General features: G+C 69.2%; 43 protein-coding genes (2 of these 43 cut by a window edge). 15 read left to right on the top strand and 28 right to left on the bottom strand.

Annotation, left to right across the window (positions count from 1 at the left end; genetic code table 11):
* Positions 1 to 189: the 5' portion of a zinc-binding alcohol dehydrogenase family protein gene (locus KZC52_RS10350; protein WP_247623967.1), read on the bottom strand. It extends 855 nt beyond the left edge of the window; 189 of the gene's 1,044 nt are visible here — the first part of the coding sequence; its start codon is at positions 187 to 189; its stop codon lies beyond the left edge, outside the window.
* A gap of 70 nt (positions 190 to 259) precedes the next feature.
* Between KZC52_RS10350 and KZC52_RS10355 the strand changes: the two genes are divergently transcribed.
* Positions 260 to 622 (top strand): winged helix-turn-helix transcriptional regulator, encoded by a 363-nt coding sequence (locus KZC52_RS10355; RefSeq protein ID WP_247623968.1) that lies wholly within the window; start codon positions 260 to 262, stop codon positions 620 to 622.
* A 222-nt stretch (positions 623 to 844) separates the two neighbouring features.
* On the top strand, positions 845 to 5,530 hold the full coding sequence (locus KZC52_RS10360) for an ElyC/SanA/YdcF family protein (RefSeq protein WP_247623969.1): 4,686 nt from the start codon (positions 845 to 847) through the stop codon (positions 5,528 to 5,530).
* Positions 5,531 to 5,636: 106 nt separating this feature from the next.
* On the opposite strand, the gene KZC52_RS10365 is transcribed toward KZC52_RS10360, so the two are convergent.
* Positions 5,637 to 6,524 (bottom strand): dihydrodipicolinate synthase family protein, encoded by an 888-nt coding sequence (locus KZC52_RS10365; protein WP_247623970.1) that lies wholly within the window; start codon positions 6,522 to 6,524, stop codon positions 5,637 to 5,639.
* Positions 6,525 to 6,640: 116 nt separating this feature from the next.
* Between KZC52_RS10365 and KZC52_RS10370 the strand changes: the two genes are divergently transcribed.
* A complete protein-coding gene (locus KZC52_RS10370) occupies positions 6,641 to 7,825 on the top strand; it encodes a zinc-dependent alcohol dehydrogenase (RefSeq protein WP_247623971.1) in 1,185 nt (394 codons plus the stop codon).
* 36 nt (positions 7,826 to 7,861) lie between these two features.
* Here the strand turns inward: KZC52_RS10370 and KZC52_RS10375 are convergent, their stop codons facing one another.
* The 7 genes from KZC52_RS10375 to KZC52_RS10405 form a co-directional block, all read right to left on the bottom strand.
* On the bottom strand, positions 7,862 to 8,116 hold the full coding sequence (locus tag KZC52_RS10375; protein WP_247623972.1) for a hypothetical protein: 255 nt from the start codon (positions 8,114 to 8,116) through the stop codon (positions 7,862 to 7,864).
* On the bottom strand, positions 8,113 to 8,349 hold the full coding sequence (locus KZC52_RS10380) for a hypothetical protein (RefSeq protein WP_247623973.1): 237 nt from the start codon (positions 8,347 to 8,349) through the stop codon (positions 8,113 to 8,115). Before KZC52_RS10380 ends, KZC52_RS10375 begins: the two co-directional genes overlap by 4 nt.
* Before the next feature lie 104 nt (positions 8,350 to 8,453).
* Positions 8,454 to 9,845 carry a sigma-70 family RNA polymerase sigma factor gene (locus KZC52_RS10385; protein WP_247623974.1) on the bottom strand — a complete coding sequence of 464 codons (1,392 nt, stop codon included), beginning with the start codon at positions 9,843 to 9,845 and terminating at the stop codon, positions 8,454 to 8,456.
* Between the two features lie 106 nt (positions 9,846 to 9,951).
* Entirely contained in the window at positions 9,952 to 11,964 is a 2,013-nt protein-coding gene (locus KZC52_RS10390) for an RCC1 domain-containing protein (protein WP_247623975.1), read from the bottom strand.
* A gap of 294 nt (positions 11,965 to 12,258) precedes the next feature.
* Positions 12,259 to 16,113, bottom strand: coding sequence for a CLIPPER-2 domain-containing protein (locus KZC52_RS10395; RefSeq protein WP_247623976.1), 3,855 nt, complete (start codon positions 16,111 to 16,113; stop codon positions 12,259 to 12,261).
* Positions 16,114 to 16,220: 107 nt separating this feature from the next.
* Positions 16,221 to 17,762: a helix-turn-helix transcriptional regulator gene (locus KZC52_RS10400; RefSeq protein WP_247623977.1), complete on the bottom strand. Its 1,542-nt coding sequence runs from the start codon at positions 17,760 to 17,762 to the stop codon at positions 16,221 to 16,223.
* A 32-nt stretch (positions 17,763 to 17,794) separates the two neighbouring features.
* Complete coding sequence (locus tag KZC52_RS10405) at positions 17,795 to 18,568, bottom strand: RNA polymerase sigma factor (protein WP_247623978.1); 774 nt, start codon at positions 18,566 to 18,568, stop codon at positions 17,795 to 17,797.
* A 369-nt stretch (positions 18,569 to 18,937) separates the two neighbouring features.
* Here KZC52_RS10405 and KZC52_RS10410 point away from each other — a divergent pair, with 369 nt between their 5' ends.
* The gene (locus KZC52_RS10410) at positions 18,938 to 19,519 is read left to right on the top strand and encodes a hypothetical protein (RefSeq protein WP_247623979.1); all 582 of its coding nucleotides are present in this window, start codon (positions 18,938 to 18,940) and stop codon (positions 19,517 to 19,519) included.
* Here the strand turns inward: KZC52_RS10410 and KZC52_RS10415 are convergent.
* The 9 genes from KZC52_RS10415 to KZC52_RS10455 all read right to left on the bottom strand — a co-directional run bounded on the left by KZC52_RS10415 (position 19,498) and on the right by KZC52_RS10455 (position 39,835).
* Positions 19,498 to 21,075 (bottom strand): LuxR family transcriptional regulator, encoded by a 1,578-nt coding sequence (locus KZC52_RS10415; protein ID WP_247623980.1) that lies wholly within the window; start codon positions 21,073 to 21,075, stop codon positions 19,498 to 19,500. The two genes, KZC52_RS10410 and KZC52_RS10415, sit on opposite strands and share 22 nt — an antisense overlap.
* 95 nt (positions 21,076 to 21,170) lie before the next feature.
* Positions 21,171 to 26,732, bottom strand: coding sequence for a CLIPPER-2 domain-containing protein (locus tag KZC52_RS10420; RefSeq protein WP_247623981.1), 5,562 nt, complete (start codon positions 26,730 to 26,732; stop codon positions 21,171 to 21,173).
* 185 nt (positions 26,733 to 26,917) lie between these two features.
* Positions 26,918 to 30,406 (bottom strand): SdrD B-like domain-containing protein, encoded by a 3,489-nt coding sequence (locus KZC52_RS10425; protein ID WP_247623982.1) that lies wholly within the window; start codon positions 30,404 to 30,406, stop codon positions 26,918 to 26,920.
* Positions 30,407 to 30,682: 276 nt separating this feature from the next.
* Positions 30,683 to 32,104 (bottom strand): aldehyde dehydrogenase family protein, encoded by a 1,422-nt coding sequence (locus tag KZC52_RS10430; protein WP_247623983.1) that lies wholly within the window; start codon positions 32,102 to 32,104, stop codon positions 30,683 to 30,685.
* Between the two features lie 69 nt (positions 32,105 to 32,173).
* Positions 32,174 to 34,558, bottom strand: coding sequence for a penicillin acylase family protein (locus tag KZC52_RS10435; protein ID WP_247623984.1), 2,385 nt, complete (start codon positions 34,556 to 34,558; stop codon positions 32,174 to 32,176).
* On the bottom strand, positions 34,555 to 35,589 hold the full coding sequence (locus tag KZC52_RS10440; protein WP_247623985.1) for an ABC transporter permease: 1,035 nt from the start codon (positions 35,587 to 35,589) through the stop codon (positions 34,555 to 34,557). The genes KZC52_RS10435 and KZC52_RS10440 overlap by 4 nt, the downstream gene beginning before the upstream one ends.
* Complete coding sequence (locus KZC52_RS10445) at positions 35,586 to 37,121, bottom strand: sugar ABC transporter ATP-binding protein (protein ID WP_247623986.1); 1,536 nt, start codon at positions 37,119 to 37,121, stop codon at positions 35,586 to 35,588. Before KZC52_RS10445 ends, KZC52_RS10440 begins: the two co-directional genes overlap by 4 nt.
* Positions 37,122 to 37,123: 2 nt before the next feature.
* Entirely contained in the window at positions 37,124 to 38,116 is a 993-nt protein-coding gene (locus KZC52_RS10450) for a sugar ABC transporter substrate-binding protein (RefSeq protein WP_247623987.1), read from the bottom strand.
* Between the two features lie 24 nt (positions 38,117 to 38,140).
* Positions 38,141 to 39,835 (bottom strand): amidohydrolase, encoded by a 1,695-nt coding sequence (locus KZC52_RS10455; RefSeq protein WP_247623988.1) that lies wholly within the window; start codon positions 39,833 to 39,835, stop codon positions 38,141 to 38,143.
* Positions 39,836 to 39,994: 159 nt separating this feature from the next.
* On the opposite strand from KZC52_RS10455, the gene KZC52_RS10460 reads away from it, so the two are divergent.
* The 4 genes from KZC52_RS10460 to solA all read left to right on the top strand — a co-directional run bounded on the left by KZC52_RS10460 (position 39,995) and on the right by solA (position 43,775).
* Positions 39,995 to 40,621 carry a TetR/AcrR family transcriptional regulator gene (locus tag KZC52_RS10460; RefSeq protein WP_247623989.1) on the top strand — a complete coding sequence of 209 codons (627 nt, stop codon included), beginning with the start codon at positions 39,995 to 39,997 and terminating at the stop codon, positions 40,619 to 40,621.
* A gap of 9 nt (positions 40,622 to 40,630) precedes the next feature.
* On the top strand, positions 40,631 to 41,221 hold the full coding sequence (locus KZC52_RS17575) for a TetR/AcrR family transcriptional regulator (RefSeq protein WP_247623990.1): 591 nt from the start codon (positions 40,631 to 40,633) through the stop codon (positions 41,219 to 41,221).
* A 121-nt stretch (positions 41,222 to 41,342) separates the two neighbouring features.
* Positions 41,343 to 42,527 carry an ornithine cyclodeaminase family protein gene (locus KZC52_RS10470; RefSeq protein WP_247623991.1) on the top strand — a complete coding sequence of 395 codons (1,185 nt, stop codon included), beginning with the start codon at positions 41,343 to 41,345 and terminating at the stop codon, positions 42,525 to 42,527.
* A gap of 33 nt (positions 42,528 to 42,560) precedes the next feature.
* A complete protein-coding gene (gene solA / locus KZC52_RS10475) occupies positions 42,561 to 43,775 on the top strand; it encodes an N-methyl-L-tryptophan oxidase (protein ID WP_247623992.1) in 1,215 nt (404 codons plus the stop codon).
* Here the strand turns inward: solA and KZC52_RS10480 are convergent.
* Both KZC52_RS10480 and KZC52_RS10485 read right to left on the bottom strand, forming a co-directional pair.
* The gene (locus tag KZC52_RS10480; protein ID WP_247623993.1) at positions 43,713 to 45,104 is read right to left on the bottom strand and encodes a CLIPPER-2 domain-containing protein; all 1,392 of its coding nucleotides are present in this window, start codon (positions 45,102 to 45,104) and stop codon (positions 43,713 to 43,715) included. The two genes, solA and KZC52_RS10480, sit on opposite strands and share 63 nt — an antisense overlap.
* 57 nt (positions 45,105 to 45,161) lie before the next feature.
* Entirely contained in the window at positions 45,162 to 45,488 is a 327-nt protein-coding gene (locus KZC52_RS10485; protein ID WP_247623994.1) for a hypothetical protein, read from the bottom strand.
* Between the two features lie 174 nt (positions 45,489 to 45,662).
* On the opposite strand from KZC52_RS10485, the gene KZC52_RS10490 reads away from it, so the two are divergent.
* Positions 45,663 to 46,013 (top strand): nuclear transport factor 2 family protein, encoded by a 351-nt coding sequence (locus KZC52_RS10490; RefSeq protein WP_247623995.1) that lies wholly within the window; start codon positions 45,663 to 45,665, stop codon positions 46,011 to 46,013.
* Between the two features lie 53 nt (positions 46,014 to 46,066).
* Here the strand turns inward: KZC52_RS10490 and KZC52_RS10495 are convergent, their stop codons facing one another.
* Positions 46,067 to 46,627: a TetR/AcrR family transcriptional regulator gene (locus tag KZC52_RS10495; RefSeq protein ID WP_247623996.1), complete on the bottom strand. Its 561-nt coding sequence runs from the start codon at positions 46,625 to 46,627 to the stop codon at positions 46,067 to 46,069.
* A gap of 51 nt (positions 46,628 to 46,678) precedes the next feature.
* Here KZC52_RS10495 and KZC52_RS10500 point away from each other — a divergent pair, with 51 nt between their 5' ends.
* Complete coding sequence (locus KZC52_RS10500) at positions 46,679 to 46,999, top strand: DUF952 domain-containing protein (RefSeq protein WP_247623997.1); 321 nt, start codon at positions 46,679 to 46,681, stop codon at positions 46,997 to 46,999.
* A gap of 20 nt (positions 47,000 to 47,019) precedes the next feature.
* Here the strand turns inward: KZC52_RS10500 and trxA are convergent, their stop codons facing one another.
* The 3 genes from trxA to KZC52_RS10515 form a co-directional block, all read right to left on the bottom strand.
* Positions 47,020 to 47,391, bottom strand: a complete 372-nt coding sequence (trxA, locus tag KZC52_RS10505) for a thioredoxin (RefSeq protein WP_247623998.1) — start codon at positions 47,389 to 47,391, stop codon at positions 47,020 to 47,022.
* A 35-nt stretch (positions 47,392 to 47,426) separates the two neighbouring features.
* Positions 47,427 to 48,734, bottom strand: coding sequence for a Na+/H+ antiporter NhaA (gene nhaA, locus KZC52_RS10510; protein ID WP_247623999.1), 1,308 nt, complete (start codon positions 48,732 to 48,734; stop codon positions 47,427 to 47,429).
* 62 nt (positions 48,735 to 48,796) lie between these two features.
* A complete protein-coding gene (locus KZC52_RS10515; RefSeq protein ID WP_247624000.1) occupies positions 48,797 to 48,973 on the bottom strand; it encodes a hypothetical protein in 177 nt (58 codons plus the stop codon).
* Between the two features lie 89 nt (positions 48,974 to 49,062).
* Between KZC52_RS10515 and KZC52_RS10520 the strand changes: the two genes are divergently transcribed.
* Positions 49,063 to 50,481 carry an HNH endonuclease signature motif containing protein gene (locus tag KZC52_RS10520; protein WP_247624001.1) on the top strand — a complete coding sequence of 473 codons (1,419 nt, stop codon included), beginning with the start codon at positions 49,063 to 49,065 and terminating at the stop codon, positions 50,479 to 50,481.
* Positions 50,482 to 50,653: 172 nt separating this feature from the next.
* Here the strand turns inward: KZC52_RS10520 and KZC52_RS10525 are convergent, their stop codons facing one another.
* The 4 genes from KZC52_RS10525 to KZC52_RS10540 are packed head-to-tail and all read right to left on the bottom strand — an operon-like array spanning position 50,654 to position 54,405.
* On the bottom strand, positions 50,654 to 51,394 hold the full coding sequence (locus KZC52_RS10525) for a response regulator transcription factor (protein ID WP_247624002.1): 741 nt from the start codon (positions 51,392 to 51,394) through the stop codon (positions 50,654 to 50,656).
* Positions 51,391 to 52,668, bottom strand: a complete 1,278-nt coding sequence (locus KZC52_RS10530) for a sensor histidine kinase (RefSeq protein WP_247624003.1) — start codon at positions 52,666 to 52,668, stop codon at positions 51,391 to 51,393. The genes KZC52_RS10525 and KZC52_RS10530 overlap by 4 nt, the downstream gene beginning before the upstream one ends.
* A 10-nt stretch (positions 52,669 to 52,678) precedes the next feature.
* Positions 52,679 to 53,497: an ABC transporter permease gene (locus tag KZC52_RS10535; RefSeq protein WP_247624004.1), complete on the bottom strand. Its 819-nt coding sequence runs from the start codon at positions 53,495 to 53,497 to the stop codon at positions 52,679 to 52,681.
* A complete protein-coding gene (locus KZC52_RS10540) occupies positions 53,494 to 54,405 on the bottom strand; it encodes an ABC transporter ATP-binding protein (RefSeq protein WP_247624005.1) in 912 nt (303 codons plus the stop codon). Before KZC52_RS10540 ends, KZC52_RS10535 begins: the two co-directional genes overlap by 4 nt.
* Before the next feature lie 196 nt (positions 54,406 to 54,601).
* Between KZC52_RS10540 and KZC52_RS10545 the strand changes: the two genes are divergently transcribed.
* From KZC52_RS10545 to KZC52_RS10560, 4 genes are all read left to right on the top strand, one after another.
* Positions 54,602 to 54,814, top strand: a complete 213-nt coding sequence (locus KZC52_RS10545) for a hypothetical protein (protein ID WP_247624006.1) — start codon at positions 54,602 to 54,604, stop codon at positions 54,812 to 54,814.
* 188 nt (positions 54,815 to 55,002) lie between these two features.
* Complete coding sequence (locus KZC52_RS10550; RefSeq protein WP_247624007.1) at positions 55,003 to 55,641, top strand: RNA polymerase sigma factor; 639 nt, start codon at positions 55,003 to 55,005, stop codon at positions 55,639 to 55,641.
* Entirely contained in the window at positions 55,638 to 56,624 is a 987-nt protein-coding gene (locus tag KZC52_RS10555; protein ID WP_247624008.1) for a hypothetical protein, read from the top strand. The genes KZC52_RS10550 and KZC52_RS10555 overlap by 4 nt, the downstream gene beginning before the upstream one ends.
* A gap of 37 nt (positions 56,625 to 56,661) precedes the next feature.
* A protein-coding gene (locus KZC52_RS10560; protein ID WP_247624009.1) for a hypothetical protein crosses the window boundary here: on the top strand, positions 56,662 to 57,671 show its 5' portion. It continues 193 nt past the right edge of the window; only the first 1,010 of its 1,203 coding nucleotides appear in the window; the start codon lies at positions 56,662 to 56,664; the stop codon falls past the right edge of the window.

The following is a 57,671-nucleotide window of genomic DNA, read 5'->3' on the forward strand; positions in this document are numbered from 1 at the left end:
CTTGACGTCGACCGGATTGACCGAGACGGCGTCGACCGCGACGAGCAGGTCGTGTCCGTGGGGAACGGGAGTGGGGATCTCCACGTCGACCATCGAACCCGGATCGGATGCCGCACCGCCGGGCGCGTCGATCGCGAGCATGGTCGCGGGGAGTTCTGCGGGTGTCGTGGGGGACGTCTGTTCTGCCATGGCTCGACCATATCCAGTCCACCCCAGTTACCCGCAAGGGTCTCTAGTATCTTTCGGTTACCATTGCGGGATGACCACGCTCGACACCTGCGCGCTCGGCACCCCGCATGACGTCTACGACGCCCAGTGCCCGTGCCGCGGCGTTCTGGACCTGCTCGCCGACAAGTGGAGCGCGCTCGCGATCGGAGCCCTCGAAGACGGCGCACTGCGGTTCGGCGAACTCAAGAAGCGGCTCATGGGCATCAGCCCGAAGGTCCTCACCGCCACGCTCCGCCGCCTCGAGGACCGAGGCCTGCTCACGCGCGAGGTCTTCGCCGAGGTGCCGGTGCGGGTCGAGTACTCACTGACCGAGCTCGGCATCGATGCCGCTCGCCCTCTGCGCGGACTCCGCGACTGGGTCGAGTTGAACATCGAACGCTTTCCCGCGGTCTGAGGCCGCGCACACCGCGCCCGCAATCCGAACTCTCGGTGAATTGTGCAACGCCTTCGGGATTCCCGCACGACCAGGGTGATTTCGAAGATCCTATAGGTGACCGTTCACCCGGCGGGCCCCGAAACCAGCACCCGTTCACCCGAACGATTACCCCGCCACCGCTAGTGTCCCCAGGTCGCGCGTGCCCCGACGCGCATCCCTCACCCTGGAGACGCATCCCTCATGAAGCAACCGATACGGTCGCGCTCGGCGAAGGTTCTCACCGCCGCGTTGGCCGCCACCCTCGTCGCCCTGGCGACCCCGTTGTCGGCGACCGCCGCGACCTACCCGAGCGATGGCACACGCCCCGACTCCCTCGACATCCTCGGCGGCTACGACGCCATCTGGCACTCCGACGGCCGAGGCACGATGGACGGCGAGGTGGCGAACGCCGCGGCAGCCGCCCACAATGACGAACTCACGGTGTGGATCAACAACCACGCCACCGAAGCGCAGCAGCTGAAGGCCCTGCAGGACGCGAACTACGACGCCGCGCTGCTCGTGGGCACCGGTCTCGGCTCGACCCTGCAGCCGATCTACATCAACGGCCTGCGCGGCGGACAGTTGCCCAAGACCCGCGAGCTCATGAACAGCATGGCCGGGTACGCCGACACCGACGCCGCGAAGGTCGCGTTCAACTACCCGCGTCCGTTCCTCGCGACCGACCCGGCGACCACCGGCGTGGCCTGCGACGCGAACACCTACAACGCGTCGTCGCTCGCCGGCATCCGCACCGGCACCGCCTACACCGAGGCGAATGGAAGCTTGAGCATCGAGCAGGTTCCCGAGATGACCGACTCCTCGGGCGTCTTCACCGACCCGCGCACCGTCGGTGTCGGCTACGGCGGCTACTGCGCCAGCGCCTCGTTCCCCTCGGGCCACACCACCAACTCCTACCTCGCGGGACTCACCCTCGCGACCCTCGTGCCCGAGCTCGCCCCCGGCATCCTCTCGCGCGTCAGCGAGATGGGCACCAACCGCATCGTGCTGGGAATGCACTACCCCCTGGACGTGATGGGCGGCCGCATCGCCGGTCAGGCGCTCGTCGCCGAGCGATGGACGGATGCCGCCTACCGCCGCGACGTCATCGACCCCGCCCGCGACGAACTCGTCGCGTACCTCGAGGCGAACTGCGGCGACGACCTCGCCGCCTGCGCCGCCACCGGCACGCCGTTCCAGAACGATCCGTTCGCCGGCGCCGCGGTTCCCGGCGGCACGGCGCAGGTCGTGACCGATCGCGCCTCGGCGATCACAGCATTCCAGGAGCGCCTCACCTACGGCTTCGCGCAGACCGGCCCGACCGATCTCGCTCCCTCCGTTCCGGCGACGGCATCCGCTCTGCTGCGCAGCACCTACCCGACGCTGACCGACGCGCAGCGCACCGAGGTGCTCGCCCAGACGCAGATCGAATCGGGCTACCCGCTCGACCGCACCGGCACTCCGACCGGCTCGTGGCAGCGCATCGATCTGGCCGCGGCGATGACCGCGACCGTCGAGGTCGATGACGCGGGCGACGTCGAGGTCATCGCGACCGGCACCGCCCCGACCGTGATCGGCGCCGACGGCGCCGCCGTGCTCGTGCTGCCCGACGGCGACACGGTCGAGGTCTCGACGACGCTCGCGTTCGCGGCGTCCGGGCTCGACGCCGGTGCCGACTACCGTGTCGTGTTCGACGACGGCCGCGCGACCGTGCTCGGCTCCTTCCGCGCCACGACCGGCGGCTCGGTCTCGGGCAAGGTCGTCATCCCGGCGGATGCCCGCACCGGCACCCGCACGATCGCTCTGCTGCGCGCCGATGACACCGTCGCCGCGACGGCCGACATCACCGTGCTCGCCGAGCAGGTCTACACGATCTCATCGGAGGCCGACCTCGACCTGCTGCGCCAGCACCCGGACGGCACGTTCGAACTCACCGCCGACATCACGATGACCGCGCGCTGGACGCCAGTCCCCGTGTTCACCGGCGAACTGCGCGGCAACGGCCACGTCATCACCGGCCTCGAGATCGTCACCGCCAACAACCAGGGCTTCGTCGCGCAGAACAACGGCACGATCCGCGGACTCGGTTTCGTGAACCCTGTCTCGCGTCTCACCGTCGACGCCAGTGCGGCGGTCGTCGCCGCGAACAACTACGGCACCATCGACCAGGTGTTCGTGCGGGGCGGCGTCGTCACCGGCGGGCACCGCAGCGGCGTCATCGTGTCGAACAACTGGGGCACCGTCACGAACACCTACAGCACCGGCCGCGCGTCGGGACAGTGGGAGACCGGCGGCATCACCGCGTGGAACGACAGCTCGGCGATCGTGCGCGACAACTACACGACCGTCACCGTCACCGCGGCCTACGCGAACGTCGGATCCATCGCGGGTGTCGGCAACGGCGGCGCGCAGATCACCGGCAACGTCGCGCTCGCGGGCGCCGTGCAGGGTACGAGCGGCAACGCCGGGCGCCTGGTCGGCGTCGGCAACCCGACGCTGCGCGACAACCTCGCCCTGAACACGATCACCGTCAACGGCTGGGCCGTGAACGGCGGGTCGGCCGACAACCTGCAGGGCGCACCGAAGTCCGCCCGCGAGCTGCAGGATGCCGCGACCTTCACCGCCCTCGGCTGGGACTTCGACACCGTCTGGCAGTGGAGCGACGAGGCCAAGCGCCCCGTGCTCCGTGCCGTCGCCGAGCCCGTCGATGTCGTGACCGCACCGGATGCCGCCGTGGCCGACGCCTTCGTGCCGCGCGCGATCAGCCAGATGCGCAACAACCTCACCGCCGATGCCGCCCTGTCGGCCGCGCGCATGGGCGACACCTCGCCCGCGCTCTCGGCCGCGTGGTCGCAGCTCATCGAGACGTGGGATGCCGCGAACACGGCGTTCCGCATCAACGAGACGGTGCCCGCGGGACTCCCGCAGCAGGGCCACGTCTTCATCATCCTCGGCTACGCGCTGAACAACGACGGCACGGCTCAGCCCGAGCTCATCCGTCGTCTCGAGCAGGCGAAAGCCGGTCTCGACGCCTACCCGAACTCCCGCATCGTCGTCACCGGCGGCGTCGTGCGCAACGGCCAGACAGAGGCCGGCGTCATGCGCGCCTGGCTGCTCGGCCAGGGGATCTCCGAAGACCGCATCATCTTCGAGAATGCGGCGACCGACACCCCGACCAACGGCATCAACACCATGGAGATGCTCGTGGCCGACCCGTCGATCACCAGCTACACGCTGGTGTCGAGCGCCTCGCACCTGCGTCGCGCGACGGTCGTGTTCGAGGCGGCGGCGCTGTCGGCGCAGCTGCGTCATGGCACGGCATCCACTCCCGTCTCGGTCGCGAACCTCGCGTACATGGACAACCGCACGTCCGAGAACCCGCCCTCGATCTCGGAGCGCGACTCGATCACGCAGAACGTCGCGAAGGTGTGGGGCGTGAACGTGGAGACCGACGCCTACAACGGCGTGCAGCGCCAGCTCGTCGGCCGCTTCGTCAACGCGCAGCGCCTCGGCGACGCGGTCGACGCCCTGCGCGTCGTCTCGCAGATCCGCGCGTTCTCGCCCGAGTACGCCGACCGTCTCGCCGACCTGGCCGAGCGGTGGAACGGTGCGCTGACGATGACCGAGTTCGCGGATGCCGTGGCCGAGGTCCCGGCGAAGGGTCACACCTTCATCGTGCCCGGCTCGCAGCTGAACGACGACGGTTCGCTCACCGAGACGTCGCTCGCGCGTCTGCGCATCGCGGTCGAGGCGCTCACCGCGAACCCCGGATCGACGGTCACCGTGGTCGGCGGAGCCGCGCGCAACGGCATCACCGAGGCCGGTGCGCAGCGCACCTGGTTGCTCGCCAACGGCGTCGCGGCCGACCGCATCGTCGTCGTCGACACCTCGTCGAGCCTGGTGCAGGGAGCGCAGCACGCCATGCTCGCACTCAGCGCGCGCGGCGACTCGTCGTACACGGTGATCACGAGCGCGTCGGTCATGCGCCGCACGCTCGCGGTCTACAGCTCGGGAGCGACCTACGCCGCCTCGCACAACGCCGACGGACGCGTCATCGCCGAGTCGGGCCACATCGCGATCAACGACGTGTTCCAGCTGTTCTCGTTCGGAGCCCCGGCGGCCGACGACGGCACGAAGCGCACGATCGCCGAGAACATCGCCGATGTGCTGGGGGTGCGCGGCGAGTACAACACCTTCGCCGCGAACGCTCCGGCGGTGGCGGCGCTCGATGCGATCGCCCTCACGGCCCCGGCCAAGAGCGCGTACCTGGTGGGCGACGCGTTCGACGACGACGGCCTGGCGGTCATCGCCTCGTACGCCGACGGATCGACGCTCCACGTGACCCCGCTCGTGACGGTCACGGGCTTCGACGCCTCGTCGGCCGGTGTCCGCACCGTCACGGTGACGTTCACGGATCGTGGCGAGACCCGCAGCGAGACGTTCGACATCACGGTGCGCCTCGCCGATGCGACCGCTCTCGAGCAGACGATCGCCGAGGCGGCTGCCATCACGGCGGACGGGTGGACGACGGCGAGCTTCGCGGCTCTGCAGTCGGCTCTCGTCGAGGCGCGGGCCGTGGCCGGTGACCTCGGTACGGATGCCGCGACCATCGCGCGTGCAACGGAGACACTGCGCGCGGCGATCGACGGACTCGTCGAGAGCGGGAGCCCGGGGACGGATCCGGGTACCGACCCCGGGACGGGTGAGGGTACCGACCCCGGCGCGGGGGAGGGCACGACCCCGGGCACCGGTGGCGGTGCCGCCGATCCCGACGGACTCGCCACGACCGGCGGACAGCTCGCGCTCGGCGCTCTGGCCCTCGGCATCCTGCTCGCCGCCGGAGGAACGACGCTCGTCGTCGCCCGCCGCCGCCGAGCCGCGGCCGAGTAACGCGAATCGAGGGGCGGCCCTTCGTCTCGCTGTCCTCGCTCAGGAACCCGGTTCCTGAGCGAGGAGCGCAGCGACGAGACGAAGGGCCGTCTCGCACTCACCCGCCTCAGTCGCGCAGCCCCAGCTCCTCCACCACGGCGACCACTCGCGCGCGATCCACGCCGTCGAGTCCGCGCAGGGGCCGGGGCAGCGAGGGGGCGGCGACCAGGCCGAGATGCTCGGCGATCGTCGCGGTGACACGCGCGCTTCCGTGCACGGCGAAGAGGTCCCAGAGCGGTTGCAGGCGGGCGGATGCCGTCAGCGCCACCTCTTCTCCGGCGAGCGCGGGGCGCGCGATCGCGAGCATCGACTGTGGCAGCGTGCCCCCGACCGCGGTGAACCACGTGTCGCACCCGCCGAGCAGGCCGGCCGCCGCGACCCCGTCGCCCGAGATGCCGATGCGCACGTGCTCCGGCACGACTGCGCGGATCTCCGCGACACGGGCCCGAGACGCGTCGACCCCTCCGACCGGTGGGATCTTGATCGCCGCGACCTGCGGGAGCTCCGCGATCCGCGCGTACAGGTCGAGCGAGAACGTGAACCGGGTCGTGCCGGGGTTGTCGTAGACGACGAGCGGCACCGAGAGGCCCGCGGTCACGTCGGCGTACAGCCCGAAGACGTCATCGTCGGTGAGGGGCTGATAGCTCACCGGGGCGAGGAGCACGGCGGACGCCCCGGCATCCTGCGCGTCATCAGCGAGCGCCTGCACGTGCGAGGTGCGCGTCGCGCCCACTCCGACCACCACCGGGATCCCCCGGGAGTGTTCGACGCTGGCGACGGCCACGGCCCGACGCTCCTGCCGGTCGAGATAGGCGTACGAACCGGTCGAGCCGAGCGCGCCGATCGAATCGACCCCCGCCGCGGCGAGACGGTCGATCAGTCCGGCGTAGGCGGCGAGATCGACCCGGTCGTCGCGGATCGGGGTGAGCGGAAAAGCGCTGAGACCGGTGAGCACCCGACCAGCGTATTGCGCGTACCGCCGAAGCACCCTCACCGGGGCCTGTCAACCGGGTATGCCGGCGTCGCCGACCGCGACGACGGTGGGACGACACCCACGGATCGGAGCACACGATGAAGGCACTCACCTGGCAGGGCACCCGCAACGTGACGGTCGAGGAGGTGCCCGACCCCGTCATCCAGGAACCGACGGATGCCGTCATCCGCATCACGTCCTCGGCGATCTGCGGGTCCGACCTCCACCTGTACGAGCTGCTCGGACCGTTCATCGACCGCGGCGACGTGCTCGGCCACGAGCCGATGGGGATCGTCGTCGAGGTCGGCGCGGGCGTGACGAAGCTCAAGGTCGGCGACCGGGTGGTCATCCCGTTCAACATCTCCTGCGGCGAGTGCTTCATGTGCACGCACGGGTTCCAGTCGCAGTGCGAGACCACGCAGGTGCGCGAGTACGGCAGCGGGGCGGCACTCTTCGGCTACACCAAGCTCTACGGCCAGGTTCCGGGCGGACAGGCGGAGTACCTGCGGGTGCCCCTGGCCGATTACAACCACATCCCGATCGGCGCCGACCTCCCCGACGAGCGATACCTCTTCCTCAGCGACATACTCCCCACCGCATGGCAGGGCGTGGAGTACGCCGAGGTGCCCGAGGGCGGCACGCTCGCGGTGATGGGGCTCGGCCCCGTCGGTCAGTTCGTCGCTCGCATCGGTCGGCACCGCGGCTACCGGGTGCTCGCCGTCGATCCCGTTCCGGAACGCCGCGCGATGGCCGAGCGTCACGGCATCGACACCTTCGATCTCACCGACACGATCGTCGAAGAGCTGCGCGACCTCACCGAGGGCCGCGGCGCGGACGGAGTGGTGGATGCCGTCGGTCTCGAGGCGCACGGCAACGCCGGAGTGGAGTTCGTGCAGAAGGCGGTGGGGCTGCTCCCCGACGCCGCCGCGCGCCAGTTGCTCGACAAGGCAGGCATCGATCGCCTCGCCGCCGTGTACGCATCGATCGACGCGGTGCGTCGCGGGGGAACGGTCTCGCTCAGCGGTGTCTACGCGGGAGACGCCGACATCATGCCCATGAAGACGCTGTTCGACAAGCAGATCAGCCTGCGTATGGGGCAGTGCAACGTCAAGCGCTGGATCGACGACATCATGCCGCTGGTGGAGGACGCCGCCGATCCGCTCGGGGTGATGGACCTGACGACCCATCACGCTCCGCTCGAGGATGCGCCCGAGCTGTACAGCATGTTCCAGAAGAAGGAGGACGGCTGCATCAAGGTCGTACTGCACCCGTCAGCGGCCTGAGGCCGTGCCCGCCCACCCGCGAGGTCACGGGCGGCGTCACGGGCGGCGGTTGCCGACCCCCGGCTCGTCGTTATGCGCGGAGTCGTAAGAATCGGCGTCGGCGGATGCCGCGGCATCCGTGTCGTCGTCGACCCCCACTGCGCCGGCCGCGCCGGAGTCGGCACCGCCGCCACCCGCGGGTACGTCGTCCACCCCGACTCCGTCGCTTTGTCTTTGCTCCAGCAGCTCCGCGATGCGCTCCTCGGCCTCGGCTCCGGTCGGCATGTCTGCGCTCGAGTCCGACCCGCTCATGAGTTGCCGTCGGAAAGGTCGGCGGCCGAGATGTCCGACGGCGAGCTCGCGAGTCCGAGGTCGGGATCGGTGTTGACGCCGCCGCCGATCGCGTCCTGGCCGGCGATGCGCTCCTCCGCAGACACCTCGTCGTCGGATTCGGCGTGCTCCTCCGCGATCAGGTCCTCCTCCTCGGGGCGGATCGCCGATTCCTCGGCGCCGAAGGAGTTGATGAGACCCTCGGGATTCGACATGTCGTGCTCCTCTCGTCGTCGGTCGTGCGGATTCCAGCGTGCCCGCGACGAGCCGGGAACGGATGCCCGTTGACAGGCATCCGTTCGGCACGTAGACGCCGCGCTCAGTCGATCGACGCGCGGACGGTCTGCGAATCGGGACCGATCTGGCCCCAGGCGCTGCCGGTGAGGGTCTGGTCACCGATGACGGCCGAGACCTCGAGGCGGTAGTCGCCGACCTGTTCGGCCCGGTCGTCGCTGAGCACGAACAAGCCGTCCGGCTGCCCCTCGACCGTGCAGACGAGCGCGGCACCCGTAGGCCGACATTCCCACCCGGTCGGGGACGCGACCACCGCGAGTCCCTCGGGCAGGGTGAGAGAGACGGTCGACGACTCCTCGCGCCCGGTGAGCGAGACGGCGAGAGTCGCCGTGCCCTGCCCGGTGATGTCGGAGGTGACGACGAGTTCGGAGACGATCGGCGCCGGGGCGGCGATCTGCTCGATCACGGGCGGCACGACGACCACGCCCAGGATGCCGAGACCCGTGACGATCGCGAGCACCGGCCAGATGTTGCCCAGTACCTGCCAGACGGACGCCGCGGCCCCACCCCTCACGCTCGGCGTGCTCGATCCGACCGACGGTGATCCGACTGACGGCGACTCGGCCGATGGTTCCGCGTCGCTCGTGGGCTCCTCGGATGCCTCGGCGCTGGTGGGGCCGAGCACGATGTTGCCGATCAGCAGCACGGTGGCGACGCCGAGCAGCGTGGCCGTGGTGCCGAATCGACCCCACGCGGCGCGGCAACGGGGGCAGTCGCGGATGTGCTCCATGCCGGTCGAGTCCGCGGCGTCGTCGACGTCTTCGGTGACCACCGGGGGGAGTCTCGTGGCCGCGTGACGACACTCGGCGGGCGGATCGTCCTCTTCGAGGATCACCCGGAGCATGGCGCGGCGCAGTCCCTTGCGGGCGCGCAGACTGAGGGCGTAGATCGACGACGCCGGCCGCCCGAGCTCATCCTCCAGCTCGGCGGGTTTGCGTCCGTCGATGATCGTGGCGCGCAGCACCTGCTGCTGATCGTCGGGAAGCAGCAGCAGCGCTGTGCGCACGCGACGGTACTCGGTGTCGAGCTCGATGTGCCGCGTGTCCTGCATCACCGTCGGCAGGTTGTCTTCGGTATCGACGAGCGGCAGCACGCGAGAGCGCGGCGAGCGGAACTCGTCGATCATGCGGTTGCGCATGGAGCGGATCACGTACGCCCCCGCCTTCTCCTTCGGTCCGGTGCCGCTCTTCCAGAGCGAGAGCAGGCCGACGAGGGCATCGGCGAGCAGGTCGTCGGGGTCGATACCGCTGGTGGCGAGTCGGCGCGCGGTGGTGAGAAGCATCCGCTGGTTGCGGAGCAGGAACATGCCGGCGGCCGCGCGATCGCCCGCGTTGGCGGCCGCGCTGAGCCGGTCGTCCTCCGCGTATTCGCGCAGGATCGCCGGATCGATCGTGCGCTGCCGTGCCCGTACTGCCATCTGACGACCTCCCCGATCATCATTGTCCTGCACTCCCGCCCGCCCGGGACCAACGCGAATCGGCGGCACCGGTCATCCGGTGCCGCCGATTCGACGCGTGCGGTCGTCAGACCAACCGCCTCCCGCGCAGGAGCAATCCGGCCGCACCGACGAGGAGCAGTCCCCCGCCGATCGCGATCGGAGCCCAGGGCGCTCCGCCACCGGTGAGCGCGAGGGTCGCGTCCGCCGAGGCGCTGCCGTTCGAGCTCGCACCCGCGCCGGGCGCGCTGCTGCCGCCGCCCGCCGGGTTCTCGGTACCGGGCTCATCGGTGCCGGGATTCTCGGTGCCGGGATCGTCCGTTCCGGGGTTCTCCGTTCCGGGGTTCTCGGTTCCCGGGTCGCCTGTTCCCGGGTCGCCGGTCGAGGCGCGCAGGCTGATGGTCGCCTGCTCGGTGATCGCCTGGCCCAGGCAGTTGGTGAACACGGCGCGGTAGTACGTCGTGTCGGTGGGGTTCACCGTGATCGAGGTCGAGGTCTGCCCCACGATGTCCTCCCACGGGCCTCCCGCCGTGAGCGCCTGCTGCCACTGCACAGTCGGTGCGTCGTCGCCGTCGGCCGCGGCCGTCAGCGTCGCCGACTGACCGGCCACCACGACCGAGGGCGTGGGGCTCTCGGTGATCGTCGGGGCGGAGCCGAAGACATAGCCGTCATCGAAGACCACGGATGCCGCGACGCCGAACTGCGTGTACGAGACGGCCACGTCGGACGGTCCGCAGTACGCGGGTGTCGTGACGCTCCAGGCGCCGTCGCTCTGCACGAGGTCGGTGCCGGGGATGCCGTCGAAGGTCACGCCGGTGACGGTGACCTGCGTGCGCACGAGCCCCGGGGCGCGGCGGTTCTGGCTGGTTCCGTCGCCGAGCATGCCGATGCTGTTGACGCCCCAGGAGTACGTCTTGCCGTCGGAGCCGGTGGCGAGCGCGTGCTGCGAGCCGGCGTCGATCGAGGTGAACGTCACTCCTGCGGGCAGCTGCGCGAGACCCGGAACGTAACGGCCGGTCGTGGTGCCGGTGCCGAGCGTGCCGTTGTCGTTGGCGCCCCACGAATAGAGCTGACCGCTGCTGTCGAGAGCCAGGGAGTACGACGAACCCGCGCTGATCTGCGCGATCGTCACCCCCGCGGGGATCGCGCTGATCGCGGGGGTGAGCACGGGGTCGCCCGAGGTGTCGCCGGTGCCGATCGGTCCGCCGAGGTTCGATCCCCAGGCGTAGACCTCGCCGGTGGAGGCGAGTGCCAGCGCGTGGCTGTTGCCCGCCGAGATCTGCGTAAAGGTCACGCCAGCGGGTGTCTGCACGAGAGCAGGGGTCGCCCGGTCGTTCTGCGTGCCGTCGCCGAGTGTGCCGGAGTAGTTCTGGCCCCAGGCGTAGATCGATCCGTCACTCGCGAGGGCCAGCGAGTACGTGCTCCCCGCGTCGACGGTGGTGAAGGTCACGCCCGCCGGGGTGGGAAGCTGCACCGGAGCGGTCCGCTGGGTGGTGGTGCCGTCGCCGATGCGCCCCTGCCCGTTGTAGCCCCAGCCGTAGAGAAGGCCGTCGGAACCGACGGCGAGCGAGTGGTACGAGCCCGCATCGACATCGGTGAAGGTGATGCCCGCGGGCATCTGCACCGCGACCGGCGCGGTGCGGCTCTGCGTGTCGCCGTCACCGAGCTGGCCGTAGGGACCCTGTCCCCATGAGTAGGCCTGACCGGTGGGGTCGAGGGCGATCGCGAAGCCCTCACCGCCCGCGACCTCGGTGAAGGTCACGCCGGCGGGCGCCGCCACCCGAACCGGGGTAAGGCGGTTCGTGGTGGTGCCGTCGCCGAGCTGTCCCAGCGAGTTGAGGCCCCAGGCGTAGGCGTTGCCGTCGTCGCCGAGCGCGTACGACGGTCCGAGGTCGGCCGAGACGTCCGTGAACCGCACACCGATCACGGTGTCGCTCACGGTCGCGCCCCCGATCGTCGGGCCGGCGTCGGGCGTCGGTGCGGCCGAGGCCGCCAGCGGTGACAGAGCCACCGCCGCTGCGGCGCCGAGGACCGTGGCGATCCCCAGTCCGCGAGTCTTTCGTCTGCGCGTCGAGCGCGCGTCTTTCGTGTACTCCCCCATCGGTTTCCTCATCTCCGGGCGCACGACGGCGCCCCTCCCCTCGGTCGGCAGGGTGGCCGACCAGGTCGGCCCGGGTAGCCGACGCATAAGTGACAACGGATGAACGCAGAGAATCTGACGCACCGTCGTCTCGGAGGCTACTGGGGTTCCGGAGATATATGCAACTGAATACTTCTTTACCGCTGAACGGGTATTCAGTGGAACTCATGTGCAAGCCATTCCGTCCACGACGGAGCGCCCGGGCATCCGCTCTCTCGAGGGATGCCCGGGCGCTCTCAGGGCGTCAGCCGCCGGCTACTCGGCCGTGCGGCGTCGGCGGATCACGAAGAACGCACCCGCGGCGATCAGACCCAGTGCGAACACCAGGAATCCGACCGCGAGCCCGCCACCGGTGATGGCGAGGCCCTGAACGATCACCGTCGCCGACGCGTCGTCGGAGTCGGTCACCGCGCCGCCGAGCGGATCGGCACCGGCCGCGGTGACGACGTTCTCGATGTTCTGCGTCGTGCGCTCCAGCTCGAGCACCACAACAGCCGCCTCACCCGGCAGCAGATCACCGACGGTGATCGACTGGTCGAGCTTCGGGTCGTTGAGAACCACGTCGGTCAGGGGCGAGTTTCCCGTGTTGGTGACCGTGAGCTGCCAGTACGTCGCAGCCCCCGACGCGACCTCGACGGTCTCGGTCCAGGGCCCGTTCTCGGCAGCCGAAACGAGCTTGTCGACCGCGAGACCGGACTCGACGCCGAAGTACCACGAGTCATCGGCGGCGACGAGCGTTCCCTCGCCGGCGGGATCGGATGCCTCGGCCGTCACCGTGTTGCGGTATTGGCCGACGATCGCGGTTCCCGAGGCCGTGAGCGTGACGCTCTCGCCCGGCTCGAGGCGATCGATGACGTCTTCGAACACGAGCGTGCCCTCGGAGTCGACGTCGGTGACGAGCACGTCGATCAGCGGAAGCTGCCCGGTGTTCGTGACCGTGTACGCCCACTCGACGTCACTGCCCGGCGTGAGCCAGAGACCCGGAGCCGAGGTGACCTCTTCGCCGTTCGTCGTCTTGACGATCGACAGGCCCGACTCGCCCGCCAGGTACCAGGAGTCGTCGATCTGCGGCGCGGGCTGCTGCGGCAGAGCCGCACCCTCGTCGTCGACCGCGGTCGCGGTGGCCGTGGCGGTGTTCTGGTACTGACCGGAGACCGCGGTCCCCGTCGCTTCGAAGGTGCGCGTCTCACCCGGCAGGAGCGGACCGTCGGCCTCGCTCGTCGGGGTCAACGTACCCGTCGTTCCGGAGCCATCGGTGAAGGCATCCGACACCGCGATGTCGTCGAGAGGCGCGTCGCCCGTGTTCGTGACCTCGTAGGTCCACGTCACGGTCGACCCGGCCGCCACGAGGGCACCCGGTGCGGCGTCGTACTCGACCCCGTTCGTCTTCTTCACGAGCGAGAAGCTCGGCGTCGCGAGAACGGTCACAGCCGCCTCGTTCGAGACGAACTCGACCGGAGTGCCGCGGTAGACGCCCGAGATCGACGCCACGTTGGTGTCGCGCTGGCCGTAGCTCAGCTCGCCCAGGTTCTCCACCGGCACGACCAGCGTGAAGTTCGCCCCGCTGGTCAGCGTTCCCGCCGAGATGCGGAAAGCGGTGGCCCCGACAGGCTCCGTGCTCCACGTTCCGGTGGTGGCGCTGGCCGCGTCGGTCGAGTACTCGACCGACGCGCCGTCCGGGGCGCCGGTGATGGGTCCGGTGAGACGCGTATCGAAGTCATCGCCGTCCGCGATGCTCGGCAGCTTGTCGAACACCACGGTGTCGGTGACCGGGTCGGGCAGGATGTCGCTCACGTAGATCTGCCAGAACGACGATGCTCCGACCTCGGTCTCGAGTGCCCACGGGCCGCTCGCCGAGGCGCTGGAGAGCTTCGAGATCAGCAGACCACCGGCCGTGTTGATCGAGGTGCGAGCCGTGGCGACGGCGACCGACTCGCGCGCCGGGTCGAAGTCGCGATCGTCCGCACCGAAGAATCCGCCGTAGCCGATCATGCCCACGGTGGCCGGCGCGGTACCGCCATCGGCCACCGACAGGAAGCGCGGATCGTTGACCGTCGCGTAGGAGTACGAACGCACCGAGGTGTTGTCGGGGTCGTACGCCTGCGCCAGCGCGATCACCGGGATGCTGTACTTCCATCCGGCGTTCTCGGTGTAACGGTTGTTCGCGGCCTGCGGCGCCCGCATCGGCGGCAGCTCGTCGAACGAGAACACCAGCACCTGCTGCTCGCAGCCGTCGGCGTCGAGCACGCGCCCGGTGGCGTCGAGCGTCGCGCCCGCACCCAGTGCCGGAGTGGCAGGGATGCCCGCGTATACGGCGTTCACCGGCACGATGGCCTGCGAGGTGTCGTAGAAGAGACCGCAGGGCAGAACGACGCGCAGCTGCGAGTCGGTGTACGTCTCGGACGGGTTCTGGTTGACGATGCCCGCCGTGACGAGCCCGCTCGGTCCGCCGACCGACAGCGACGAGGGCACTCCGAGATTGGTCGTCACGTAGACCGAGTCGATCGGGGTGATCGTGCTGGATGCCTCACCGGCGAGTCCGCCACCGGTGACCGCGACCGTGTTGGTCTGCGGGCCGGGCGAGACGCCGGGCGCGGCATCCGACGGCTGCACGCCGGTTTCGACATCGCGGAAGACGGGCTGGAACGCCATGCGCACCTTCGCCTCGGAACCGACGGGAACCGTCTCGGCTCCCGGGGCGATGGTCAGGCGCCAGCCCGAGAGACCGGAACCGGCCGGGAGGATGAGCGAGTCCTGACCGGGGTTGACCCATCCGCCAGATCCGTCGACCTGCACGGCGACGTTCAGGCCCGCGCTCGTGCGGCCGGTACCGAAGATCGCTCCCGTATAGGTGTTCCAGGTGCTCGACCCGTCGAGCTGGTACTCCAGGGTGTACGGCAGGTCGGCGGCGGCGAGGCCGCTCGAGAAGGTGACGAGGATCTGCTGGATGTCGACATGACGGAACCACGAGGCGTTCGGCGAACCGGTCGCTCCCGAGTCGGTGAGTACGAGCTGGTCGATGTTCGGAGCATCCGACGGCCCGGTGTACGACCCGGCCGTGTGGGTGAGGTGGCTCAGGAATCCGGCCGATACCGGCCCCTCGTCGCTCTTCGAGCCGACGACGGCCGCGCCGCCACCGGGAGCGAAGGCCGGACCCTGCGTGTTCGCGGGCGTTCCCGCGTGCGGCACGCCCGCGGCATCCGTCGTCTCGAGCTGCACGGTGTTCATCGGAGGGCGCTGGCCCTCTTCCCACCCGGGAACCGTCTCGGGGTAGCGTACGGTCAGCCAGATCGCCTGGGCGGACGGGTCGACGACCTGCCCGTCGGGGCCGTATCGACCGTCACGCGACCACACGGCGGTCGGCCAGGCAGAGGTGTCCCACGAACCGCCGTTAAAGGCGGCGGACGCCGCGACGAACTCCGTACCGGCGGGGAACGTGTCGGTGAGCTCCTGGCCCCACGAGGCGAACGTGTTGCCGGCGTCGGGGTTGCTGGTGCGCACATTGAAGCGATACGTCACGGTGCGGTTGTCGCCACCGGTGATCACCTCGAATGTCTTACTGGCGGAGTAGTTGTTATCTCCCGTCACCGCCGTGATGGCCGACTCCGAGGCGACGGGGCCGCTGGGGCCTCCGACACCACTGATCGTCGTGGTGAGGGTCGTTCCCTCATGCTTCTGCTCGTACCGGTCCTGGCCGACCGTGTAGACGATGGCGAGCAGCGGCTGCGTCGTGTCGGCGAGCGTCAGCACGAGCGTGCGGGTCGCCGGATCGTAGCTGTAGCTCGCGACCGGCGATGCGCCGCCCGTCGGCACCGAGAGGAAGTACGTGCCCTCGGGCAGCACGGTCGTGAGCACCACGCCCGTCGCCGGGTTCGCGCTGTCGACGCCCTCGAACTCGAGCGTCGCGGTGTAGTTGAAGTTGCTGCCGATGCCCACGCTCTCCGGAGCGTCGAGCGTCAGGGTGTAATCGCCGGTGGCCGCCTGGGCGGCAGCGGGAACGCTCAGCAGACCGGTGACGGCCAGGATGAACGACAGCACCCCCGCCAGCCACGCCCGCCGAGCGCCTCCTCGTGCGACCACGCCCCCGCGCGGTCCTCTCTCGTTACTCATTCCGTTTCCTCCCCGTCCAGATGGTGTGCGGCCGGCGCCGAGCGCCAGCGATCCTTAACTAGACGAGCGACGGCCCGGAACATCACCGGGACGGGGCGGATGCCGTGTCACACGTCGTCTGGATCGATGAGGGGGGTCGTTCCCAGCAGCCCCAAACGGGTCGCGGCGGCGACGGCATCCGCCCGCGATCCGACGCCGAGCTTTCGGTACAGCGACGAGAGCTGCGTCTTGACCGTGTTGCGCGAGACCTTGAGCTCGACGGCCATCTCGGCGAGCGAGGCCGACGTCGACGCGGCAACCAGCACGCGTCGTTCTCGATGCGTGAGCGGATGCCGCAGCAGAGCTTGACCGACCGTCAGCGTCGACGACTCGGAGAGCGGGATCGAGTCGGGGTCGCGCACGAGTCCGCGCAACGCCTCGAGCACGTACCCCGGCACCCCCGTGAACAGGCGCGCCCCGCCCTGCGCCGCATAGGCGGTGGCCATCGCGGCCGTCGCGGGGCTCAGCGAGGCCTCGTCGAGCACATCGGCCCAGGCGAGCAGCAGACGCGACTCGAGCTGCACGTGCGGGGTGGCATCAGGGTCGGAGACGATCACCGTGCTGAGGCGGCGAGCGCGTTCCCGATCGCCCGAGCGGATGGCCACGCGCATGCGCGCGAGACGGGTGAGGATGCCGGTCTCGTCGTTGTCGCTCACGCGCGATGCGGCGAGGGGCTGATCCATCGCGAGGAACGCGTCGACCCGCAGCGCCGTCACCGCGTCGGAGGCGAGGGAGCGCGCGGGGATGAGCTGGGTCGACTGCGCGACCGTAACGAACTCGAGCGCTTCGAGGGGGGACTCGCGGGCGAGGGCGTCACGCGCGAGGGCGAGCAGCTTGAACGGCCAGAGTTCGTCGGCGGACTCCAGAAGCGTAAGGGGCGCGAGCGCCGACGCGGCGTCGTTCTGCTGCTCGACGGCGATGAGTGCCCGTGCTGCGCGCTCCGTGCTCGCCGAGAAGCGCTGGAAGACGGTGGGGGCGCGCACCGGGTGTTCCTGGGCCAGCGCGAGGGCCTGCCGAGCGCTGGCGATCGATCCGCGCACGATGTGCGCGAGCGCGGACTTGCCGAGAGCGTCACGTTCGCTGTCGTGCAGCGTGGCGGTCGCCGCCATCCGCCGGGCCTGTCCGAATCGGCGGACGGCCGTCGCCGTGCGTCCGTTCAGCAGCTCGGTGAACCCGCTCTGCGCCATGAAGAACGCTGCCGGCCCGTCGGCGACGAGGCCCTCGGCCTCCGCCGCACGACTCCAGTCGGCGAGGCGGGAAGCCGATCGGTTCGCCGCGGAGTAGTCGCCGGCGAGCCGTGCGGCGAGGAGCTGCACGAAGTGGATGCCACCGGCCTCCTTCGCCGCGACCCGGCGATGATCGAAGAGCAGCACCTCGCGGGCGCGCTGCGACCCGGCCACCATCGCGAGCTGCCCGAGCGCTTCGAGGGGGAAGTGCCGGGCACGCACCGTCACGGGCAGTGATCGGAAGGCCTGCTCGAAGGCGTCGTAGTGGGCGTTGAGCAAGGGCCACACGTGCAGGGTGAGTGCAGCAGCGACGGCATCCTCGTCGCCCGAGTCCAGCGCTTCGGTGAGCGCCGCTTCGGAGACGGCGCTGATGTACGACGACATGACTCAGAGGTCCGTGCCGTCGACCGGAGCGCTCACGCGGCGACCGTCACGGACTGCGCCCCGGGCAGCGCCGCATAGGCCTGCAGGCCCGCCCGGCATCCGGGGCACTCGTGCGCCGCGGCCACGGCGGGATGACCGGCATTCCACGTGTGCTTCGCACCCACCAGCAAAGCGATCCCCTCCTGGTCGGTGCCGCACCCCGCCCCGGGGCACGCCCGCCGAAGGCACTCGGCCACCAGCTCGGTCCGCAGCGCGGCCTTCGCGCGGTACACCGCCGAGCTCACCCGCCCCGACGAACGGCCGAGCTCGAGAGCGACCTCCTGCGGCTTGCGACCGTTGATCAGCACCTCGGTGAGGAGCATCCGCTGTTCGTCCGACAACCGCGCGAACGCCACCCCGACGATCTCGTTGTCGATCGCCGCGTGGATGCGATCGGTCTCGTCGTGGTGCGCGAACTCGTGCACGTTGGCGTCATCGAGCGCGACGTTGCGCGACCGCGGAGCGCGCATCTCGTCGCGCAGACGATTGCGCATCGTCTGCGCGATGTAGGCGTGGGCGTTCTCGACCGGGCCGCGACCCTGCGACCACTTCTCCCAGGTCGCGAGCAGGGCGACCGAGAGCAGTTCCTCCGCCTCCATCGCTCGCCCCGCGATCGCACGCGAGAGGTTCAGCAGAGTCGGCATGCTCCGAGTGAACAGCACATCGGCCGCCCCGCGCTCCCCCGCATTCGTCGCACGGGCGAGGTCGTTCTCATCCCCTGCCGCAGCATCCGTCGCGAAGCGCGTCGGTCCATCCACATCGATCATGTCTCCCCTTGCAGCGGACGGCAGTCGCCCGCTCCCCTTATGAGAAGAGAACAAGAAGAGGGGTGTTCCGAAACGGCAACGTCGGAGAAATCACCCACGAGTTCACCCACTCACTCACCCTCTGCGGGCTCGATGCGGCGGGGTCGATGCGGAGCGAGAGCCGAGAAGGAGAGGCGCTGGGGAACGCCCCTCCTTCTTCGCGACGCTGCGGGGTCATGTGGGAGGAAGGCTCCGCAGCCGCGGGCGAGCCCGCTCCATCGAGGCCTGGGGAGGTCCTCATCTTCTAGACGAGCGACGGGCGGGAATCTCACCCGCCCCGCGTGGGTTCCTGAGCCCATCGAAGGGCCCCACCCCGGTACCGTGAGGGGGATGGCCTCCCCGACTCATCGTCGCCCGACGACTCGCGTGCTCCTGATCTGCGGAGCGCTGGCCGCGGTGCACCTGCTGATCCACTTCGCGACCGCCCCCCTGCTCACCGCGCTCGCCCCGCTCGCCCCGCCGATGTACGCACTGGTGGCCGGAGTGCACAGCCTCCTGCCGTTCCTGGCCCGGCGGCTGACCGATGTGCCGGGCACGGCCGTGCTCACCAGTGCGATCGCCGCCGTCTTCATCGCGGTCGCGAACACCGCGGGAGTGATCGTGATCTTCCCGCTGGTGCTGGCCGGAGCGGTCATCGACCTCGTCGTCTGGCGCACGCGAGGCACGGGCGCGCGGGTACGCCGACGGTATCTCCTGGCGGCGGTGTGCGCCGGGACGGCTCTCTTCGGGGTCTCCATCGTCGTGTTCTCGCCCGAGCACCTCTCCCCGGCGATCCTGCTGGGATCATTCCTCGGGCGCATCGTCGGCGAGTTGCTGGCGTCGGAGCTCTCCGGCGCCCTCGCCTCCGCCCTGCATCGCGCCGGCGTCGGACGAAACCGTACGGAGGCACCTCACAACAGCCCCAGCTCGTAGGCCCGCCCGATCACCTCATCGCGAGTCGTCGACTCGAGACGGCGGTAGAGCGCCCGTGCGTGCGACTTCACGGTGTTGGTCGATAGGTGCGATTCGAGCGCGATCTCACGCACGGTGAGGCCCCGCTCGAGCCCGAGGAGCACGTGCTGCTGCTGGGGCGTCAGGCGCACCCGATCCGTCGGATCCGGAAGCACTTGGCGTGCGCCGTGATCCGGTGGCAGGAGCGCATCGAGCGGCCCTCGCACATCGGCCGGCACGCTCAGCGCGGCGAACAGCAACCCGCGCTCGCCGATCGCCGCTCTGAGATCCGAGTAGCTCTCGGCCGCACTCATCCCCCCGGGACGGCGATCGGTGGCGACGGCGTGCACCGTCAGGGCCTTCACCCGCGCGCGGATCGTCTGCCTCTCCCCCAGCGTCGCCGCCGCACGACGCGCCGCCCCGACGACGTCTCCCTCGACGAGAGCGAGCTGCGCGCGCGCCACACGGTTCACGAGGTGGTCGTCCTGAGCGTCGATGACGAGGCGAGCCTGACGCGTCTGCCCCAGGGAGAGCAGGAGATCGACCTCTCCCTGGGCCAACAGGGGTCCCATCGTCGTGCCTTCGCCCAGCCACTCCGCGTACCTGACGCGATCCGAGCGCAGTGAATCCAGCGCGCTGAGCCGGTCCCCCCACGCCAGCGCGTAGCGCATCCGAGCGTAAGAGACGGTCGGCCCCCAGCTCTGCTCGGCGTTGACGGGCTGATCGAGCAAGCGCACGGCGGCCTGGGCCTCGGACGACCGGAGACCCTCGATCGCGACGAGGCTCCGCGCGACATCCGCGGTGAGCGCGATCCGGGAGCGATACCAGCCGTCGGCGGTCGGTGCATCGTCGTGACGCTCCAGCCAGGAGCGCGCCTGCTCGATGTCGCCCTCCAGCGCATGGAAGAGGGCCGACTTCCCGGCGGCATCCCTTTCGACGTAGGCGACGCGGGACTGATGAGCGCGTTCGTAGGCATCGCGCAGCCCGACGGCGGCGCCGGGGAGGTCGTCGGCGAGTCCGCGCGTGATCCCCGCCTGCAGCAGCGCCGGCGGCAGACGATCGTGCACGAGTGCGGGCTGATGCACCGCGGCGATGCGCCCGAACATCTCCACCAGCCGGGCGAGTTGGATCGCGCGTGACATCCTGCCTCGCACGCGGAGCGCGATCATGCGCGACGAGGCGACACTGAGCAGGCTGAGCGCTCGCTCCGAACGTGCGAGGGACTCCAGTTTCGCGGTGTCGTCGGCGTCGGGGAGAGTGGCAGCGCCCAGCATCCGGTCGACGGCGTCCGCCGAGGAGTGCAGGCGGATGTCGCGCACGGCCGCGGCTCGGGCATCCTGCTCGAACGCACCGAGCGGCACGGCCTTCAGGGTCAGGTCGAGGAGCTCCCGATGCTCGTCCAGGAGCAGAGACCAGTGTGTGCCGAGCAGTTGCACGGCCGACGACCAGTCCTCCTCGTCGAGCGCGCGGCGCAGGCCGTGCTCGACCTGGTCGGGGGACGGTCGGAGGCGCACGTCACCCAGGGGATCACTGCTCATGAGGGGAGGGAATCGCTCTCTTTTCTCCTATGCAATATACCGAGCGGCGACCGACCTTCGGGTCGTCGGCCGCCGCTCCGTACGCGGGCGCGACGCTAACCCCGTCGCACCCCTTGCCGCCGCGAGACCACGACCAGTCCCGCGCCGGCGAGCATCACCAGAAGGGCGAGGAGAGTCCACGCCCGGGGGTCGCCGCCGGTCGTGGCCAGCGGGCCCGACGGACCCGCCGGCGAGGGAGCAGCGGGAGCGACCTCGACGATCGTCACACTGGCCGTCGCTTCGGCATCCGCCCGGGCGTCACCCACACCCGTCGCGGTGGCCGTCGCCACGTTGACGACCTCCCCTGCCGCGGCCTGCGCGGCCGTGACCTGATACTCCTCGATCGCCGCGCACGCCACCGTCTCTCCGGGAGCGAGCACGTCGGCCTCGCACTCGATCGCACCCGCCATCGGGTCCGACACCTCGAGACCCGAGAGCGTCGCCGCGCTCGGGTTCGTGACGGTGAAGGTCCAGCGGATGCGGTCGTTCACCGTCATCCTGTCGTCACCGTCGACGTCGATCGGGGTACCGACCTTCTCGAGAGAGAGGGAGAGCACGCCGATGAACGGCAGTTCACTGGTCGACGGATCGGCATCGACCGTCGCATCGCCGAGCACGCTCGCCGTCGCGGACGCCGTGTTGGTGATGCCGCCGGCATCCACGTCGTCCTGCGTGACCTCGTACGCAGCGACGCAGTCCACGTACTGACCGGGCAGGAGGCTTCCGGTCTCGCAGCCGATCTCGGAGAGCTCGCCCGTTCCGGAGAACGCCCCCTCCTCGACCTCGATGCCCGAGACCGTCACGTTGCCGGTGTTCGTCACCCGGAAGCGGTACTCGATCTCCTGCCCCGCCGCCTCGATGCCCTCGACGTCGGCCGTCTTGACGATCGCCAGGCCGGGCACGCGCTCGAACGAGAGATCCTCGCGCGAGGGGTCGGACGCGATCGGCCCGCCCGGACCGGTACCCGTCGCGGTCGCAGTGTTCGACAGCGAACCGGCATCCACGTCGTCCTGCGTGATGACGTACGTCGCCTCGCAGATCAACTGGTCGTCGGGATCGAGGGTGCGCGAGACATCGCCGCAGTCGACGGCCGAGAGGTCGCCCGATCCGGTGAACTCGCCCTCGACGACCGCGACGCTCTGGAGCGTGACGTTGCCGGTGTTGGTGACGACGAACGAGTACGTGACCTCTTCGTCGACCGCGAGGTCGGTCGGGGTCGCGGACTTGACGATCGTGAGGCCCGGAGCCGCGTCGATGATCACGGGGGCCGACGACGGGTCGCTCGACACGACGTCATCCGCCGGGGTGGTGGCGTGGGCCACCGCCGTGTTGTCGATGCGTCCGTTGTTCACGTCGGCCTGGGTCACCGCGTACGTCGCGGTGCAGTCGACGGAGTCGCCCGGCGCGAGGGAGCCCTCGGCGCAGTTCGCGACGACGTCCTCGCCCGATCCGGTGAACGCCGTCTCCTCGATCTCGATGCCCTCGAGTGTGACGTTACCGTCGTTCGTGACGGTGAAGACGTACGACACCTCGTCACCCGCCGCCTGGATCGGATCGGATGCCACCGACTTCACCAGGGAGAGAGCGGGCGCCGCGGTCACGTCGACGGTCGCACTCGACGGCTCGGACTCGGGGCCGTCGACGCCGGCGGGAGCCGACGCCGAGGCGATGGCCATGTTGGTGATCGCTCCGGCATCGAGGTCGGCCTGCGTGACCTCGTACGCGGCGGAGCAGGTGACGACGTCGCCCGGGGCGAGCTCGCCCGCCTCCGCCGGACACGTGACGACCGGAGCCGTACCCGTTCCCGAGAAGGCGGTCTCGTCGATCTGCACGTCGGTGACGGTGACGTCACCGGAGTTGGTGACCTCGAAGGAGTAGGCGACCTCGTCCCCGACGCCGTCGACGATGGTCGGCGATGCCGACTTCACGAGCGTCAGCGCGGCCGATCGGATCAGGTCGTCGGTGTCGGAGTCGTCGGCAGCCAGGATGACACCCGGGAGAGCCGGATCGCCCGCCTCGACCCGGACGCCGTTGACGATCTCGTCCTGCGTCTCCGCGGCCTGCACGACGCGCACCGTGACGGTGACCTGCTGGGTCGAGCCCGCCGCCCCCGTCGCGGCATCGCCGTCGCCGAGCCGGCCCGACGGCGCCAGGGACGCGATGCTCCAGGTCACCGTTCCTCCCGGGCGCAGGCCGTCGGCATCCGCCTCGCCCTGATCGGTCACCACGCCACCCGCGCTGGCCGAGACGAACGCGAGGGTGTCGGGCAGGGTGTCGGTCACGACCGCATCCGCGATCGCCTCGCCCGTGAGCAGGTTGGCAACGTCGATCGTGTACGTGAACTCCTCGCCCATCGCGACGGTGTCGACGCCGTCGGTCTTGGTGATGCCGACGAGGGCGTCTCCCTGCGCGACGACGAAGCACGCCTCGGTGGTGTTGTTCGCGTCGACGGGGTCGGACATCAGGCCGGAGACCTCGGCCCCGAAGCACGTGTCGTCACCGACCAGCTGGTCATCGGGAATGACGGCGGGCAGGTCGAGCGCGTTCGGTTCGTCGAGCGCGAGCATGCGCGATGCGCCCTCCGCCGTCACCGGATCGCACGTCAACGTCACGGGTCCGAGCACCGAGCCGTCGGCGGCGACATCATCGGCATCGCACACCCACCCCTCGGGGGTCAGGCTGGTGATGCGGATGCCGGCAGGAACGGCGATCTCGACGGTCGCCGGCGCAGCCTCCGACCCGCCGAGGTTCGTCACCACGAAGGGAACCGTGCCGGGGCGTCCGGCCTGCAGCGGCAGGCGATCGGGCACCGAGACCGCGAGATCGGCCTCCTGCGTGGTCGCGCACACCGGGCGCGGTTCGGTCGGCAGTGTGCTGGCGCTGTCGATGGCGACCGAATTGCAGGCGATCGCGTCGGCGGGGGCGCCCGGCACGACGTTGGCCGTGAACTCGAACGACGACGATTCTCCCGGTGCGAGATTGCCGCTCACCTGCGCGCGGATCGCGGAGGCACCGAACGCGCCGGCCGTCCACCCGGTGGTGCATCCGGGGTTCGTGGGGAGCACCTCGGTGCGGCACGGATTCTGCGACGCCGAGTAGCTCAGCGCCATGTTGAAGGATCGGAAGGTGACGGTGTTCAACGTTTCGGCGAACGTGCTGCCGCGGCCGTCGCCGACGTGCGGCAGGATGTCGTAGCCGACGATGCCCGAGAGCACGGTGTTTCCCGAGTTCACGAGCGTGACGCGGTAGGTGATGTCACTCGCGTCGGGATCGACGCCGACCACCACGTCGGGGTTCGACACCCACACGCAGTCGTCGTCGGTCACCACGCAGATCTCCTTCACGACGTCGAGACGTGCCACGCCGCTCACCGAGACGCTGATGGAGTTCGAGGCGAACGCCTCCGTGATGTTGCCGTCTCCGTCGACGTCCGTCGTGTCGACGACCTTTCCGCCCCATGTGGTGGTGTCCGGAGCGAACGCATTGCGCGAGTCTCCTGTCCAGACGTTCGCGACACTGCTCGTTCCGGCGGCGACCGCCGAGGTCGGGCTCGCCGAGACGCTCATCGTCGGCCAGGTCGCGTTGGCGCCGAACGTCGCCCCGGTCGGCCACGAGGCGATGACCGCCTGACGCGTCACGCCCGCGATCGTCACGTTCTTGGAGGTGAAGCTCACTCCCGGCGGCACGGTTCCCGCGGCGAAGCTCGCCGAGTTCGGAGTGATGTTCCACCCGATCGGTGCGATGAAGACGTACTGCGGTGAGACCGTACGGTCGGCCGGAATATTGGCAGTGGCGCCGTTGACGCGGTACGTCACCTTGCCCCCGGGAACGACCTGTCCGCCGCCCTCGACCACCGGTGTGCCGACGAATCCCGCGCTGAAAGCGGGCGCCGCGGCGGCGACCTTCGGGGTTTCGCGGAAGATCACCGCTGCGGTCGAGGTCACCGGGATCGGGGAGATCTGCGGCTGATCGGGGTAGGTCATGGTCGCCGACGCAGCGTTGCGCCACGTGAACAGCGGGCTGCCCACCGGAAGGTCGTACCCGTAGTTGATGCGGAAGAGGGTTCCGGCCGTGCCGCTCGGAAGCAGGTTGGGGCCGGCCAGCGAACCGGAGGTCACGGTGGCCGCGGTCAGCCACGAGCCCGCCGGGGCCGTGTAGGTGGTCGCGGTCGTGGTTCCCTGCGTCGTCGTCGTGCCGTCGGTGATTGTCCAGGCGATCGTCGGTGCGGTCGCGCCGCCCGAGGTCGTGATCCGCCGCACGCGCACGTCGGAGTTGCCCAGATCGTTGTCGACCACGGTCGCGATGCCGGCGACGTTGCCGCGGTTGTAGGTGTCGACCTGCCAGAAGCGGTCGGTGCGCGTCGCGAATGGCGCGACGGTCTGTCCCGGCGTGCAGACGCGGTTCCAGTCGTCGCGGCCGCTCGTCGGACAGACCAGTCCGGTCGTGTCCGGCGGAACGTTCACCCAGCGGGATCCGTTGATGTCCTGGTCGGCGTTGCCGATCTTCGTCTGCTCGGCGCGGCCGAACGGCTCGACCCGCACGACGTCGTGCCGGAACGAGGTGGTCGCCGTCTTCACGGTCTGCGCGTCGTCGAGGTAGGTCACACTGACATCGACGTTGTTGGTGACGGGAGCGATGAAGTCCGCTCCGTCCGCCGACTCGGGGAAGGCGCTCGCGGGATAGCGGACCGTTACGGTGCGCGGGTTGTATCCGTACCCCTGGGTCCAGCCGCCCACGGCGGCGACACCGAATCCACCGGCCGCGGTCGCGCCGGACTTCGTCCAGGTCACGGTGTGATTCGCCGCGTCGTAGACGCCGCCGTCCCCGGCGCTGACGAACTGCGCCTGGGCAGGCAGCCGATCCACCACGCTGTAACTCTCGCCGCAGAGCAGGTTGCCCGCGGCGGTCCAGCGACCGGAGCCGCGGTTGGTGAAGCACCCGTCCGACATCGCGACCGTGTAGGTCATGTCGGTGTCGGGGCGCACCGTCGCCGGACCGGTCTTCACGACGGTGGGCGTTGCGGGCAATGCGATCTGCCACGTGACCGGCGCTGCAGTGGCCGTGGCGGGTCCGACCGCGTTCGGCGAGGTGATCGTCGCCGAGTTGCTGATCTGGTAGCCGTTCGGGAAGTAGGCGGGAGCCGCGGCGCCGGGCGCGCTGGCATCGATGTCGCGCACGTACTGCACGAGGAACGTCGACGACGTCCCGGCCGCGACGGTGCCCAATCGCACGGTGACTCCGCCCGTCACCGTGTTGGCGATCGTCGCGCCACCGCCGGCGGGCGGTGTCCACGTCTCGTAGCGGTGGATGCGGAAGGTGCCGTAGGTCGGGTCGAGGGCGACCGCGGGCAGCGTGACCACGGTGTCGGTGCACTCCGCGACCGAGCAGGAGTATGCGATGCGGTATCCGAGACGGTTGTTCTGCTGTCCGTAGCCGGTCGCCGTCACTGCCTCGCCGGTAGTGGGATTCACCGGCGTGATCTCGATCGAGAGCACGGCGGGTCCCGCCGCGTACGCCGCGGGCGCGGCCACCAGCATCATGGTGACGGTGGCGAGCGTCGCCAGCATGGCGACGGCTGCTGTGCGCAGGCGCGAGGGCGCGCGAGATGGACCGGTCATTGAACTCCCCTTCAGAAACCGCAGGGCGACGCAGAGGTCGCGAGGACAGAGCCTCATCTGCATGTTGTCGTCTGAAGGGTCGCCGAGCCGCTGCGAAGGCGAAACTTCACCCTCGCTTCACCCGCCCCGGTGCGGGACACCACGTCTCTCGTGGTGTCCCGCGCCGGACTCGATGTTTCCGCGGATCAGGCCGCGCGGCGTCGGCGTACGGCGAACGTGACGGCACCTCCCGAGATCAGCAGCAGCGCGATTCCGGCGAGCGCGAGCGGCAGGTCGCCGCCCGTCGTGGCGAGCGCGTTGACGCCCGGGGTGCCCGGCCGCGCCGGGTCGACCGGGCTCTCTCCCGGCTCCTCGGCGCCTGCACCCGGGGTGCCCGGCGTCGGTTCGGTCGGCGCTTCGCGCACGATCACGCCGGCATCCCAGGTCGGGTCGACGCCCTCGGTGGCCCGCACGTCGTTCCATTCGTAATCGCGCGAGAGGTGGACGTTGTCCGGCCCGAGCACGATCGTCTGCGTCATGCCGGTCGTGGTGTCGGCATCCGAGTCCACGGTGTCGTCCGCCCCGGCATCCGCCTGCGTGAAGACGTACGTCTTCTTCTGGTCCGCGGTCAGGGTGAACTTCACGCGATACTCCCCGGCCGGCAGTTCGTCGAACAGGTAACGCCCGCGCTCGTCGGTCGTCGTGGTCGCAATGACCTCGCCGTCCTGGATGAGCTCGACGGTCACGCCGGGCAGAACCTGCTCGTCGTCGTCCTGTCGGCCGTCCTTGTTCGCGTCGATCCACGTGACGTCGCCGATCGCGTACGTCTTCTCGGGCTCGGGCGTCGTGCCCGGGGTGTTGTAGAGCACCACGTCGTCCGAGACCCCGTTCGCCGCGACGGCGATGCGAGTGAGCTCGGTCGCCAGCTGGTACCCGGCGGGCGCGACGTCCTCGCGCAGCCAGAACGTTCCGGCGCTCTTCACGGTCGGCGTCGTGCCCTCGGCCGTGACGATCTTGCCGTCGACCACGCGCAGGTCGCTCAGCACGACCGTCTGCTGGTCGTCGGCCAGCACCGAGAAGCGGGCGCCCGCGTCGGTGATCAGCTTCGCGGCATCCGTGCTGTCGCGCTTGAGCAGGTTCAGCGGGTAGTCGTTCGTCGGCGTGATCGTGGCGCCGACGGCGCCGATCATGTTGGTGATGCCGACGTTCGCCTGGTAGTCGACGACGCGCACCTTGAAGAACAGGGCCAGCGTCTCACCGCTCACGAGGCGTCCGCGCTCGAGCGTGACCGTGTCGGTCGACGCATCGTACGCAGCCGTGATGTTCGTGCCCGGCACCGTGCAGGTGGCACCGCCGGTCGTCGTGCCCGAGGTCACGTCACCCGGTGCGACCCATCCCAGGAACTCCACGCCCGCGGGCAGCACGTCGACGACGTCCTCGACCATGTGGGTGAAGGTGCCGTGCGGCAGGAGCTCGACGCGGTAGATGAAGTCGGTCTGCGTCAGGGCGCCCTCGGCATCCATCTCGACCCGCAGGCTTCCGGTGAAGGCGTCGTTCGCGGCGTCGTAAACGCGCTTGCGCACCTCCATCTCGTTGCCGAAGCTGGTCGCCGTCGTGCGCGAGGTCGAGGTGTAGACGATCTCCTGACCTCCCCCCTCGTAGCGTGCCGAGTTGTCGACCTCGATGGTCTGCTTCCCCTGCAGCACCTGCGTGGGCAGGTCGACCGTGATCGTCCAGCTCTTGGTGAACGGCGCGGCAGCGGCTCCCCACGCGGCGTCCTTGGGGAACGCGTCGTTCGGGGCGATGACCAGCGTGCCGTCCTCGGCGATCGTCACGTCGAACGTGTCGCCGTCGAGCGGGTAGTTGTAGTCGTAGGCGCCGGTGATCGACTCCTTGATCGCGGGGAGCGTCGCCGCGGTCACGTCGAAGATCGAGTGATCGATCTCGTCGACGATGCGCGAGGTCGCGGCGTCTCCGACGTTCTCACCGATGCGGAACGTGTACGGGATCGTCGTCGACGTGCCGCCGGTGACCGAGACGGTTCCGCCCGGGGCGGTCTTCGAGAACCGGCCCGGGTCGTCGACGCCGCCCGAGGTGTCCTTCGGGACGGTGATCGTCGTCGAGGCCGACTTCGACTCGTACTTGCCGTCGTCGTACACGAAGTACGCGTCGTTCGACACGCGGTACTGGGTCGCGTACTGGTTGTCGCTGCTCGCCTGCTGCGGCAGAGCGGTGATCGTGGCGGCGGCCGAGAGGCGGTACTCCCTGGTGACGTCCTTGCCGATGTTCACGAAGAGGTTCTTGCCGTCGACGACGTAGGTGCCCCGGTACTCGTCGGCGGCGATCGTCTTCTCGACGTCGCTCGTGATGCCCGTGGCGGGGCGGAGTGCGACGGCGGTGCCGTCCTGATCGATCGCGGTGAGGAAGCCGGCGGCATCCGTCTTCCACGACGTCTGAGCCGGCAGTGTGTCACGGATGACGACGTTGCGCGTCAGCGCGAACGGGCCGTCGGCGAAGTCGGCGAAGACGCGCAGGTCGGCGCGCAGCGTGTAGGTCGCGTCGATCGCCGTCTCGAGGGTCGCGCCGGCGGCGAGCTGCTTCTGCAGCTGTACGGCGGTCGGGTCGACGGTCTTGCCGAAGGCGGCGCCCGTTCCCGGCCGGTCCTGGCCCTTGACCGAACCGCGGATGGCGGTGCCGGCGCTGTGCTTCGTGCCGTTCACGTCGACCTGGTTGGTGACGGTGACGGAGTAGGAACCGCCGTTGATCTTGTCGACGGCGTCGTACGCGCGCTGCAGGTCGGCGCGCACGGCCTCGAGGGCAGCGGCGTCGGCGATGGTCGCCCGATAGGTGAAGGTGTAGATCGAGTTCGCCTCGGCACGGAAGGTGTGGGCGAAGCTCGTGCCCGAGATCGCGGGCAGATCGGTGAGCGCGGTGGTGACCGGGTTCAGGTCGTTCGCGTCGCGCACGACCTTGGTGCCGGCGAGCGACCCCTCGACGAAGGCGAGGTGGGCGCCGAGGGTGTCGGTCACCGTGATGTCGCGCGCCTCCCTGCTCGACACGGTGACCGTGTACGGCAGGGCGATGTCGAGCGCGCTCGGGTCGATCACGACGCGACCGTCGACGACCGTGTGCGGAATGTTCACGCCGCCGACCGACTTGTTCGACGATGTGCCCGTCGACTGCGGCGACTCGCCGGGTTCGGTGATGATCACCTTCTGGGTCGTGGGGGTGCCGTCGACGTTCCAGACCAGGTCGCGGACCTCGGACCGCTGCACCTTCTCGACCGTGAACGAGAGATCGAGAACACCCTGGTTCACATCGGCCGGGAACGGATCGTTGAACGTCACGACGAGCTCGCCGGCGGCGTTGACCGCGAGGGAGTGAACGGCGGTGTTGCCGTCGGGAACGGTGAGAGCCGCATCGGGGATCGTGATCCCCGACGGCAGGCCGATCGCGACGACGGCGCCGTCGTCCATGCTGCCGTAGCCGAGCTGGAAGGCGTAGGTTCCACCCTCCGTCAGCACGGGCATGCCGTTATGTCCGCTTCCGGTGTCGACCGGGAAGACCGTGACCGTGCCACCCGCGGCGAGCGCCGGAGCGCTCAGCCCGCCGATGGACATGAGGGCGACGAGGATACCCGCCAGCCAGTGAACGAATGTGCGCGCGCGGGATCGCCGCGCGATGTGCTCAGACATCGATTACTCCAGAACAGATGAGGGGGCGCGTCAATGGGGGGACGCACCCCTGCGTCGGTACCGATTCCGGTACTCGTCGAACGCCGCGGCCTCGGGAACCGGGCGTTCACGCACGGGTCCGAAGACCCCTGCACTGGAGAGACGGGGAAGAAGGGCTCCGATTACGGAGCGCGGTGGGTGAACCGGGGGTGAAGTTCACGGATTGGAACGAGATCGTCGCAGGACGAACGCAGGGACGGGCACCGGCCCATCCGCGCGTTCACCCTGCGGGATCCCTCAGCCGACGACGACCTGAGGTTCTGACACGGCCTTCAAGCCTTCGATACCGAACTCGCGCCCGTAGCCCGAGTGCTTGGCTCCACCGAACGGGACCATCGGATGCAGACCGCCGTGCGAATTGATCCAGACGGTGCCGGCCTGGAGGCGACCGGCGACCTCCTGCGCCGCCGCACGATCGCGCGACCAGACCGAGGCGCCGAGCCCGAACTCCGACTCGTTCGCGAGGGCGACGACGCCATCGATGTCCGAGTAGCGGATGACGGGCAGAGCGGGCCCGAACTGCTCCTCGACCACCAGGGGGTTATGGGGGTCGATATCGGCGATGATCGTCGTCGGGTAGAAGTGCCCGGCGGCTGCGGGATCCGGTTCGCCACCGAGCACGATGCGGGCACCGGAATCGCGCGCGGCGCTGACCAGCCGCGCCACCGTCTCGTACTGCTTGCGATTCTGCAGAGGGCCGAGAAGATTGCCTGTGTCGAGCCCAACACCCATCGGCACGGCAGCCGCGAAGGCCGCGAGGTGCGAGACGACGTCGTCGTACACATCGTCATGGACGTAGAGCCGCTTGAGCGCGGCACATGTCTGCCCCGTGTTGATGAACGCACCCCAAAAGAGGCCCTCGGCGATCGCGGCCGGATCGACATCCGGAAGCACGATGCCCGCGTCGTTGCCACCGAGCTCGAGGGTGAGCCGGGTGACGTTGCCCGCGCTCGCCTCGATGATCTGCTTGCCCACCTCGGTCGACCCCGTGAACATGATCTTGCCCACGCTCGGGTGCGCCGCCAGCGCCTGACCGATCGTTCGCCCGGAGCCCGTCACCGTGATGAGGACGCCCTCCGGAAGGACGATGTTGAGGATGGCGGCGATGGCGAGGCCCGACAGATCGGTCGACTGCGCCGGTTTGGCGACCACCGTGTTCCCCATCCGCAGGGCGGGCGCGATCTGCCAGATCGCGATCATCATCGGCCAGTTCCATGGCGTGATCGCACCCACGACGCCGATCGGTCGGTAGTGCATCTCGGCGAAGGTCGATTCGTCGTCGACCACGACCTCATGCGGGAGCGGCGTGTCGGCCGTCGCCCGCAGCCAGGCGACGCATCCGCCGACCTCGAACCGCGCGTTTAACCCTTCCAGCGGCTTTCCCTGCTCTCGGGAGAGCAGCTCGGCGAGCGGCTCCGCCCAGCGCTCCACGGCATCTGCCGCATCGTGCAGGTAGGCCCGCCGCGCATCGTCGGAGAGCGCCGCCCAGCGCGGCTGAGCGGCGTGCGCCCGTTCCACGGCGCGCTCGAGCGCCGATTCGTCCTCGACGGGAGCGCGACCGATGAGCGCGCCCGTCGCCGGATCGAACACATCATGCGCAGCACCGTCATGAGCCTGGATGCGGGAGAGAAGTGCGTCGTACGTGATCGTTTCTGGCATGGTTTTCCGTTCCTGTGCTTTCGGCGTCGTCGCCGAGATCGAAGGGATGTAGTGAGATGGGAGTCGCGGTCACGGCCCGCATTCGGCGGGGTCCGCAGAGCGCGGCCGCTGCCCCGCGCGGAGGAGGATCCGATGCGCAGCATGGCGGCCGATCGCGTCCTCGCTGTACACGAGAGGGAACGTGCGCCCTCCCACCCAGTCCGCGAAGAGATCGTCGTAGTGCGGTGATCGGGGGTCCCCCGATTGTCCGGGGCTGTTCATCGCGACGCTCGCATCCCAGTCGCCGACATCGATCACCATGCGGAAGGTCGAGCCGGTGGTCTGACGGAAGTCGGCGTCGTACGCGGCCAGCCCCACGGTGTCGCCGCTGCCGCCGCGCGGCAGCGGACCGACGACGCCGCGTGCTCGCCCCGCGAGGAGCGGATGCCGGAGCTCGGCGCGGAGCAGTCGGCCCCAACACCAGGCAGCGCCGCCCACCTCGGGGCCGAGGAGAGAGGTGATCTCCGTGATCGCAGCGGCGAGCGTCTCGTTCACGACCGCTGCGATGCGCTCCGGCGAAGAGGTTCGCGTCGCCCACGTCACGAGTTCGATGTCTCCGCGCAGGTCGCCGCCGGCGGACTCATCTCTGGTCGCCGCGGCCACGGCCGCGTCCATCGAGGATCCGGGGATGCCGGTGGAGGCGAAGTACTCCGTCGCGAGACGCCCTCGGAGGTGACGCCGGGCCCAGATCTCGAAGACGAGGGCGCCGCGCGAATCGGCCGAGGTCCGCCCGTTCCAGCGGCAGAGCGCGTTCCATTCCCCCGTCATATCCGTTTCCGAAGGGATCGCCTCTTCCAGTAGCTCGACGATCGCCAGCGCATGCTCGGAGAGATCGTCCTGCTGCATCGCCGCACTCGATTCGATCGAGACGGCGTCGTCGAGCGCCAACCACGCTTTGATGCGGTCGGCGCGCGCCGAGGAGTACCAGTCGTGGGTGATCGTGAGGGTGTCGTCGAAGCCCTCCGGTATGTTCGCCTCGTTGGCCGACGCAAACCACCCGCGGGGCGAGGCACGTTCCGACGGCAGTTCACCCGTCGTCGCGAAGCCTTCCCACTCGTACGCGCCGTCACCCGGCACAGGCAGACTGCCGTCCCACCCGCGGCGACGCGGGATCCTCCCCGAGGCCTGCCACCCCCAGTCCCCTTCGACCGTCGCATAGATCTGGTTGACCGCGGGGGCACCCCAATTCGCGAGCGCCGCAAGAAAACTCTCAGCGTCGACGGCATCCCCGTAGCCGACGCTGGCGAGGTAGGGCACCATCCCCGGTTCGAGCCAGGCCGCGCGCAGCGCCACGGCGAACCCACGTTCGTCGTCGACATGGATGATCGGTCCATGCACGGTGCGCAGCAGCCTGGCCTCTACGGCCTCGCCATCGCGCACCTCGATCGTGTCGACGATCTCATCGAAGTCGACCCATCCCTCGGGGCCTCGGTACTGACCCGGCCGCGCGGGGTCGAGATCGTAGACGTACAGGTCTTCGACATCGGCCGGCCAGATCGTCAAGCCGAAGGCGACGGAGTCATTGTGACCGATCGCGATCCCCGGGAGTCCCGGCTCGCCGGCCCCGATCACATCGAGGCCTGGTGCGCGCAGATGCGCAAGGTAGCGGAGCGACGGAAGGGTGACGGCTCGGTGTGGGTCGTTCGCGAGAACGGGGCGCCCCGTCGTGGTCCGGCTGCCGTCGACCACCCAGTTGTTGCTGCCCCCTTCATGCTGGGGCGTCACGGCGCTCTCCGAGAAGGAGACGGGTGCGAAGGCGCGATCGTACGTCTGCATGACATCGTCGAGGAGCGCTAGGTCCAGGCCGTCCGGCACCGACACCGGAGTGTCGGGTTCACGCGTCTGCCGGACGCGCTCGACGTCCGGCCCGCCGGAGCGCAGCGCCCGCGCCCGCGCGACCTCGTGCGTCGCGTTGTAGAACAGTCCGTGCGTGCGGAACCGGACGATGTCGTCGTCGCCCCAGAGCTCCGGGGCGTAGCCCTGCTGCACGAACTCCGGAGGGAGACGACCGGGTGCCGCGCTCGCCCACCGGACGTATGCGTTGATGCCGGCGACGAATGAGCGCACCGCCTCCCGTGTGCCTGCGGCGTACGACTCCCATTCCGCCTCGATGTCGCCGCGGTACAGGAAGAGCCGGTTCGCGTGGTCCTGCGCCAGGTGCTCCGGCCCGAAAGCTGCCGATAACCGTCCGAGCCCCCGGCGACGCCACAGATCGATCTGGAAGAGACGATCGCGCGCGGCATTGAAGCCCTGCGCGACGAAGGCATCCGCGCGCGAACCCGCGGTGATGTGCGGGACTCCCCACAGGTCGATGACGATCTCGACGTCGGAGTCGAGGCCCTCGACCACGAAGACGTCGAAGGGGATGCCATCCTCCGGGGGCGCCGTCGGCCCTGGTTCGTTCTCGGAGCTCACGATCCCACAGGCTCCGCGGGTGTGCGCTCAGTCGTGGCGCTCGTGCGTCGAACGAGACGTTGCGCATCCCGAGCCATGAGCTTGCCCCGCAGAATCTGCGTTCCGGCGTTGATCGCGATCGCTGCGACGAGTGCCGCACCGCTGGCGACGTTCTGCCAGAACGTCGACACCCCGAGCAGCGTCAGGCTGTTCGACAGCAGCCCCATGAACAGGACGCCAATGAGGACGCCGAACATGTTCCCGCCACCGCCGGTGAGGATGATGCCGCCGAGAAGCACGGCGGTGAGCACCGAGAGCTCGAACCCAACGCCGAGCTGACCGGCGGGAGCGCTGTTCAGACGCGACACGGTGAGCGCACCGGCGAGGCCGGCCGCCGCTCCCGAGAACATGTAGAGGAAGAACGGGATGCGCCGCACCGCGACGCCCGAGAGGTATGCGGCCTCCCGATTCACCCCGATCGCGTAGATGTGGCGACCGGCAGGAGTCACCGTGAGGAACAGACCCGCCACGAGCAGAAGGACGAAGGCGATCAGTGCCGAGACCGGGATACCGACGACCGATCCCACGCCGAAGACCGAGAAGCTCGCGTCGAAACCTGAGATCGGCAGCGGGGCGACGAGCTGCGCCACGCCACGCACGGCCGCCAACATGCCGAGAGTGGTGATGAACGACGACAGTCCGACCATCGTGATGAGAATGGCATTCACCACGCCTACCAGCATCCCCCCGAGAACTGCGGCGGCAAGAGCGAGCGGCGCCGAGCCGGTCGAATGCATCGTCAATCCCGCGAGCACACCGCCGAGCGCCAGCGTGGATCCCACCGAGAGGTCGATGTATCCCGCGATGACGAGCATCGCGATGGGGATCGCGACGATCGCGATGATCGCCGCATCCTGCAGCACGCCCCGCATGTTGCCGGTGGTGAGCTGCGAACCGGTGGTGATCTGCACGACGGTGACCATGATCACGAGGAGGACGACGAGCGGGTTGCTGACGACGCCATGGAGCAGGCGCGAGCCGAGTGAGCTCATGCGGGGACCTTTCGGGTTGCCTCGGTATCGCGAGGCGGATGGGAGTCGGTGTGGATCAGGGTGAGGAGGTACTCGTCCGAGATTTCGGGGATCTCATCGATGGTGATGTCGTCGACCACCGCCCCCGCGTGCATGACGACGCATCGGTGAGCCAGTTGCAGGACTTCCTCCGGTTCGTTGCTCGCGAAGACGACGGCAACATTCCGTTCAGTGGCGAGGCGCCGGATCACTTCGTAGATCTCCGCGCGCGCCCCAACGTCTACGCCCTGCGTCGGGTCGTCGAGCAGCAGCACCCGCACGCGCGAAGCGGTGTTCACCCAACGGGCGATCAGCACCTTCTGCTGATTCCCGCCCGAGTAGCGCTCGACCGGGAGGTCGGGCGCATTCGGCCGCACCGACATCGCGCCGAACGAGTCATGGACGAGCTGGTTCTCGCGTCCGATGTTCCGCACCAGGGCACCGCCGATGTCTCCCATCACCCGGGTGAGGATGTTCTCGCCGGCGCCGAGGATGCCGAAGAGACCCTGACGTTTGCGATCACTCGGGACGAAGGCGATGCCGGCCTGCAGGGCACGGTCCGGGTTGCGCGGGTCGACCGGCTCGCCACCCACGCGCACGGTACCCGAATGGGCACGACGCCCGAACAACCCCTCGAGCAGGCGGCTGCGACCGGATCCGATCAACCCGTAGAGCGCGACGATCTCTCCCTCGCGGAGGGTGAGATCGACCGGCGCGCTCGAACCCACCCGGAAGTCACCGAGTTCGATCGCCGTCGACGCACCGGGCCTCAGGGGCGCCGGCGCGACTCGCGCGGTCGCGGTGCCACCCGAGATCGCCGTGACGAGATCGTCCTTGACGAACCCCGTGTCGTCGGATGCCCAGACGACCTTTCCCCCACTGAGCACGGTCGCTCGATCCGCGACCTGCATCACCTCGTTGAGAAGATGCGTGACGTAAAGGATCGCAATCCCCTGCGCCTTCAGCGAGAGCACCACTTCCGCCAGGCGGCGAGCCTCCACCGGCGAGAGCGCCGCGCTCGGTTCATCGAGGATGAGCAGGTGGGCATTGCGCCGCAACGCCTTCGCGATCTCGACCATTTGACGCTGGCCCATCGAGAGCTCGCCGACGATCGCACGCGGGTCGATGTCGGCACCCACCCGTGCAAGCGCCTCCCGTGCCGACGCGACCTGATCCGCTCCGCGGATGAGCCCCCTGCGAACGAGTTCCTGGCCGAGGAAGAGGTTCTCCGTCACCGTCAGGGTGTCGATCAGCGAGAGGTGCTGATAGATGACGGCGATGCCGGCTCCGATCGACGTACGTGGATCGAGAGCGGAGTGCTCGACTCCATCCACATCGATGACCCCCTGGGTGGGCGCGGTGCGCCCACCCAGGCATCCGATGATCGTCGACTTACCGGCTCCGTTGTGCCCGAGGAGGGCGTGGACTTCGCCGGAGGCGATCTCGAGGTCAACTCCGTCCAAGGCGAGCGTCGCGCCGTACCGCTTCGTGAGTCCGCTGACCCGGACGGTCATCGTCAGCCGCCCAGCTCGATGATGTAGTCGTCGAGGTCCGGGCTCTCGGCGGTCACGAAGTAGACCGGCACGTCGAACCGCTCCGTCTCCTCTCCCTTCCCGAGCTTGACCGGGAAGTCGACGATCGCCTGGGCGAGCTCGCTCGACTTCACCGTGACGACGCCGCGGACGAAGTTGCCCGCCTTCATCTCCTGGTACAGCGTGAGGTTGCCGTCGAGCCCGCCGAGGTAGGTGTTGGCGTCGTTCGCCGCTCGGCCCGAGGCGATGAGAGCCTGATATGCGCCGGCTGCGGCGTCACCCGAGGTCGCGACGACGACGTCGACATCCGGATGCTGCGCGAGCACGGCCGATGTCACGCTCAGTCCCTCGTCGGGCGTGATCGCCTGCTGCTCGATGATCTCGGCATCCGGCGCCGCGGCCTCGAGCCCGTCGAGGATGCCGGTGGTGCGCTCCTGTCCGAGTTGAATCGACCTGTCTCCGAGTACGAGCACCTTGGCGGCACCGTCGAGGTTCTCGGTGATCCACTCGCCGGCATCCTCGCCGAGCATCTCGCCCGAGTCGTGGAAGCTGAACTGCAACGACGACGACTGCTCGTCCAGGTCACCGCCGTACGTCACCCACAGTTTTCCCTCATCCATGTACTGCTTCGCAACCGTCTGCACGGCCGCGTTGTCCATGGGGAACGAGACGACGGCATCGATGTCGGATCCGAGGTGGGTGGTGAGCTGGCTCACTTGGGTCGCGAGGTCCATGTTGTCGTTCGTGAAGACGACCTCGACCCCTTGCGTCTCGGCGTACTCGGCGACGGCCTGCGTCAGCGATGCGTACACGGGGAGTGCGGTGAACGGATAGTCGAAGAGGATCTTGTTGACCTCGCCGGACGATACCGGGCCGCTGGAATCGCTCGCCGGAGCGTCGTCCATGGTGCAACCCGCGAGCAGGAGAGCGCTCGACGCGACGAGAGCAGCCAGGGCTGTGGCACGTGATTTGTTCATTGGAGCCTCATTCTTGAAGGGATTTCATCGGGTAGAACGGGGTGGAGCGGATGCCCGAGCCGGGTGGTCCGAGCGGTCGTACACTTTCTCGCCGGCGAACCAGGTCTGTCCGGTGACGATGTCTGCGAGGGCGGAGGAAGGGATCGACAGCGGGTCTGCGTCGATCATGATGAAGTCGGCGGAGAGTCCCGGCGTCAGACGCCCGGTCACGTCGGCGAGACCGAGAGCGTCGGCGGACGTCGTCGTGAAGGCGCGAAGAGCCTCTATGACGCTGATACCCTGCTCCGGCCAGAGTGCACCCGGGGTGCGCCCGGTCGGGTCGCGACGGGTCACGAGTCCCGAGATCGCGTGCCACGGATTCGGAGATTCCGATACCGGCCAGTCCGACCCGGCGACGAGCAGCGCTCCGGCATCGAGGAGATCGCGGTTCGGGTGGATGCGCGCCGAGAGCTCGTCCGGAAGCACCTCGTGCAGCGCCTGCGGAATGACTCCGGGATACCAGAGGAAGGGCGAGATCTCCGCGACGACGCCGAGCGAGGCGAACCGCGCGATGTCGTCCGGGTGGATGAGCTGGCCGTGTGCGATATGGACGATCAAACGACGCCCCTCGGCGCGCGCAGCCTCGACGACATCGAGGACCAGGCGCACGGATGCATCACCGGTGCAGTGCACCTTCACTCCGAGTCCTCGATCATCGATCAGGCGTACCCAAGCGAGAAGCTCGTCGAAGGTCATCACGGGTGTGCCGGTGTGCTCGGCCCCGTGCTCGCCGGTCGCGCGGTACGGCTGGAGGAGGGCCGCCGTGTGCGTCGGCGGAACTCCGTCGAGGAAGATCTTGGTGAAGTCCGGCCGGTGCCGCTGTGTGCGGTAATGCTCGCCGTACGGCAGCAGCTCTTCGCCCACCTGAGTGTTGCCGAGGATGGTGTCGTTGACGAGCATCGAGGTGACGGCCCAGGAGGTGAGCCGCCCGTCCTCGCTGAGGCGGTGCAGTGCTTGGAGCAGGCCGAGCGAGGTGGAGGCGTCCTGGAACGCCGTGATGCCGAAGGCATGCATCATCTCAAGGGCTCGCTCGGAACTGCGTGCCAGGCGGTCGATATCGATGCCCTGATCGTTCACGACGCGCTGCTCGACGGCTCCCGCCGCGGTCTCGAACAGGAGCCCCGTCGGTTCGCCGCGTTCGTCGCGCACGATGCGTCCGCCCTCGGGATCGTCCGTTCGGGCGTCGATACCGGCCGCACGCATCGCGGCGGAGTTGACCCATCGGTTGTGGTGCGAGTCGTCGCTGAGCAGCACAGGGTGCGCGGGCGACACGGCGTCGAGTCTCGTGAGCGCGTCGGATGAGCCCAAGGTACCGACGAGCGTCGACCCCCAGTTGCCACCGAGCACCCACTCACCGGGCGCGAGCTGCTGGGTGGCGATCCAGCCGGCGACCGCCGCGCAGATCGCGTCGACGGTCGCGTCGGGGGCGAAGGAAACACGGAAGAGATCCTCTTCGCCGGCCAGGTGGTGATGATTGTGCGCGTCGATCAGCCCCGGAAGGACGGTGGCGCCGTGCAGGTTGATGACGGACGTGGTCTCGTCGATGTACGCGTCGATGTCGCGGTCATCGCCGATCGCGACGATCAGACCATCGTCGACCGCCATGGCCGATGAGACGGGCCGGTCGGGATCCATCGTGCGGACCGTCCCATTCCGCACCACGAGGTCGGCAGATGCCATGTCATCACCCCTCTTCGTTGAAATCGTGTGACTCACTATATTGAGCATGTGCTCAGAAAAATGTCCAGTACGTTTCGGAACTGTAACGATGCCTTTATCTTCTTGGTTCCGACCGGGCCTCGTCCGGTGCCTTCGGCTCGCATGAGAGAAGCTTGATCCGTGCCGAAGATCGTCGACAAGGGTGCCCGTCGCCTCGAGATCCTCGAGAGCTATCTCGGACTCGTGGCTCGTGAAGGTATGCAGCGTGCGACATCGCGGCGACTCGCCGAGGAGCTCGGCGTCGCGACCGGGGCGCTCTGGCACTACTTCGCGAACTACGAGGAGATGCTTTCGCGGGCCTTCCGACTCGTGTTCGAGCGCACGAACGAACGCATTGCCGGAGCCACTCACGGACGTCGCGGTCTCGACGCGCTCGAACGCATGATCGAGCAGATCCACCCCCTGGAGAAGACCTCCCACGATGAGGCACTCGTCGTGGTCAGCTTCTGGGGACGAGTTGCCACTCATCCGAGCTACTCCGATGACCAGCGCTTCATCGAGCGCCAGTGGCACGCCGCCTACATCACCCACATCGGAGAGGCCATCGCGGACGGCGAGCTCGATCCCGCAACGCCGTCCACCCCGCTCGCCGATGCGCTCGTCGTACTCGCCGTCGGATACCAGGTCGAGCACGTCCTCACCACACCGCTCGCCTCACCCGAAGCGCAGATGCGCGTGGTGCGCGCACTCCTCGCCCCGTGGATGACGAGCAGCGCCTCTCTCGAACGCCTCGAGCGGTTCGAGTAGGAGGCGCGAGTGCCGAAGAACGTCGACCACGACGCGCGACGAGCCGACATCGTCCGCGCCGTCTGGCGACTCATCGCTCGCGATGGGATCGAAGCGGCGAGCATGCGCCGGATGGCTGAAGAGCTCGGCTTCGCCAACGGCGCACTCGCCGGCTATTTCCCCCACAAGCGCGCCATCCTCGCGGCGGCGTTCCGCCACGTCTACACCGCCACGAACGATCGGTACGAGGTGGACCGACAGCGGGGACTGCGCGGGCTGCCGGCACTGCGCGCTTTTCTCCTCCAGGTGTTCCCACTCGACGAAGAGCGTTTGCTCGAAGCACGTATCGCCATCCCGTTCATGGAGCACGCGGCACACGATGCTGAGATGCGCGAGCTGTATGTCGAGCTGATGGCAGGGTGGCAACGCGAACTACGAGTCCTTCTCCACGAAGCGATCGATGAGGGCGACGCCGCACCTGACCTCGATATCGATGTCGTCGTCGCACACCTCATCGGGGTCTCACAGGGTGTTCAAGCGTCCCGGGTCCTCAACCCCGATGACACCTCGCCCGCGGTCCTGCGGGGCATGATCGAGCTTCTCCTGCGCTCGGTTCGCTGACGCGCTCGAATGTAACGGCTGAGTTACGACTGTCGGAGTTCTTCGCGGTGGACATGGACTCTGTGCCAGAGTCTCTACACCCGTAGAGAAACGCGCTCCGCGCCTGCCCGAAGGATCGTCCATGGCCGTCAGCTACTCCCCTCGCCGCTCCCATCCTGCGCAAGCGCAGGCGACGAACCCCACCGCCATCGACTTCCTCTACCTGTCTGAGCCCGACATGGTCGCCGCAGGGGTCACCGACATGCCGGCGTGCGTCGACACGATGGAGGAGACGCTCCAACTGCTCCACTCCGGCGACTACCGCATGGCCGGGGTGAACAGCGACTCGCACGGAGCGATGATGACCTTTCCGGAGAACTCCCCGTTCCCCGGAATGCCCGAACCCACAGCGGATCGACGCTTCATGGCGATGCCCGCCTACCTCGGCGGAAGCTTCGGCACGACGGGCGTCAAGTGGTACGGATCGAACATCGCGAACCGCGACCACGGCCTCCCGCGCTCGATCCTCATGTTCCTCCTCAGCGACACCGTTACCGCAGCTCCGCTCGCCCTCATGTCCGCGAACCTGCTCTCGGCTTACCGAACGGGGGCGGTCCCCGGCGTCGGAGCCCGTCACCTCGCGCGTCATGACGCGCGGACCGTCGGGATCGCCGGGCCCGGAGTGATGGCGCGGACGTCGCTCGCGGCTTTCGTGGCCGCCCGTCCCGGCATCACCACGGTGAAGGTGAAAGGTCGCGGTCGACGAAGCCTCGATGACTTCACGCAGTTCGTCCGAAGCGAATTCCCCAGCATCACCGACATCATCGAGGTCGACACCTTCGAGGAAGTCGTACGCGACAGTGACATCGTCACCTACTGCACGTCAGCCGCGACGGGGGATCCCGCAGGTTATCCTCTCGTCCGCCGCGAGTGGGTGAAGCCGGGAGCCTTTCTCAGCATGCCGGCCGCCTGCAACATCGATGAGGCGATGGAGGAGTCCGACGTTCGCAAGGTCGCCGACCACATCGGCCTCTACGAGGCGTGGGCCGACGAGGTTCCCTCTCCCGCGCACCACCACATCCCTGTCATCGGTTGCAAGTTCATGGACCTGATCGCCCAAGGGCGGATGGCACGGGATTCCCTCGAGAGCCTCGGAGCGATCGCCGCGGGCGATGCGCCCGGGCGGAACGACGACGAGATCATCATCCTCTCGGTGGGCGGCCTGCCTGTGGAAGACGTCGCCTGGGGAACGGTCGTCTACCGCGAGGCGGTTCGTCGGCAGGTCGGCGTGCCTCTGCACCTCTGGGATTCCCCGGTCCTCGCCTGAGCACCTTTCCAATCGCCCCTCACGAAAGCAGTCATGGCAATGCGCAGCACGGATATCGTCGTCGTCGGCCTGGGAACGATGGGATCGATGACTCTCTGGCAACTTGCGACGACGAGCGATCAGAGCGTCCTCGGAATCGAGCAGTACGGCCCTGTGCATGCCAACGGCGCGTACGCCGGAGAGTCGCGCCTGTTCCGTGTCGCCGCGAAAGAGGGAGAGCTCTACGTCCCGCTACTGCAGCGCTCGCGCGAACTCTGGGTGGAACTGGAGCGGCAATCCCAACGCGAGATCCTGATTCCGTGCGGCGTGCTGAGCCTTGGCCCCCGTAGCCACCCCGACATCGTCGCGACGCGACGCGCGATCGACGATTTCGCTCTTCCTCATGACGTTCTCGATCCTGTGAACGTGCGAACTCGATACCCCCAGTTCCATGTCGAGGACGACGACATCGGGATCTTTGACCCCCTGGCTGGCGGGCTTCGGCCGGAGGTCGCCGTCCACGCCGCCACGCAGCAAGCGGTGCGAGCGGGCGCAGAAGTCCTTTACAACACAGGGGTGCGCGGTATCGACGTTCGCGGTGACCATGTGATCGTCTCGACCGACGCGGGCGAGATCCGCGCGAGCAAGGTGGTGGTGACCACGGGCGCGTGGACGACGAGATTGCTTCCCGACCTGCGACCGCTGCTGACGGTGAGCACCTATCTGCTCACGTGGTTAATGCCGCGTCACATCGAACAGTTCATGCCGACGCGCTTCCCCGCTTTTCTCCGCGATCTCGGGGACCTTCACGCGTTCGGCGCTCCGTCTTTCGATGGGTACAGCATCAAGTTCTGCCCGAACCGGTTGCTCCCCGACGTCGCGTCCTTCGAGGAATGGCCGACCACCGTGGGCCGCGAGCATCTGCGCTGGATCGGAGAGCAGGCTGAGCGGCTGTTCCCCGATCTCATCCCCGATCCCGTGCGATGGTCGTTGCACTCCGATTCGGAGACGAAGGACAAGATGCCCCTCATCGATTCGTACGAGGACGGGCGCATCACCCTGGCCGTGGGCATGTCCGGGTACGGCTTCAAGTTCGCGCCTGTCTATGGCCAGCTCGTCGCGGATCTCGTGACGACGGGAGCAAGCGATTGGCAGCACGATCTCTTCCGCATCGAGGGTCACCTCGCCCGTAATCTCAGGGTTCCTTCACGGAGTCGAGCGAACGATTCGATGGGGCCGACGAAGGCCGACGAGCACCACGCCCAGTAGGAGGGCCGAGATCGCCGCGATGATGGCGGGCAGTCCGGTGGCGCCGCCGGACTCGGCGAGGGCGGGAGCCGCAGCAGCACCGCCGCCGCCAGTGCTGGGTTGCGGGGCCGGTGCGGCCACGACCGGCGTGGTGACGGCATCCTCGACGGCATCCGTCTCGGCCGAGCTCGCCCGTCCGGTGTTCACGACCTGGCCGGCGACGAGGTCGGCGTCCGTCACCCGGTGCGTCGCCGTGAGCACGCAGGTCGCCCCGACCTCCACCCGCTCGCACGAGGTGCTCTGCCCCGTGAGCGGGTCGTCGATCGTCACGGCGGTGAGAGCGGCCTCACCGGTGTTGGTCGCCGTGAGCGTGTAACTCAGCGTGTCGCCGACGGTCACCGTTCCCGAGCCGTCGGCGTCGTCGCTTCCGGTGAGGTCTTTCACGAACGTCAGCGCCGCGACGGGGCACGCCCCCGAGTCCTGGCGCGAGGTCGCGCCGTACAGCGGGAGATCGGTCGTGGCGACGGCGGACGTCGCCAGCGGCGCTTCGGATGCCGTGGTCGGGATGCCGTCGAGCACGAGGATCTCGCCGGTCGATGCCGCGAGGTACACGCGTCCGCCCGAGAGCGCCGCACCGAACGACAGCGGCACCTGGCCGACGACCGTGCTGGTGCCGGCGGCGAAATCGAACAGCACGAGGAACCCGCGGTCGGCGCCGTCGTGGGCGAGACCGAGGATCAGGCCGGAGTCGAGGGTGAGGAAGTCGCCGCCCGAGGCGAGGTACGTCTCGCCGTCGGCCAGCATCGGGAAGCTCACCGGCGCATCGGTCAGCCGCGCGGTCTCCGGATCGAGGAACCAGATGCTCGTGTACTGGTACCCGGCCGCGAGGAGTCGGCCGTCGGCGGTCGCGGAGAGCGAGTTGAGCCAGTTGTCCTCGAAGGGGGCGCTGCCGTCGTCGAACAGGATCTCGCCGGCATCCGTCGAGACGCCCGTCGCGGCATCGATCGTGAAGAGGTGCTGCGGGTCGGTCCAGTCCACCCCGTAGAGCACGGTCTCATCGGCGTTCCAGGCGATGTCGCCGAACGAGCGGTCGAGCGCGACACTCGACTCGAGCGCGAGTGCACCGGTCGCGGCATCCGCCCCGTAGCGCTGCAGGGTGAGCGGATCTTCACCGCTGTTCACGTAGACATCTGCGGGCACGCAGGCCCCGGGCGTCACCGCGAGCGGAACCTCCGCCGCCTGGGCCGGCACCGCAGCCGCGCCCGCTGCCATCGCGAGCGCGAACACCCCGCCGAGAGCTGCGAGAACCCGCCTCCGTGCACCACGAATCGTGCGCGTCGAAACCGTCATTCCGTGAATCCCCTCATCGCATACGCGGTCATCCCCGCGCACACTCTATCGATGCGCTCACACCCCCGGCATCCGATTCCGCCGCGACGGGCGGCGACGACGCACGTCGAGAACCACCCCGCCGATGACGGCGAGCAGCAAGGCGCCGCTCAGGCCGGCGATGGCGAGGTTCGCGGGTGTCAGCCCGGTGCTGTCGCTCACCTCCGTGTGCGGCGACGGCGTCTCGCCCGTCAGGGCTCGATCGCTCCCGACCTGCGAGAACCCGGATGCCGCGGCGGCGGGTTCGGCGGGCGCGACGAGGACCGGTCCTGTGGCGAGCGCAGCCGCCAGGGTAAGGATCGAAAGGGTGCGCGAAAGGCGCGCGCGAACGCGAGTGTTCCCCACCGGGGTTCTCCTTCATGGCTTCGGGTCAAGCCGAACGGATACCGGGCGTACATCCCCCATCACCTCGACTCCGCCCGAGGAGTGGAGAGGCAGCGATATTCTAGCCGACCTCGTGACGCGGCCGGGGAGGGGCATCCGCTTGCGACGGCATCCGTGGCGGCTTACGCTCGCGACATGTCGAGCAGCGCCGTCGGGGTCGTTCAGGAGTTCATGCGGGCATTCCGCGCGCAGGATCGCGCGGCGGCCGAGCGGATCATGGCCGACGACTTCGTGTTCACCAGCCCGCAGGACGACCACATCGACAAGGCGACCTGGCTGGAGCGCTGCTTCCCGACCGCGGGTCATTTCAGCTCGCCGGCGCAGACCCTCCAGATCATCCCGATCGACGGTCTCGTGCTGCACCGCTACGAGTATGCCGTCGACGGCATACTGTGGCGCAACGTCGAGTCGCTCGAGGTGCGCGACGGCCGCGTGCACGCCGTCGAGGTGTACTTCGGCGGGTCGATCGGCCGCGTCGGCGGGTGATCGCGGGTCGCATTCGCGGGGTGTGATGGAGGGGACGCCCCGAACGCCCGTCGTCACAGGCCGAGTGCGGCGAGCGTGCGGTCGACGTGCGCGGAGACCGTCGCGGCCGACGGTGCCGCATCGAGCCCGAGCAGGCGCCGGCGGTGCGGTTCGCCGAGCAGCGCGGAGAAGAGGAGGTCGGCGGGGACGACGGCATCCACCGGCAGGTACTCGCCGAGGAATCGCTGCGCCCGACCCGGCCCCTCGTCGTAGAACTCCGCGGCGAGCGCCGCATCGACTCCCGCCGCCCCGATCAGCGCGCGATGAACGGCGATCGCATCGTCGGCCAGGAGGTGGCTCACCACGGCGACGGATGCTTCGCGCACCCCGCCCACCGATCGCCATGCCTCATCGGCATAGGCGTGCTGTCGGCGCACGGCGGCGCGCATCAGTCCGAGCCGGTCACCGTACTCGCTGTAGAGAGTGCGCTTGGCGACGTGCGCGTCGGCGGCGATGCGGTCGAAGGTCACGGCGTCGTACCCCTCGGACGCGAGGAGCGAGACGACGAGTTCGACGATCCGCTCGTGACGTCCGTGCCTCTCGGCGGCCGAGGGGCGTCCGCGCTTTCCTGTCATAGGAGTAGCCTAGCGTTTAATGCAACGGTTGCGTTTCATTAAGGAGGAGCGTTGGGCAATCACATCCATCACATCGCCATCCAGGACGACTGGGAGATGAGTCGCGGATTCGGCGAGTACGTCGTCTCGACGCGCGGCACGCATCTCGACGACGTGGGATTCATCCACGCGACCACGGCCGATCGAGTGAGCGAGGTCGTCGTGCGACGGTTCGGCGATCTCCGCCTTCCGCTCCTCGACATCGAGATCGACATCGAGGCGCTCGAGGCACAGGGCGTGCGGGTCGAATGGGTCGACGGTGCGCCTCGCATCCTGGGCGAGTTGCCGATGTCGACCGAGGTGATCGCCGCCGAGAGTCCGATCGTGCGGTGAGGGATGCCCCTCGCGGGCGACTACTCGGCCGCCGCCTCCGCCTCCGCGATCTGAGCGCGGACGGCGTCCATGTCGAGGGCGCGCACCTGGCCGATGAGGTTCTCGAGCGCCGGAGCGGGTAGGGCGCCGGCCTGCGAGAAGACCAGGATGTTGTCGCGGAAAGCCATCAGCGTCGGGATCGAGACGATGCCCGCAGCGCGCGAGAGGTCCTGGTTCGCCTCGGTGTCGACCTTCGCGAAGGTGATGTCGGGGTGCTGCTCCGACGCCCCCTCGAAGATCGGGCCGAACATCCGGCAGGGGCCGCACCATTCCGCCCAGAAGTCGACGAGCACGATGCCGTCCTTCTCGACCGTCTGTGCGAAGTCCGCACTGCTGAGCGCTGTCGTTGCCATGGGGTGTCCTTTTCGTCGAGTGGCTTCCGACCAGCCTACGGATGCCGGGGCGGCTGCGGGCCGCCGGCATCCCGCTGTCGTCCCGCGGGGTCCAGCGCCGCGCGCGCTCGGGAGTTGCGCACGGCCAGCACCGCACCACCGATGACTGCGGCCAAGAACGACCCGATGAGCACGCCGATCTTGACGTGCTCATCGGCGACCGACGACGAGCCGTAGGCGAGCTCGCCGACGAGCAGCGAAACCGTGAACCCGATGCCCGCCAGGAACGACATGCCCACAAGATCGGGCCACCGCAGCGACGCGTCGAGACGGAGCGCGGGGATGCGACTCAGCAGGAACGTCGTGACGAGGATGCCGATCGGCTTGCCCACGACGAGGCCCACCACGATGCCGATCGTGATCGGGTCGCGCAGCGCCGAGAGGAGTCCGTCGATCCCGCCGATGCTCACACCCGCCGCGAAGAAGGCGAAGACCGGCACGGCGAAGAGCGTCGCGACGACTCCCCAGCGGTCGGCGAAATGCGCCGCGAAGCCGTCGTACCGCGTGCCGTCGTCATCCTCACCGACGGCGACGCGCGCCCGCTCGGTCGGCAGCACGGGAACGACGAATCCGAGCAGCACCCCGGCGACGGTGGCGTGCACACCGGCCGCATGCACGCAGACCCAGACCGCGATCGCCAGCGGCAGCAGGATCCACCACGCGCGCACGCCCCGCTGCACCGCGAAGGCGAAACCGGCGAGCGGGAGGAGCGCGAGCACGAGCAGCGGCAGACTGATCGACTCGGTGTAGAAGGTCGCGATGATCGTGATCGCGATCAGGTCGTCGACGATGGCAAGAGTGAGGAGGAAGACGCGCAGTGCCGGCGGCAGGAATCGGCCGACCACGGCGATGACCGCGACCGCGAAGGCGATGTCGGTCGCCGTGGGAATGGCCCAGCCGCGCAGCACCTCCGCACCGCTCGACGCGTTGACGATCAGGAAGAACAGGGCCGGAACGACGACACCGCCGATCGCCGCCACGATCGGGAGCGCCGCTCGCCGGGGATCGCGCAACCGACCCGCGACGAACTCCTCCTTCAGCTCGAGTCCGACGACGAAGAAGAAGATGGCCAGGAGTCCATCGGCCGCCCAGGCACCGACGCTCAGTTCGAGATGCAGCGCGGGGATGCCGAAGGTGAAGTCGCGAACGGCCTCGTACCAGGGTGCGGCCGGAGAGTTGGCGAGGACGACCGCGGCGATGGTGGCGGCGAGGAGCAGCGCGCCACCGAAGACGTCGCTGCGGGCGGTGGAACGGATGCCTCGCCACAGCTCGTGGGGGGCAAGACGAAGACGGGAAGAAGACACAGGGGTACCTCGAGAAGTGGGAGTGGTCGACGAAACGTTCGGCCGCCCCGGTGAGGCGCGACCTAAGGTCGACGAGGCGGCGGGCAGCCGGCGATCTCGCCGTGCGAGATCGTTCCCCAGACGCTCGTCCATCCGTTGGTGCCGGGGTGCATCACGACGCGCATCCACTCCCCCATCGGGGTCGCCGACGCCAGGCGGCGCGGAGCGCGCGTCGAACCTGCGGCGACGAGGGAGGGCATGCAGCCAGGGTACTGGTCGGGGCTGAACGAGGCCCGATCTCCTGCCTCGGATGCTTGCTCGATTCGAACATATGTACTAAACTCGGAGCATGACATCAGACGCCGCGGCTCCCCTCGACAGGGTCGAACGCGGTCATCTGCTCGACGCGTGGGTGGAGGTGCGGCGGCGGATCGCCGAGCTCGAAGCGCAGGCGACCGCGTTGCTGGGCGAGCGGATCGGCGAGCACGATGCGGAGGTCGCGGAGCATCCGTATCACCGCGATGCGATCTACCGGTCGATGATCGCGGAGTACTCCGCGGCGGGACACCTGTCGCGGGGTGCGGTGGAGTTCGCGTTCTCCGACGCGCTGGCTCTGCAGAGCATGCCGGCGGTCGAGGGGGCGTTCACCGCGGGACGAGTGACCGCCGCGCACGTGCGCGAAATGGTGAGAGCAGCGTCCGTGGTGCGCGAGGCGGTGCGCAACGGTCGGGCGGATGCCGCGGTGCTGGGCCTCTACGAGACCGCAGTACTCGTGGTCGCCGAAGCCGACTCGCCCGCCCGCACCCGCGCGCACGCCCGGCAGGTCGCCGCGGCCCTCGCCGGTGAGACGCTCCTCGAACGGCACCGACGAGCAGCCTCCGAACGCAGTGTGACCGTGCGGTCGCTCGACGACGGACTCGCCCTGCTCACCGCGGTACTGCCCGAGACGCTCGCCGTGGCGATCCAGGACCGCATCACGCGCATGGCACGAGAGGTGATCCGGGCCCGCGATGACGCACCCGCACCGACGTTCCTCGACGGCGAAGATCCGGAAGACGTGATCCTGCCCGAACACATCGCGCCGGACGACCCGCTCGCCGGTGTCATCTTCGGCGAGGACTCCACTTTCACCATCGACCCACTCGCATCACCTGCGGCTCCCGAGAGCATCAGTGTTCCTGACGACGAGCGGACCATCGATCAGGTCCGGGCCGACCTGTTCAGCGACCTGCTGCTCGCAGCCTCGCCCAGTCCCGCACTCGGCAACGACCTCGACGGCGTCGAGGCACGCATCCAGGTGACGATCGCCGCGACCACCCTCGCCGGACTCGACGACCACCCTGCCGAACTCGACGGCCACGGCCCCCTCGACCCCGACATCGCCCGCGCCCTTGCCGGCCGCAACAACGGCTGGAGCCGTCTGTTCCTCGACGCCAGTGGCATGGTCACCGAAACCGACACCTACACTCCCACCGAGGGCATGCGCCGATACCTTCGCGCGAGGGATCAACACTGCCGCTTCCCCGGATGCCGGATGCCGGTCCACCGATGCGAGATCGACCACAACCACGACCATGCCAAGGGCGGCAGAACGGCGATCGACAACCTCGCCCACTTCTGCAGGAGTCACCACCAGCTCAAACATCCCGACATCGACTCCGACCACCGTTGGACCGCGCGCTCCAGACCCGACGGCACCATCGAGTGGACCAGCCCTCTCGGCCGCATCCACGCCGACCGCGCTCCGCGACGCGTGATGTTCGTCTAGCGCGTGCTCTCTGCCTGACGCGTGCTCTCTGCCTGACGCGTGCTCCCCGTATGGCGCGTGCTGCGCGCGTCCCTCGACCCCGCGCGTCCCTCGACCCCCCACACCTCATCGACGCCGAGCGCATCACGCGCCTCATCGACGTCACGCGGGGCCGATCCGCCGCGACTCTCGGTCAGTCGCCGACGACGAGCCCCGCACGGTGCGCCAGGATCACGGCGTGGATGCGGTCGCGAGCACCGAGCTTGGCGAGCACGCGGCCGACGTGCGTCTTGACCGTCGACTCCGTCACGAAGAGGGTGTCGCCGATCTCGGCATTGCTGAGACCCCGGGCGAGAGCGAGGAAGACGTCGCGCTCGCGGTCGGTGAGCGACTCGAGAAGAGAGGCGGCCGCATCTCCCCGGTCGGCGGCAACCTCCACCCCCGCCACTGAGGTAGGCGAGGCGGGCGCGACACCCGAGACACCCGAGACACCCGAGACACCGAGTGTCGGGGTCACGTGCTGCAGCAGCATCCGGGTGATCCGCGGCGACAGGGCCGCGTCGCCGCGATGCACCGCGCGCAGCGCCGAGAGCAACTCGTGCCGCTGCACGTCCTTGAGCAGGAATCCGCTCGCCCCCGCGCGGATCGCCCCGAAGGCGTATTCGTCGAGGTCGAAGGTCGTCAGCACGAGAACGCGGGTCTGCGGATGCCGGTGCACGATCTGCTCGGTCGCGGCGATGCCGTCGAGCCCGGGCATCCGGATGTCCATGAGCACGAGGTCGGGCTGCAGCACCGCGGCCTGGGCGATCGCCACCTCGCCGTCGCCGGCCTCGCCGACGACCTCGATGTCGTTCTCGGCTTCGAGAACCATCCGGAATCCGAGACGGATGAGCTGCTGATCGTCGACCAGCAGCACCCTGATCTTCTCGGTCATGCGTCCTCCTGTGTGAGCGGGAGTTCGGCCCGCAGCATCCATCGTCCTCCGTCGACCGGGCCGTGCGCGATCGTGCCCCGCACGTGCGCGACGCGCTCGTCGAGGCCGCGCAGCCCGAAGCCGGGGGAATCGCCCGGCTCCGTCACCCCGTCGTTCACGATCTCGACGCTCACGGCGTCGGCCCGGTGCTCGACGCGCACGGTGATCGCGGTCGCGCTCGGAGCGTGACGCATCGCGTTCGTCACCCCCTCCTGCACGATCCGCGACAGCGCATGGTCGATGGGTGCGGACACCGTCACGGGTGTTCCCGATGCGGTCAGGCTGATCGGGTACCCCGCGCGCTGAGCCGCCGCCACCGTCTCTTCGGGCGACGGGGCGGTGAGGGGCGCCAGCGGAAGAGGACTCGTGTCGTCGCGGAGCACCCCGAGCATCGCCCGCATCTCGGTGAGAGCCGTGCGGGCGGTCTGGGCCGTCGCGGTCGATGCGACGCGGGCCTGCTCGCGATCGGCCGTCGCCGCCGCCCCCTCCGACAGCGCGACGATCACGGTGAGCGAGTGCGAGACGATGTCGTGCATCTCGCGGGCGATGCGCGCCCGCTCGGCGGCGGCGGCGAGCTGCGCCTGCTGATCGCGCTCGACGAGCAGCTGCCGCGATCGGTCGATGATCGCGTCGAGATAGCGCTTGCGCCCGCCCACGTTGACGCCGATGAGGGTGCCGATCAGACCGAAGATGACCGCACCGATCACGGCGTTCGCGGCGTCGGCGAACCCCAGCTCGCCGCCGAGCACGAAGGCGCCTCCCCAGACGACGAGCGCCCCCAGGGCGACCCCGAATCCGATCCACGCCGCGCGGGACGAGCCGTACACGGCGAGCGCGTAGGCGGTGACCAGGATGAGCGGAGTGCCGCCCGGCAGGATGCCGACCACGAACAGCGCTTGCAGCGCGAACGACAGCACGAACGGCACGAGCGGATGCCGACGCCGCCAGAACAGGGCCACGCACGCGGCCAGCACCCCGGCCAGCGCGATGATCGAGAGCACGATGCCCGCGGGGTCCGGGATGCTGGTGCGCACGCTGCTCGCCGGCGTCAGCGTGAGGAACAGGCAGAGCAGCGCGATGACCGCATCGCCCACGACGGGGTGCCGCGCCCAGAAGCGCCGGAACACCCCGGGCGGACGCGGCAGCCGCAGCTCCTCGTCGTCCCGGGCCGAGACCCGGGCCGAGGCCCGAGCCGGGGCTCGGACCGAGGCGCTGCGGCTGCGCGTCGTGATCACTCGCCAGACTCTACGCGTCGCGAGTGCGCAGCACGCCCCACGCGATGAGCAGCGTCGCGACGACCCAGGCGCCGAGCGTCAGGTACGCGACGGGCGTCTCGAGCGGTCCGCCCGAGAGGATGAGGCTCTGCGCCGCCGAGGAGGGCAGGTACATCCCGGCATCCGATACCCACTTCCAGGCCTCGCCGGCGATCGAGAACATGCTCGCCACGATCGGCAGCACGAACAGCAGACCGACGGTCGCCGCGATCGCCCCGGCGCCCGAGCGCAGGATGAACCCGAAGGCGACACCGATCAGCGCGAACACGGCCATCGAGAGCGACGCCGTGAGGATCGGCCCGAACGACAGGTCGAAGTCCGACCAGTCGATGCCCTGGTCGCGACCGGCCACGACGGCCGACACGGCAGCCGCCGTGATGCCGAAGATGATCAGCGACGACACGAAGAGGAACACCGCGAGCACGACCGACTTGGCCGCCAGCACCGAGCCGCGACCCGGGTTGGCGGTGAGCGTCGAACGGATCATGCCCGTCGAGTACTCGCCGGTGACCGAGATGGCACCGAGGATGCCGGCGAGCAGCATCGTGAACTGGATCGGCGAGACGACCGCCTGGATCGGCTCGAAGCCGGGCATGTCGACGGCCGAGGCGAAGAGCACCGCGATGCCGATGGTGAGGGCCGCGGCGATCGCGATCGACCACCAGGTGGAGCGCACCGTGGTGAGCTTGATCCACTCGCCGCGCAGCGCGCGCAGGAAGGTCAGGCGGTAGCGGGTGTCGACCTGGTGCGGCACGGCGGAGCGGGGCGGGGTGAGGGCCGGGGCGGTCATGCGATCTCCTTCGTCCGGTACTCGACGGCCTCGCCGGTGAGCGCGAGGTACGCGTCCTCCAGCGATCCGGTGGTCGGGGTGAGTTCGTGCAGGGCGACGCCCCGCTCGGCGGCGAGGTCGCCGATGCGCGCGGCGGGCAGGCCCGTGATGTCGAACAGATCGGGTGCGGTGCTCACGATCTCGACGTCGGGCCCCGCCACGAGCTGTGCGAGTGCCGCACCGTGCGGGGTGCGCACGCGCACGCGGTTCGTGGTCCAGGCCCGCACGAGGTCTTCGAGCGGAGCATCCGCCAGCACCTTGCCGCGCCCCATCACGATGACGTGGTCGGCGGTCTGCGCCATCTCGCTCATGAGGTGGCTCGAGAGCAGCACGGTGCGTCCCTCGGATGCCGCGTGCCGCACGAACTGACGCACCCAGCGCACACCCTCGGGGTCGAGACCGTTGACCGGCTCGTCGAGGATGAGCGTGTGCGGGTCGCCGAGCAGCGCCGACGCGATGCCGAGGCGCTGCCCCATGCCGAGCGAGAACTTGCCCGCGCGCTTGCGGGCGACCGATCCGATGCCGGCGAGGTCGATGACCTCATCGACGCGCGACGCGGGGATGCCGTGGGTCGCCGCCATCGCGCGCAGGTGGTTGCGGGCGGTGCGGCCGGTGTGCACGGCCTTCGCGTCGAGCAGCACGCCCACCTCGGTGAGCGGAGCCCCGAGCTTGCGGTACTCGCGGCCGCCGACGGTCGTGCGGCCCGACGTGGGGCGGTCGAGCCCGACGATCATCCGCATCGTGGTCGACTTGCCCGCACCGTTGGGCCCGAGGAAGCCGGTGACGGCTCCGGGCTTGATCGTGAACGACACGTCATCGACGGCCGTCTTGTCTCCGAACCTCTTCGTGAGGCCTTCTGCTGTGATCATGTGCTCCACGCTACGAGCGGCGGAGACCCCAGCGCATCCGCCGCAGGTACCGTCTTGCGGATGACCGGCGTACGACCTGCGGAGGATGCCCCGAGTCCCACCCGCCGCGCCTGTCAGGAATCCGTCGTACGTGCAAAGAGAGGGGCGCGCGAGCACACGACCCGCGCTGTAGCGTCGCTCGCGGAGGGGGGAGACCGTGCAACGACTCGTGTGGGTGATGCTGCTGGTGCTGGGTCTCGCGGCGGTGGCGACCGCCGTGGTGCTGCGGCTGTGGACTCTCCGGCATCCGCTGATCGACGCCGAACCGGTGCCGACCCTGCTCGTCGCCGTCTTCTTCCTCGGCCTCGCGATCGTCGTCGTCGCGACGATAGGCAACGTCGTGCTCACGGCGATCGATCGCCGCGCATGACCCCGAAGAGAAGTGTGTAAGGAATCGACCGTTCGAGCCAAAGAGCGGATGCGGCCGCTCCGCGCCCCCGATCGATACTGAGAGTCGGGGGGCCGGCTCGTGCGCCCCGTCGAGGGGCTGACACGGGGCGCACGAGTGCTTCCTCCCGGTACCGTGAGGGAGCAGGGAAGAGACGGAGCGGGGTGGCGATGCGTCTGCGATCGGACCCTCGCGCGCGCCTGCGCGTCGTGCTCGCCGAGGTCGACGGCCGGATCGCGCGCGAACGCCCTCACGCCACTCGAACGAGAGCGACGGGTGCGAGTGGCGCGACGGGCGCACCGGGCGCCCCGGCACCGCGGAGCAAGGCCGTCGCCTTCCGCATCCTGTTCGACGAGCACCTGCCCCGGGTGCGGCGTCACCTCTCGTGCTTCCTCGACGACCGGAGCGAGGTCGAGGAGATCGCCGCCGACGTCTTCGTCGTGGCGTGGAAGAAGCTCCAGCCCGAGAATCCGATGGGGATCACCTGGCTGATCCGCACGGCCGACAACAAGCTGCGCGACGCCGCCCGGCGCGATCGTTCGAAGCGCCGGGCGATCGACGCACTCACTCGTGGCCTGCAGGAGACCTCCGACGCACTGCATCCGCTCGAAGCCCTCGCCCTGCGCGAGGCGATCGTCACCCTGAGCGCCCGCGAACGCCAGGTCGTCGTGCTCACGTACTGGGACGAGCTCAGCGCCGGGGAGGTGGCGCAGGTGCTCCGGTGCAGCGCGGCCGCGGTCTGGACGACGCTCACCCGCGCACGCGCCAAACTGCGCCGGCAGCTCGAGGCGAAGGAGGCGGACGCATGACCCTCACCGACGACCGGCTCGACGAGCTCTTCGCGCTCGCGCACCCCTCTCCCGCCCGCGAGACCGCGCTGCGCGCTCAGGACATCGCCCTGCGGGAGCGGATCATCCGCGGCGACGTCGCCCCGCGGCGAGCGCCGCACCGGCGCGGGATCTGGGCGGCCGGTCTGACCACCGCCGTCGCCGCCTGCGCGATCGTCGCACTGATCGCCGTGAACGTGCTCGCTCCCGACCAGCGGGCGGTCGCCCTCACCCCGCCGCCCCTCATCTATACGGATGCCGAGCCGCTCGACGCGGTGCTCGCCGATGCGCACGCGGCGCTCGCTGACGGCGACGGACCGGTGCAGGCACCGCATGTGGAGCTCGTGACCTGGGGGTGGAGCATCGACATGTCGGAGAAGAACATCGAGGTGATCCCGCAGGACGTCACGATCGACTGGACGCTCGGCGAGGGCGGCGTCACGACGATCGTCGCCGGCGAGCCCTACTGGGAGGACGGCGAGCGACCCGCCGGCCTCGGCGAGAGTCCGTACGAGCCGGGGGAGCTGATCGACCGCGTCACGATGACGCCCGAGCAGTTCAACATCCCGCCCGCCACGGCCGCACTCGACGGGTCGAGTCCCGACGAGCTGAAGGCCGCGCTCGCCCCCTATCTGAGCGAAGATCCGGCGCCGACGTCGGGAGAACTCGGGGCGGCCATCGTCTCGTTGATGTCGCAGTGGACGCTCACCGACGCGCAGCACGCGACCCTCCTCGACATGCTCGTCGATGCCGGCGGGGTGACCGTGCTCGGCCGCACGACCGATCGACTCGGGCGCGACGTGGTGGGCCTCGAGGTCGCCGAACCGTCCAACCCGCTCTACCGGCTCACCGTGCTCGTCTCACGCGAGACCGGGCGCATCGTCGGCACCGAGGACGAGCTCACCGAACCCCTCGACTTCATCCCGGCGGGCGTGACCGGCTACACGCTCTGGGACGAGGGGTAGGGCGCGGAGTGCTCGCAGCCCCTGCGAGGATGTATCCATGAGCATCGATTCGGCGGTGACGGCGCGGCTCGCGCGCGACATCCGCGCCCTCCGCGCCGGAGGCACCCGCGGCATCGAGACCGAGCCGTGGGTGCTGGTGTCGGTCGTCGCGTACCTCCGTGCGATCCCCGAATCCGGCGTCGCTCTCCGTTCGGTTCCCTCCGGCATCCTCGCCCGTGCCGGCGCGCCCCGTGCCGATGTCGACCGGCTGATCGCCGCCTGGGTGCCCGACATCCCCCGCACGTTCCCGGCGTCGTCCGACGCCCGCGAGACGCTCCTGCGCAGCCACGCGTCGCTCCTGTTCTCGTCGAACGTCATCCGTCTGATCGAGACGGATGACGACGAGCTCACCGCCGTCGTCGACCCCGCGTTCCGGAGCGAGGTCGGCGACATCAACGACCTCTCTCTGCCGGATCACGTCCTGGCGGACCTGTCTCCTGCCGCACACTCCGCCGACACCTACCTCGCCGCGACGATCGCCCCGTCGACCGATCCGTCACCGCACATCGCGTTCGCGGCATTCGCCTGGCCGACGCAGATCACGGCGGCACTGCATGCGCTGCTCACGGGTCCGGCATCCGACAGCCTGATCGGTGCCGTGCTCGGCATGTGCCGCGCCCTCGAACTCCGCGGGATGGAGGAGCGCGCCGTGACGGTGATCCGCGGGCTCGACCTCACGACCGACAACCCCTACGCGACCGTGCAGGCCGCGGAGTATCTGCTCTGGGCGGGCTCTCATGTCGACGAGGCCGCCGATGCCGTCCGGCGGTGCGCGGCCGCGACGCGCATCAGCGGATTCCGCGGCAACCCGCAGCGCGACGCTTACGCGCGGCTGGCACTGACCTATCGCGGCGTTTTCACCGCCGACGAGGCCCTGTCGTTCCTGCACGACGCCCAGCACGACAGCGGCGCGAACCGGAACGGCGTCGCGAAGATGCTCGCGTGGATCGACCGTCCGTGGGCGCTGCGCGAGCTGAGGCCCGCCGTCGACGACGACAGCGACCCGCT

The sequence above is a fragment of the Microbacterium galbinum genome (assembly GCF_023091225.1).
Lineage (GTDB): Bacteria > Actinomycetota > Actinomycetes > Actinomycetales > Microbacteriaceae > Microbacterium > Microbacterium galbinum.

Coding starts and splice junctions, on each gene's coding strand:
- KZC52_RS10515 (WP_247624000.1), bottom strand. CDS start 48,973: ATGCCCTCCCTCGTCGCCGCAGGTTCGACGCGCGCTCCGCGCCGCCTG.
- KZC52_RS10495 (WP_247623996.1), bottom strand. CDS start 46,627: ATGACAGGAAAGCGCGGACGCCCCTCGGCCGCCGAGAGGCACGGACGT.
- KZC52_RS10555 (WP_247624008.1), top strand. CDS start 55,638: ATGACCCTCACCGACGACCGGCTCGACGAGCTCTTCGCGCTCGCGCAC.
- KZC52_RS10550 (WP_247624007.1), top strand. CDS start 55,003: ATGCGTCTGCGATCGGACCCTCGCGCGCGCCTGCGCGTCGTGCTCGCC.
- KZC52_RS10440 (WP_247623985.1), bottom strand. CDS start 35,589: ATGAGCTCACTCGGCTCGCGCCTGCTCCATGGCGTCGTCAGCAACCCG.
- KZC52_RS10490 (WP_247623995.1), top strand. CDS start 45,663: ATGTCGAGCAGCGCCGTCGGGGTCGTTCAGGAGTTCATGCGGGCATTC.
- KZC52_RS10400 (WP_247623977.1), bottom strand. CDS start 17,762: ATGTCGTCGTACATCAGCGCCGTCTCCGAAGCGGCGCTCACCGAAGCG.
- KZC52_RS10450 (WP_247623987.1), bottom strand. CDS start 38,116: ATGAACAAATCACGTGCCACAGCCCTGGCTGCTCTCGTCGCGTCGAGC.
- KZC52_RS10380 (WP_247623973.1), bottom strand. CDS start 8,349: ATGTCGAATCCCGAGGGTCTCATCAACTCCTTCGGCGCCGAGGAATCG.
- KZC52_RS10445 (WP_247623986.1), bottom strand. CDS start 37,121: ATGACCGTCCGGGTCAGCGGACTCACGAAGCGGTACGGCGCGACGCTC.
- KZC52_RS10535 (WP_247624004.1), bottom strand. CDS start 53,497: ATGACCGCCCCGGCCCTCACCCCGCCCCGCTCCGCCGTGCCGCACCAG.
- KZC52_RS10360 (WP_247623969.1), top strand. CDS start 845: ATGAAGCAACCGATACGGTCGCGCTCGGCGAAGGTTCTCACCGCCGCG.
- KZC52_RS10355 (WP_247623968.1), top strand. CDS start 260: ATGACCACGCTCGACACCTGCGCGCTCGGCACCCCGCATGACGTCTAC.
- KZC52_RS10425 (WP_247623982.1), bottom strand. CDS start 30,406: ATGTCTGAGCACATCGCGCGGCGATCCCGCGCGCGCACATTCGTTCAC.
- KZC52_RS10525 (WP_247624002.1), bottom strand. CDS start 51,394: ATGACCGAGAAGATCAGGGTGCTGCTGGTCGACGATCAGCAGCTCATC.
- KZC52_RS10410 (WP_247623979.1), top strand. CDS start 18,938: ATGGCCTCCCCGACTCATCGTCGCCCGACGACTCGCGTGCTCCTGATC.
- solA (WP_247623992.1), top strand. CDS start 42,561: ATGGCAATGCGCAGCACGGATATCGTCGTCGTCGGCCTGGGAACGATG.
- KZC52_RS10395 (WP_247623976.1), bottom strand. CDS start 16,113: ATGAGTAACGAGAGAGGACCGCGCGGGGGCGTGGTCGCACGAGGAGGC.
- KZC52_RS10385 (WP_247623974.1), bottom strand. CDS start 9,845: ATGGCAGTACGGGCACGGCAGCGCACGATCGATCCGGCGATCCTGCGC.
- KZC52_RS10430 (WP_247623983.1), bottom strand. CDS start 32,104: ATGCCAGAAACGATCACGTACGACGCACTTCTCTCCCGCATCCAGGCT.
- KZC52_RS10455 (WP_247623988.1), bottom strand. CDS start 39,835: ATGGCATCTGCCGACCTCGTGGTGCGGAATGGGACGGTCCGCACGATG.
- KZC52_RS10415 (WP_247623980.1), bottom strand. CDS start 21,075: ATGAGCAGTGATCCCCTGGGTGACGTGCGCCTCCGACCGTCCCCCGAC.
- KZC52_RS10520 (WP_247624001.1), top strand. CDS start 49,063: ATGACATCAGACGCCGCGGCTCCCCTCGACAGGGTCGAACGCGGTCAT.
- KZC52_RS10370 (WP_247623971.1), top strand. CDS start 6,641: ATGAAGGCACTCACCTGGCAGGGCACCCGCAACGTGACGGTCGAGGAG.
- KZC52_RS10540 (WP_247624005.1), bottom strand. CDS start 54,405: ATGATCACAGCAGAAGGCCTCACGAAGAGGTTCGGAGACAAGACGGCC.
- trxA (WP_247623998.1), bottom strand. CDS start 47,391: ATGGCAACGACAGCGCTCAGCAGTGCGGACTTCGCACAGACGGTCGAG.
- KZC52_RS10390 (WP_247623975.1), bottom strand. CDS start 11,964: ATGGGGGAGTACACGAAAGACGCGCGCTCGACGCGCAGACGAAAGACT.
- KZC52_RS10420 (WP_247623981.1), bottom strand. CDS start 26,732: ATGACCGGTCCATCTCGCGCGCCCTCGCGCCTGCGCACAGCAGCCGTC.
- KZC52_RS10480 (WP_247623993.1), bottom strand. CDS start 45,104: ATGACGGTTTCGACGCGCACGATTCGTGGTGCACGGAGGCGGGTTCTC.
- KZC52_RS10375 (WP_247623972.1), bottom strand. CDS start 8,116: ATGAGCGGGTCGGACTCGAGCGCAGACATGCCGACCGGAGCCGAGGCC.
- KZC52_RS10470 (WP_247623991.1), top strand. CDS start 41,343: ATGGCCGTCAGCTACTCCCCTCGCCGCTCCCATCCTGCGCAAGCGCAG.
- KZC52_RS10405 (WP_247623978.1), bottom strand. CDS start 18,568: ATGATCGATGTGGATGGACCGACGCGCTTCGCGACGGATGCTGCGGCA.